The organism is Sphingorhabdus sp. EL138, from assembly GCF_945882965.1.
Classification (GTDB): Bacteria; Pseudomonadota; Alphaproteobacteria; order Sphingomonadales; family Sphingomonadaceae; genus Sphingorhabdus_B.
Map to the genome: position 1 here is coordinate 1 of NZ_CAMCWY010000017.1, position 57223 is coordinate 57223.

The 57223-nt window shown below is 56.7% G+C and carries 55 protein-coding genes and 1 tRNA gene (1 of these 56 cut by a window edge); 18 read left to right on the forward strand and 38 right to left on the reverse strand.

What is annotated here, in order from left to right; genetic code table 11:
- Positions 1-452: 452 nt before the first annotated feature.
- Positions 453-1025 (reverse strand): VOC family protein, encoded by a 573-nt coding sequence (locus Q0N43_RS08430; RefSeq protein ID WP_295445298.1) that lies wholly within the window; start codon positions 1023-1025, stop codon positions 453-455.
- Between the two features lie 136 nt (positions 1026-1161).
- On the opposite strand from Q0N43_RS08430, the gene Q0N43_RS08435 reads away from it, so the two are divergent.
- From Q0N43_RS08435 to Q0N43_RS08445, 3 genes are all read left to right on the forward strand, one after another.
- Positions 1162-2481: an MFS transporter gene (locus tag Q0N43_RS08435; protein ID WP_295445301.1), complete on the forward strand. Its 1320-nt coding sequence runs from the start codon at positions 1162-1164 to the stop codon at positions 2479-2481.
- Between the two features lie 497 nt (positions 2482-2978).
- Positions 2979-4067 carry a YjgN family protein gene (locus Q0N43_RS08440; protein WP_295445304.1) on the forward strand — a complete coding sequence of 363 codons (1089 nt, stop codon included), beginning with the start codon at positions 2979-2981 and terminating at the stop codon, positions 4065-4067.
- A 3-nt stretch (positions 4068-4070) separates the two neighbouring features.
- The gene (locus tag Q0N43_RS08445) at positions 4071-5159 is read left to right on the forward strand and encodes a M48 family metallopeptidase (protein ID WP_295445307.1); all 1089 of its coding nucleotides are present in this window, start codon (positions 4071-4073) and stop codon (positions 5157-5159) included.
- Here Q0N43_RS08445 and Q0N43_RS08450 read toward each other — a convergent pair.
- Entirely contained in the window at positions 5152-5277 is a 126-nt protein-coding gene (locus Q0N43_RS08450; RefSeq protein ID WP_295445309.1) for a hypothetical protein, read from the reverse strand. The two genes, Q0N43_RS08445 and Q0N43_RS08450, sit on opposite strands and share 8 nt — an antisense overlap.
- A gap of 45 nt (positions 5278-5322) precedes the next feature.
- On the opposite strand from Q0N43_RS08450, the gene Q0N43_RS08455 reads away from it, so the two are divergent.
- From Q0N43_RS08455 to gloB, 4 genes are all read left to right on the forward strand, one after another.
- Complete coding sequence (locus Q0N43_RS08455; protein ID WP_295445312.1) at positions 5323-6210, forward strand: alpha/beta hydrolase; 888 nt, start codon at positions 5323-5325, stop codon at positions 6208-6210.
- A 17-nt stretch (positions 6211-6227) separates the two neighbouring features.
- On the forward strand, positions 6228-7013 hold the full coding sequence (locus Q0N43_RS08460) for a tetratricopeptide repeat protein (RefSeq protein ID WP_295445316.1): 786 nt from the start codon (positions 6228-6230) through the stop codon (positions 7011-7013).
- A gap of 84 nt (positions 7014-7097) precedes the next feature.
- Complete coding sequence (locus tag Q0N43_RS08465; protein ID WP_295445450.1) at positions 7098-7538, forward strand: VOC family protein; 441 nt, start codon at positions 7098-7100, stop codon at positions 7536-7538.
- 2 nt (positions 7539-7540) lie between these two features.
- Positions 7541-8263 carry a hydroxyacylglutathione hydrolase gene (gene gloB, locus Q0N43_RS08470; RefSeq protein WP_295445319.1) on the forward strand — a complete coding sequence of 241 codons (723 nt, stop codon included), beginning with the start codon at positions 7541-7543 and terminating at the stop codon, positions 8261-8263.
- Between the two features lie 4 nt (positions 8264-8267).
- On the opposite strand, the gene Q0N43_RS08475 is transcribed toward gloB, so the two are convergent.
- The 15 genes from Q0N43_RS08475 to Q0N43_RS08545 all read right to left on the reverse strand — a co-directional run bounded on the left by Q0N43_RS08475 (position 8268) and on the right by Q0N43_RS08545 (position 22339).
- Entirely contained in the window at positions 8268-11585 is a 3318-nt protein-coding gene (locus Q0N43_RS08475; RefSeq protein WP_295445322.1) for an error-prone DNA polymerase, read from the reverse strand.
- Positions 11582-13117 carry a DNA polymerase Y family protein gene (locus tag Q0N43_RS08480; protein WP_295445325.1) on the reverse strand — a complete coding sequence of 512 codons (1536 nt, stop codon included), beginning with the start codon at positions 13115-13117 and terminating at the stop codon, positions 11582-11584. Before Q0N43_RS08480 ends, Q0N43_RS08475 begins: the two co-directional genes overlap by 4 nt.
- Positions 13020-13805, reverse strand: coding sequence for a hypothetical protein (locus Q0N43_RS08485; RefSeq protein WP_295445328.1), 786 nt, complete (start codon positions 13803-13805; stop codon positions 13020-13022). The genes Q0N43_RS08480 and Q0N43_RS08485 overlap by 98 nt, the downstream gene beginning before the upstream one ends.
- 311 nt (positions 13806-14116) lie before the next feature.
- Positions 14117-14632 (reverse strand): peptidoglycan-associated lipoprotein Pal, encoded by a 516-nt coding sequence (gene pal, locus Q0N43_RS08490; RefSeq protein WP_295445453.1) that lies wholly within the window; start codon positions 14630-14632, stop codon positions 14117-14119.
- Positions 14633-14701: 69 nt separating this feature from the next.
- Positions 14702-16066, reverse strand: coding sequence for a Tol-Pal system beta propeller repeat protein TolB (gene tolB / locus Q0N43_RS08495; protein WP_295445331.1), 1365 nt, complete (start codon positions 16064-16066; stop codon positions 14702-14704).
- Positions 16067-16079: 13 nt separating this feature from the next.
- Positions 16080-16913, reverse strand: coding sequence for a hypothetical protein (locus tag Q0N43_RS08500; protein WP_295445334.1), 834 nt, complete (start codon positions 16911-16913; stop codon positions 16080-16082).
- 4 nt (positions 16914-16917) lie between these two features.
- A complete protein-coding gene (gene tolR / locus Q0N43_RS08505) occupies positions 16918-17379 on the reverse strand; it encodes a protein TolR (protein ID WP_295445336.1) in 462 nt (153 codons plus the stop codon).
- A 2-nt stretch (positions 17380-17381) separates the two neighbouring features.
- The gene (gene tolQ, locus Q0N43_RS08510) at positions 17382-18074 is read right to left on the reverse strand and encodes a protein TolQ (protein WP_295445339.1); all 693 of its coding nucleotides are present in this window, start codon (positions 18072-18074) and stop codon (positions 17382-17384) included.
- A gap of 7 nt (positions 18075-18081) precedes the next feature.
- Positions 18082-18534 (reverse strand): YbgC/FadM family acyl-CoA thioesterase, encoded by a 453-nt coding sequence (locus tag Q0N43_RS08515; RefSeq protein WP_295445341.1) that lies wholly within the window; start codon positions 18532-18534, stop codon positions 18082-18084.
- 90 nt (positions 18535-18624) lie between these two features.
- Entirely contained in the window at positions 18625-19647 is a 1023-nt protein-coding gene (gene ruvB, locus Q0N43_RS08520; protein WP_295445344.1) for a Holliday junction branch migration DNA helicase RuvB, read from the reverse strand.
- Entirely contained in the window at positions 19644-20252 is a 609-nt protein-coding gene (ruvA, locus tag Q0N43_RS08525) for a Holliday junction branch migration protein RuvA (RefSeq protein WP_295445347.1), read from the reverse strand. The genes ruvB and ruvA overlap by 4 nt, the downstream gene beginning before the upstream one ends.
- 84 nt (positions 20253-20336) lie before the next feature.
- Positions 20337-20807 (reverse strand): crossover junction endodeoxyribonuclease RuvC, encoded by a 471-nt coding sequence (gene ruvC, locus Q0N43_RS08530; protein WP_295445349.1) that lies wholly within the window; start codon positions 20805-20807, stop codon positions 20337-20339.
- Positions 20808-20817: 10 nt separating this feature from the next.
- On the reverse strand, positions 20818-21561 hold the full coding sequence (locus Q0N43_RS08535; RefSeq protein ID WP_295445352.1) for a YebC/PmpR family DNA-binding transcriptional regulator: 744 nt from the start codon (positions 21559-21561) through the stop codon (positions 20818-20820).
- A 174-nt stretch (positions 21562-21735) separates the two neighbouring features.
- The gene (locus Q0N43_RS08540; protein WP_295445355.1) at positions 21736-21978 is read right to left on the reverse strand and encodes a DUF2312 domain-containing protein; all 243 of its coding nucleotides are present in this window, start codon (positions 21976-21978) and stop codon (positions 21736-21738) included.
- Between the two features lie 58 nt (positions 21979-22036).
- A complete protein-coding gene (locus Q0N43_RS08545; protein ID WP_295445358.1) occupies positions 22037-22339 on the reverse strand; it encodes a DUF1244 domain-containing protein in 303 nt (100 codons plus the stop codon).
- Between the two features lie 80 nt (positions 22340-22419).
- On the opposite strand from Q0N43_RS08545, the gene pyk reads away from it, so the two are divergent.
- Positions 22420-23868, forward strand: coding sequence for a pyruvate kinase (pyk, locus tag Q0N43_RS08550; RefSeq protein WP_295445361.1), 1449 nt, complete (start codon positions 22420-22422; stop codon positions 23866-23868).
- A 15-nt stretch (positions 23869-23883) separates the two neighbouring features.
- On the opposite strand, the gene queA is transcribed toward pyk, so the two are convergent.
- The 7 genes from queA to Q0N43_RS08585 form a co-directional block, all read right to left on the reverse strand.
- On the reverse strand, positions 23884-24912 hold the full coding sequence (gene queA, locus Q0N43_RS08555) for a tRNA preQ1(34) S-adenosylmethionine ribosyltransferase-isomerase QueA (protein WP_295445364.1): 1029 nt from the start codon (positions 24910-24912) through the stop codon (positions 23884-23886).
- Between the two features lie 16 nt (positions 24913-24928).
- The gene (locus Q0N43_RS08560) at positions 24929-25588 is read right to left on the reverse strand and encodes a peptidylprolyl isomerase (RefSeq protein ID WP_295445366.1); all 660 of its coding nucleotides are present in this window, start codon (positions 25586-25588) and stop codon (positions 24929-24931) included.
- A 235-nt stretch (positions 25589-25823) separates the two neighbouring features.
- A complete protein-coding gene (clpB, locus tag Q0N43_RS08565; protein ID WP_295445369.1) occupies positions 25824-28400 on the reverse strand; it encodes an ATP-dependent chaperone ClpB in 2577 nt (858 codons plus the stop codon).
- A 335-nt stretch (positions 28401-28735) separates the two neighbouring features.
- A complete protein-coding gene (locus Q0N43_RS08570; protein WP_295445371.1) occupies positions 28736-30337 on the reverse strand; it encodes a tetratricopeptide repeat-containing sulfotransferase family protein in 1602 nt (533 codons plus the stop codon).
- 3 nt (positions 30338-30340) lie between these two features.
- On the reverse strand, positions 30341-30997 hold the full coding sequence (locus Q0N43_RS08575) for a hypothetical protein (RefSeq protein ID WP_295445374.1): 657 nt from the start codon (positions 30995-30997) through the stop codon (positions 30341-30343).
- 213 nt (positions 30998-31210) lie between these two features.
- Complete coding sequence (locus Q0N43_RS08580; RefSeq protein ID WP_295445376.1) at positions 31211-34315, reverse strand: TonB-dependent receptor; 3105 nt, start codon at positions 34313-34315, stop codon at positions 31211-31213.
- A gap of 364 nt (positions 34316-34679) precedes the next feature.
- Positions 34680-36242, reverse strand: coding sequence for a leucyl aminopeptidase (locus Q0N43_RS08585; protein ID WP_295445379.1), 1563 nt, complete (start codon positions 36240-36242; stop codon positions 34680-34682).
- Positions 36243-36334: 92 nt separating this feature from the next.
- Between Q0N43_RS08585 and Q0N43_RS08590 the strand changes: the two genes are divergently transcribed.
- The 6 genes from Q0N43_RS08590 to Q0N43_RS08615 all read left to right on the forward strand — a co-directional run bounded on the left by Q0N43_RS08590 (position 36335) and on the right by Q0N43_RS08615 (position 43394).
- Entirely contained in the window at positions 36335-38443 is a 2109-nt protein-coding gene (locus tag Q0N43_RS08590) for an acylase (protein ID WP_295445382.1), read from the forward strand.
- Between the two features lie 94 nt (positions 38444-38537).
- Positions 38538-41417 carry a pitrilysin family protein gene (locus Q0N43_RS08595; RefSeq protein ID WP_295445385.1) on the forward strand — a complete coding sequence of 960 codons (2880 nt, stop codon included), beginning with the start codon at positions 38538-38540 and terminating at the stop codon, positions 41415-41417.
- 11 nt (positions 41418-41428) lie between these two features.
- On the forward strand, positions 41429-41731 hold the full coding sequence (locus Q0N43_RS08600) for a hypothetical protein (protein ID WP_295445388.1): 303 nt from the start codon (positions 41429-41431) through the stop codon (positions 41729-41731).
- A 145-nt stretch (positions 41732-41876) separates the two neighbouring features.
- On the forward strand, positions 41877-42428 hold the full coding sequence (locus tag Q0N43_RS08605; protein WP_295445391.1) for a TspO/MBR family protein: 552 nt from the start codon (positions 41877-41879) through the stop codon (positions 42426-42428).
- Between the two features lie 37 nt (positions 42429-42465).
- Positions 42466-42774, forward strand: coding sequence for an accessory factor UbiK family protein (locus Q0N43_RS08610; protein ID WP_295445393.1), 309 nt, complete (start codon positions 42466-42468; stop codon positions 42772-42774).
- Between the two features lie 107 nt (positions 42775-42881).
- A complete protein-coding gene (locus tag Q0N43_RS08615) occupies positions 42882-43394 on the forward strand; it encodes a YbjN domain-containing protein (RefSeq protein WP_295445395.1) in 513 nt (170 codons plus the stop codon).
- 19 nt (positions 43395-43413) lie between these two features.
- On the opposite strand, the gene Q0N43_RS08620 is transcribed toward Q0N43_RS08615, so the two are convergent.
- Genes Q0N43_RS08620 through argH form a run of 8 tightly spaced genes read right to left on the reverse strand, consistent with a single transcriptional unit; the run spans position 43414 to position 50474 of the window.
- Complete coding sequence (locus Q0N43_RS08620; protein WP_295445398.1) at positions 43414-43824, reverse strand: PaaI family thioesterase; 411 nt, start codon at positions 43822-43824, stop codon at positions 43414-43416.
- Entirely contained in the window at positions 43821-44294 is a 474-nt protein-coding gene (locus Q0N43_RS08625) for a PaaI family thioesterase (protein WP_295445400.1), read from the reverse strand. Before Q0N43_RS08625 ends, Q0N43_RS08620 begins: the two co-directional genes overlap by 4 nt.
- Positions 44295-45899 (reverse strand): amidase, encoded by a 1605-nt coding sequence (locus tag Q0N43_RS08630; protein ID WP_295445403.1) that lies wholly within the window; start codon positions 45897-45899, stop codon positions 44295-44297. It abuts the gene before it with no gap.
- Positions 45896-46726 carry a pyrroline-5-carboxylate reductase gene (gene proC / locus Q0N43_RS08635; protein WP_295445406.1) on the reverse strand — a complete coding sequence of 277 codons (831 nt, stop codon included), beginning with the start codon at positions 46724-46726 and terminating at the stop codon, positions 45896-45898. Before proC ends, Q0N43_RS08630 begins: the two co-directional genes overlap by 4 nt.
- Positions 46727-46740: 14 nt before the next feature.
- Positions 46741-47520, reverse strand: a complete 780-nt coding sequence (locus tag Q0N43_RS08640) for an NAD(P)-dependent oxidoreductase (RefSeq protein ID WP_295445409.1) — start codon at positions 47518-47520, stop codon at positions 46741-46743.
- Between the two features lie 9 nt (positions 47521-47529).
- Positions 47530-48792 (reverse strand): diaminopimelate decarboxylase, encoded by a 1263-nt coding sequence (gene lysA / locus Q0N43_RS08645; RefSeq protein ID WP_295445412.1) that lies wholly within the window; start codon positions 48790-48792, stop codon positions 47530-47532.
- A 9-nt stretch (positions 48793-48801) separates the two neighbouring features.
- Entirely contained in the window at positions 48802-49107 is a 306-nt protein-coding gene (locus Q0N43_RS08650; RefSeq protein WP_295445414.1) for a hypothetical protein, read from the reverse strand.
- Positions 49104-50474, reverse strand: coding sequence for an argininosuccinate lyase (argH, locus tag Q0N43_RS08655; RefSeq protein WP_295445455.1), 1371 nt, complete (start codon positions 50472-50474; stop codon positions 49104-49106). The genes Q0N43_RS08650 and argH overlap by 4 nt, the downstream gene beginning before the upstream one ends.
- Here argH and Q0N43_RS08660 point away from each other — a divergent pair.
- Positions 50473-51084 (forward strand): TlpA family protein disulfide reductase, encoded by a 612-nt coding sequence (locus Q0N43_RS08660; protein WP_295445416.1) that lies wholly within the window; start codon positions 50473-50475, stop codon positions 51082-51084. The two genes, argH and Q0N43_RS08660, sit on opposite strands and share 2 nt — an antisense overlap.
- 84 nt (positions 51085-51168) lie before the next feature.
- On the opposite strand, the gene Q0N43_RS08665 is transcribed toward Q0N43_RS08660, so the two are convergent.
- The 3 genes from Q0N43_RS08665 to Q0N43_RS08675 form a co-directional block, all read right to left on the reverse strand.
- A tRNA-Leu gene (locus tag Q0N43_RS08665) sits at positions 51169-51255 on the reverse strand.
- Positions 51256-51318: 63 nt separating this feature from the next.
- The gene (gene metW, locus Q0N43_RS08670; RefSeq protein WP_295445419.1) at positions 51319-51912 is read right to left on the reverse strand and encodes a methionine biosynthesis protein MetW; all 594 of its coding nucleotides are present in this window, start codon (positions 51910-51912) and stop codon (positions 51319-51321) included.
- On the reverse strand, positions 51909-53030 hold the full coding sequence (locus Q0N43_RS08675; RefSeq protein WP_295445422.1) for a homoserine O-acetyltransferase: 1122 nt from the start codon (positions 53028-53030) through the stop codon (positions 51909-51911). The genes metW and Q0N43_RS08675 overlap by 4 nt, the downstream gene beginning before the upstream one ends.
- A gap of 124 nt (positions 53031-53154) precedes the next feature.
- Between Q0N43_RS08675 and hisC the strand changes: the two genes are divergently transcribed.
- Together hisC and Q0N43_RS08685 are read left to right on the forward strand one after the other, a co-directional pair.
- A complete protein-coding gene (gene hisC / locus Q0N43_RS08680; RefSeq protein WP_295445425.1) occupies positions 53155-54252 on the forward strand; it encodes a histidinol-phosphate transaminase in 1098 nt (365 codons plus the stop codon).
- A complete protein-coding gene (locus Q0N43_RS08685) occupies positions 54252-55157 on the forward strand; it encodes a prephenate/arogenate dehydrogenase family protein (protein ID WP_295445428.1) in 906 nt (301 codons plus the stop codon). The genes hisC and Q0N43_RS08685 overlap by 1 nt, the downstream gene beginning before the upstream one ends.
- 11 nt (positions 55158-55168) lie before the next feature.
- Here the strand turns inward: Q0N43_RS08685 and Q0N43_RS08690 are convergent, their stop codons facing one another.
- The 3 genes from Q0N43_RS08690 to Q0N43_RS08700 are packed head-to-tail and all read right to left on the reverse strand — an operon-like array spanning position 55169 to position 56589.
- Complete coding sequence (locus tag Q0N43_RS08690; RefSeq protein WP_295445431.1) at positions 55169-55858, reverse strand: lysophospholipid acyltransferase family protein; 690 nt, start codon at positions 55856-55858, stop codon at positions 55169-55171.
- Between the two features lie 3 nt (positions 55859-55861).
- The gene (locus Q0N43_RS08695) at positions 55862-56392 is read right to left on the reverse strand and encodes a YdcF family protein (RefSeq protein WP_295445434.1); all 531 of its coding nucleotides are present in this window, start codon (positions 56390-56392) and stop codon (positions 55862-55864) included.
- Complete coding sequence (locus tag Q0N43_RS08700; RefSeq protein ID WP_295445437.1) at positions 56389-56589, reverse strand: hypothetical protein; 201 nt, start codon at positions 56587-56589, stop codon at positions 56389-56391. The genes Q0N43_RS08695 and Q0N43_RS08700 overlap by 4 nt, the downstream gene beginning before the upstream one ends.
- A 270-nt stretch (positions 56590-56859) precedes the next feature.
- Between Q0N43_RS08700 and Q0N43_RS08705 the strand changes: the two genes are divergently transcribed.
- Positions 56860-57223, forward strand: the 5' end (the start) of a protein-coding gene (locus tag Q0N43_RS08705) for an MJ0042-type zinc finger domain-containing protein (protein WP_295445440.1). It continues 494 nt past the right edge of the window; only the first 364 of its 858 coding nucleotides appear in the window; it begins with the start codon at positions 56860-56862; its stop codon lies beyond the right edge, outside the window.

Genomic DNA, 57223 nt, shown 5'->3' on the forward strand with positions numbered 1-57223 from the left:
GCTCATAACCTGAAGGTCGTAGGTTCAAATCCTACTCCCGCAACCAACAATTTTTCTTACTAAGCGCAGCGAATTAGAAAAATGTTGCCCCGGACCCGATCCGGGGCCCACGCAGTCCAAATAAAAAGCTATAATTCAGGTCCCCTCGCGGGGCCTTTTTTGTTGCCTGGTGTGGGCCTTGGATTTTAACCCCGTTCAGCCGGAGCCGCGAAGCGGCGGAAACCATGGCGAAGCCACGAAGTCCTACTTTCATAGTTATCCGAAAAGACCTGCATTTTCTCGAACAAAGTTATGTTTTCGAAACGGCGATTCTCGGCACGAAGCCTCGTGCTTTCAAATCCGCCGATTTTATGTCTTATTCCAGTGATGCGGGGGCTGTGTTGAATGGCAAGAATTGGGTGGAATGCGGACTGTCCGTTTTTTCAGACGGAAGTCGGCAACAAGTCGTTCGTTCAGCTTCTGACTTGAGATAGGGCGACTCGGTTCCCTTCGCTGTCTTCAAATTCGGCAACAAAACCGGCTTCACCGATATCCTTCTTTTCATAGAGGATTTTTGAGCCGCGCTGCTTCGCGTTTCGCAGAACCACATCGATGTCAGGAACGTCGAAGTAGATAATTGCGCCGTCTTTCGATGGTTTGTAGGCATCCCCCTTCGCAAGGGCACCGCTAGCACCTGCTGCACCGTCGGCACGCGGGAAAAATGCCATATCGTAGCCGTCAACTTCTTGCCGCGTAAGTAGGTAGCCAAAGACGCCCTCATAAAAATCTTTAGCCCGGCTCATGTCGTTTACTGGTATTTCGAAATGAAAGACGGGATTGCCCATGGCACGTGCTTCCTGTTTGTTTTGACTCATATTCTGATTTTCGCTCTTAGCGTTGCAAGCGGCCATCATCAACGCAACAGCGACGATGACGACAAATCTCCAAAGACGTGCAGTCGATCCCATAATCCGCGTATAGATCATCTCATCGAGTGACTCAACGTCCCGAAAAGTTGTCGTGCGTAGAATGGCAGCGTATTCCATTGATCGCGCCCCACGCTATCCCGTCGGCACGAGCATTAGTTTGAAACTTACTCTTTCGCGCAGCCGCCGCTTTGAGTAGCCGGAGGCTGCGCAGTGTTAGCTTGCGCCATAGCTCCGACTGAACGATACATAACTTATGCCACGGACTGACCCTTTCCATCTGATTCTGGCTAACAATCTGCTGCAGAATATCATCAATTTCACGGTCTGGTTCTCGGTGACTTTCTGGGCTTTTCTGGAAACGCGATCGGTTTTCGTTACAGGGATGGTTGGCGGCATCTATCTATTTTTGACCGCTACGTTCGCGATCTGGTTTGGCAGCTTGGTGGATCATCACCGTAAGAAGCGGACCATGCTGGCTTCTAGTGCGGGGTCCTTCCTGCTCTATGCGCTGGCGTTTGCAGCCTATTCACTAACACCGAATAAGGAATTAGTACTGATTGATGGTTTAAGCTTTTGGGGTTTTATCCTTCTTGTGATGCTAGCCGTGATCTGCGGTAACATCCGTATGATAGCGTTGCCGACGCTGGTAACAGTGCTGATCGACGAAGACAGGCGTGACAAAGCTAGTGGGTTGGTTGGCATGGTAAACGGGATGGGGTTCCTGCTAACCTCAGGCATCAGCGGCTTTCTCGTCGCATGGGACGGAATTCGCGGCACGCTGGTGCTGGCGATCATTTTCACCGCACTTACTTTCCTCCATCTCTTCACAGTGCACATTGATGAGCCGGAGCCGTCCTCATCCGTGCCGGGCGAGCTCAAGGAGGTTGATCTCAAGGGAACCGTACGTGTAATCAAAGCAGTGCCTGGACTGGTTGCGCTGATCCTGTTCTCGACTTTTAACAATCTTCTCGGCGGCGTGTTTATGGCGTTGATGGACGCCTATGGTCTGTCACTCATGGAAGTGCAGGAATGGGGCCTCCTCTGGGCATTCGCCTCCAGTGCTTTCATCGTCAGCGGGCTGGTGATCGCAAAGATCGGTTTAGGTAAAAACCCGTTACGCACGCTGCTGCTGGCAAACCTGATCACTTGGGCCGTAGCGTCTATATTCACGATCCAGTCGTCGATTTTGCTTCTCGTTGCGGGCAGCGTGATTTGGATGTTCTTTGGCCCATATGCCGAAGCAGCCGAACAAACGACGCTTCAAAAGGTGGTGCCTTACGACCGGCAGGGACGGGTATTTGGTTTCGCGCAATCAGTTGAACAGTCTGCTGCACCTTTGACCGCATTTCTGATCGGCCCCCTCACGCAGTTTCTGGCGATCCCGTTTATGACGAATGGGGCTGGCGCCGAAGCGATTGGCCATTGGTTCGGCACCGGCCCTGATCGGGGCATGGCTTTGGTTTTCACAGCAACCGGCATGCTCGGCGTCATGCTGACGCTGCTCGCGCTGGGTTCGCGATCATATCGCCAGCTTTCAGGCGCATATGCAGGCGTAGAGATTAAGTCCACCTAATAAAGACGCAGTGGCGATCCCCAAAGAATAGGCACCGGCCGGTGGTCGGCCAAAGCTGAATGTAGTCCTGTTTCAGCTTGGTGGATCCAGCTGGGGAACGGCGGCTTATGGGTCGTGTCCGGTCAGTCCGCTTCGGCTAACAATTGTCTGAAAGGCGATGCTCGATGCAGCGTAAAACCGTTATCAAGGCATCGGCCTGTTCCGACGGCTGTTCAACCTGGTTGAAGCGCGCGCTCGTGCCACGCCCGAACCGCGGCTTTGGGTGCATGCCAACTTGTTGGCGCAATCTGCCTTTGCCGCTGTTGGCTTTTCCATTACGGAACATCCGGTCGTGCCGATTGGCGATGAGGATTTTAAACCGGCTTATATGGGAAAGCCGCTATAAGCTGCGCCGCCCTACCCCTACCACCACCATCTCCTTCAAAGCACAGCATTTCTTGACAAAGCGCCACATTTGCCCGCATGTCTAGCGCATCGAATACGGGGGTCGCATATCCATGAACGACGAGCCATTACAACCGCATAGCGCCTTTCGTTTCCACGGAAGCTGGCAAGAATTTGCGCGCATTGCCTTTCCCAATTTGTTGCTGACCATTGTCACGCTTGGCATTTACCGTTTTTGGGCGACGACGCGTGAGCGGGAATATTTGTGGGGCAAGACCGAATTCATTGACGAACGTCTGGAGTGGACGGGTCGCGGGATTGAGCTTTTTGTTGGATTTGTCTTCGCGTTTTTGCTCATCGGCTTGCCGTTCATTGTCATTCAGTTGGTGTCACAGGGCCTGATTTTTCAGGGCGCGCCAGTGTTGGCTGGCCTGTTGACGTTCGCGATGTTTCTGTCTTTATTCTACCTCACGGGCGTCGCTTATTTCCGCGCCCTGCGCTACCGCCTGAGCCGCACATATTGGCGCGGTATTCGTGGCGGCAGCGATGACCCCGGTTTCCAATATGGGCTAGCCTATATGTGGAAAACCGTCCTTGGCTGGTTGCCAATATTCTTGATGGTGCCATGGGCGATGATATCCTTGTGGAATGACCGGTGGAACGCCATGAGCTTTGGCCCGCACCGTTTCAACGCAAATGCGGAGTGGACGCCGCTGATGAAGCGGTATTTATTATTCTATCTCGTGCCGTTTGTCATTTTGATCGGGGGCGCGATTCTAGGGTTTAGCATGGCGGCATCGGGCGACATGGCCGACGTTTTGGGCGGTACGGGCATGGCGATTGGCGCTATCGTCGCCATTGTTGCGCTGCTGTCGGGTTACCTCATCATCCCGCTCGTCGCGTTGATATTCTATAGCAAATATTTCCGCTTGGCGGTTGGTGGCTTGCGGTTGCACACGCTGGAATTCGAATTTCGCGCGCGCGCTGTGGACTGGGTGCTGTTCTTCTTGGCCAACATGGTCATCATCATCTGCACCTTGGGCATCGGCTATATCTTCATGCCTTATCGCAACTGGAAATTCTTGTTCGACCATATGGAAGCCTATGGCGAGATCAATGTTAACGAGCTGACCCAGTCCGAAACGGTCGTGACAAAACATGGCGAAGGCTTGCTTGATGCCTTTGATGTGGGGGCAATCTAAACGATGTCCGCTTTCTTCGACGCTGTGCATTATGACGGCCAAAGCGCCGTTAAGCGCACGGTGGAGGTGCAGGTCATTGGTCAGCAATTTTATTTGTTGGAGACTGAACGGCGCAGTGGCCCTTTTGCCTTTGCCGACGTCGCATATGTGACAAAGCAGGGTGAGGCCGATGTCTATGGCCTTGATGGTCGCGATGGCTGGCGGCTGACGCTGTCGGGGCCAGTGCCGTCGGAACTGACCGCTTTGCTGCCTGCGCCGCGTAAATATGGCGGATGGGTGGACCGGCTTGGGCTGGGCAAGGCCGCAATTGCCTTCACCTTGACCAGCGCAGCGGCGATTGCGGTTGTGTTGTTCAGCCCCCAATGGCTGGCGCCGTTGATCCCCGATAGTGTGGACGACAGGCTGGGTGACGCATTGGTTGGGGATTTTGGTGGGCGCTTTTGCCATATGCCAGCGGGGGACGCGGCGTTGAACAAGCTGGTGGCATCGCTTGACGATGCACCGCAAGATTTGCGGGTGGAGGTGGCCAATATCGACATGCTGAACGCGGTGGCCTTGCCCGGCGGCAATGTCATATTGTTCGATGGTCTGTTGAAACAAGCGCGCACGCCCGATGAAGTTGCAGGCGTCTTGGCCCATGAAATCGGCCATGTGCGGCAAAAACATGTGATGCAGGCGCTGCTGCGGCAAATGGGCCTTGCGGTAGTGCTGGGCGGTGTGGATGATAATAGCGGCGCTGTGGTCAACAATATTCTCGCGATGAGCTATAGCCGCAATGCCGAGGCGGAGGCCGATGCACATTCCATGAAGGTGATGGGCAACGCCAATATCTCGCCTGTGGGCACGGCGTCCTTCTTTGACCGTCTGTCCCGGTTAGACGGCAGCGCAGGGACGTTGAAAGACAATGCGGGAATTACGGGCTATCTCTCCAGCCACCCGCTTTCCGTGGCGCGCAAAGACGCGTTTGAAAAAAGCATCGTCAAAGGCAAAAACTACAAGCCAGCGCTGACGCCAGCGGAGTGGACCGAGCTGAAAACCATGTGCACGCAAGACCGAAAGGTAAAATCGGGCTTGGGCTTTGATTTTAATTAGCGATCACGTTACACCAAGGGCAATTGCCCACCGCCGCATTCGATAAGGAAATCCCGACATGTTCAACCGCCTGTTTGTCGATCATCCCAAAAGCGTCGATGAAAATTAAGGTGAACATTTCCGCGTCGCAAGCCGCTTTGGCTTTACGATGATTTGGGGCGGGATGAAGACGCTGGTGCATGCGGTTATCCCCGGCCTATGCATCACATCGGGCAGCGATACGGTGAAGCGGTTGAACCATATCATGGTCGCGCCGCCTAAAGGGGCAGGATGTGACGCAAATGATGACCGTCGACTGGGTGATCTGACGCTGCCTGAACACCCCGCTCAGTTTGTCACGCGCGCCGATGGCGTTCGCTTGGCCTATCGGCATTTGCCGGGGTGTGGGCCGACTTTGGTTTTCTTGCCCGGTTATAAATCCGATATGCAAGGCGGCAAGGCGCAGGCACTGGCGGCATGGGCGGCGGACAAAGGCGTGGCTTTGCTGCGTTTGGATTATTCCGGCTGCGGTGAGAGCGCGGGCGTATTTGAGGATGGCACGCTTGATATCTGGCGCGATGATGTTCTGGCGGTGCTGGCCGAGGCGAACATTGGGCCTATTATCTTGATTGGTTCGTCGATGGGCGGGTGGCTCATGCTGTTGGTGGCCGAGGCGCTGGGCGATCAAGTCACCGCGATGGTCGGCATTGCTGCGGCCCCCGATTTTACCGATTGGGATTTTGACGACGCTGATCGCGCGACCATCGCCGCCACCGGGCGCATCGAACGCCCCAGCGATTATGGCTATGACCCGGTGGTGATCACGAAGGGTTTTTGGCAATCGGGGCAAAGCAACCTGCTGCTAAACGGCGCGGTCGGCATTGATTGCCCCGTGCGGTTGATCCACGGGCAATGCGACCCCGATGTGCCGTGGGAGACGTCTGTTAAGCTCGCGCGCGCGCTTCGTTCATCCGATGTGCAGACGATGTTGTTAAAGGATGGCGATCACCGGCTTTCACGGGATCAGGATATTGCTGTGCTGATCGATGTTGTCACAAAGCTGGCCTGCTGAACTGTTCCGGAGCGTCCATGCTGCATTTCCTTCCATTCCTACTGCAACTGTCCGCGCCTGCCGCTGCGCAACCGCTCCCGACATTGGACGAGGTGCGGTTCACCGAATGCCTGACGCTTGCCGGCAAAGACCCCGCTTCGGCGATATCCAGCGCCAGCCTATGGGCGCAACAAAATGGCGGTTATCTTGCGCGCGCCTGCCATGGCTTTGCGCTGGCGACCGATTTCAAATTTGACTTGGCATTGCCGATGCTGACTGAGGCAGCGACATTGGCCGAGGCAAAAGGCGACCCCCGCGCCGCGCGGTTTTGGGCACAAGCGGGTAATGCGGCCATCGCGGCGGGGCAGGCCGAGGTCGCTATCGACGCGCTCGGCAAAGCGCTGGCGTCTAAAACCCTTGATAACAACGCGCGCGCCGATAGCGAAGTTGACCGCGCGCGGGCATTTGTGGCCTTGGGCAAAAGCGCCGATGGTGAGGCCGCCTTGGCAACCGCGCGGCAGTTGGCACCCGAAAATGGCGCGGCATGGTTGCTGTCGGCAACCCTGGCCCGGCGATTGAACAAATTGCCCGATGCGCTGGCCTTCATTCAAACCTCGGCTGCGTTGCTGCCCAGCGATCCGGCAGTGGCGTTGGAGGCGGGCAATATCGCCATCGCCGCAGGGGACGACAACACTGCGCGCGCGCAATGGGAACAGGTCATCAGAATCGCACCCAATAGTCGGCAAGCCGTGACTGCAACGGCACAGCTTGCGGCTTTAGCGGCGGCGACACCTGCACCCAAGGATGAGGCGCAATCCAGATAAGTGCGCGCCGCCCTCGCGTGCGTGGACAGCGGCCAAGGTTAATGGCATTGACGGAAACAACGCGCTTTTGTGAATGGAATGAAAATGCCGACAACCTATCTGCACAGCATGATCCGGGTCACTGACCCCGACGCGACGGTGGCTTTTTTCAAGCTGATCGGGCTGGAGGAAGTACGCCGCTTTGACAGTGACGCAGGCCGCTTCACACTTATCTTTTTGGCGGCACCGGGGCAGGCAGGCCTTGCCGAGGTGGAGTTGACGCACAACTGGCCGCCGGCGGATGGCAGCACGCCGGAGGCGTATTACGGCGGACGCAATTTTGGCCATCTGGCCTATCGCGTAGACGACATTTACGCGACCTGTCAGCGGCTGATGGATGCAGGGGTGACGATCAACCGCCCGCCGCGCGACGGGCATATGGCCTTTGTACGGACCCCTGACGGCATTTCTATTGAGCTGCTGCAAGACGGTAATCTTGCCCCTGCGGAACCATGGGCGAGTATGCCTAATATAGGGGCGTGGTGAATATGCTTGAGATCGTGCGGATCCCTGTGCTGTCGGACAATTATGTCTGGCTGGTGCATGCGGCGCAAAGCGGGGAGACTCTCGTGGTCGATCCGGCGGTAGCAGCGCCTGTCTTGGCGGCGGCCGAGGCGCGTGGGTGGACGATCACGCAGATATGGAACACCCATTGGCATCCCGACCATGTCGGCGGCAATGCCGAGATTAAGGCCGCGACGGGATGCGTCATCACGGGGCCGGCGGGCGAAGCCGAGCGGATACCGACGCTGGATAGGCATGTGCGCGGCGGGGATGTCGTGCAGTTAGGCGACCTGCGCGCGACCGTGATCGATGTGCCCGCCCATACCGCTGGACATATCGCTTATCATTTCGCCACCGAGCACGCCGCCTTTGTTGGCGACACCCTGTTCGCGATGGGATGTGGCCGATTGTTCGAAGGCACCGCAGCGCAAATGTATGATAATATGCGCAAGTTGGAGACTTTGGGCGACGATACCGCGATTTATTGCGCGCATGAATATACGCTCAGTAACGCCCGCTTTGCGGTGACGGTCGAGCCGGACAATGCCGAGCTTGCCGTGCGGTTGGCCGATGTCATTGCCTTGCGCGAACGGGGTGAGGCGACGGTGCCAACGACGATTGCGCTGGAACGTGCAACCAACCCGTTCATGCGCGCCGCGTCGGTTGAGGAGCTCGCCACACGCCGCGCCGCCAAGGACGCGGCCTAAGGTTTCAATGAAAATCACGTGACTTGGGCAAAAGGCGGACGTCACGCGGATGGCCGTGGCGCGGGTAAATGGGCTGAGCAAATTCGTCTGACCGGCTGAGCGGCACATTGGCATCATGGTCATGCGACAGACGCTCAAGCTCATACGATCGGTCGGTTATCGTCGTCGCCATGAGGTGCACCACGCCTTCTTTGCTGCGCTGCACCTCGCCTTCAATCACCATCAACCGTGACGCCATGACGGCGCGGCGCTGCCGTTCTAACAGGCGCGACCATAATAATGCATTGGTGACGCCGGTTTCATCCTCAATCGTGATGAAAATGGCATTGCCCTTCCCCGGCCTTTGCCGCGTCAGGACAACACCGGCGGTTTTAACGCGCGTGCCATGCTTTGCCGCATCGGTCTGCGCGCAGGTCAATATGCCCTCGGCAGCAAACAGGTCGCGTAAGAACGCCATCGGGTGCCCCTTTAACGACATCCGCGTCATGTGATAATCGGCGGCGACATGTTCGCTGGCGGGCATGATGGGCAAGGCGATTTCCGGCTCCTGCGCCAATTCCCGCGCATCTGCCGCTGCAAACAAGGGCAGTTCATCCGATGGTGTCCGCCGCGCCTCCCATCCAGCCTCACGCCGGTCAAGGCCAAGCGAGCGCAAGGCATCGGCATCCGCCAGCAAGTGCAAAGTACGCGGTGGTAACTTTGCCTTGCGTGCCAGCGCCTCCAACGAAGCAAAGGGCCGCGCGGCTTCAATGGCCAAGGCCCAATCTTGCTGAAATCCAACAATTTGCCGCAAACCAAGCCGCAAGGCACCTGCCTCAATAATATTATCCCAATTGCTGAAATTAACATCAATGGCGCGGACATCGACCTTGTGCCGCCGCGCATCCTGCACAAGCTGTGCTGGCGCGTAAAAACCCATTGGCTGCGAATTGAGCAAGGCGGCGGTAAAAATCGCGGGATGATGGCATTTCAACCAAGACGAGACATAGACCAGATGGGCGAAAGCCTGCGCATGGCTTTCGGGAAAGCCATAGCTGCCAAAGCCCTCAATCTGCTTGTAACAACGTTCGGCAAAATCCTGCTGATAGCCGCGCTGCACCATACCATTGATCATCTTGTCCTTATATTCGGGCATAGTGCCTGAATTGCGGAAGGTTGCCATCGCACGGCGTAAGCCATTGGCCTCGTCGGGTGTAAATGCGGCGGCGACCATCGCTAGCTTCATCGCCTGTTCCTGAAACAACGGGACGCCACATGTGCGGTACAAGATATCGTGCAGTTCATTGGGGTCATGCGGCGGTGCGGGGGAGGGATATTCGACCTTCTCCTCCTTATTACGTCGGCGCAGATAGGGGTGGACCATGTCGCCTTCAATCGGGCCGGGGCGCACAATAGCGATCTGGATGACAAGGTCGTAAAACGTCTTGGGCTTAAGGCGCGGTAGCATGTTGATCTGCGCGCGGCTTTCGACCTGAAAGGTACCGATGCTGTCGCCCTTTTGCAGCATCGCGTAAACCGCTGGATCTTCGGTCGGAACACTGTCCAAGCTATAATCTCCGCCGCCTGTCTGCCGCAGCATTTCGAAGCTTTTGCGGATGCAGGTCAGCATACCCAATGCCAATATATCGACCTTCAACAGGTTCAGCGCGTCGATATCGTCCTTGTCCCATTCAATGAAGGTCCGGTCCGCCATTGCGCCATTGTGGATCGGCACGGTTTCATCAAGCCGGTTTTCGGTGAGAACATAGCCACCGACATGTTGCGACAAATGGCGTGGAAAATCGAGCAACTGGCCGACAAAGGCATGCAGCCTGGCGATGTGCGGGTTGTCTGGATCAAACCCCGCCTCAATCAACCGCGCCTCGGGCAAGTCCCTGCCAAAGCTGCCCCAGACGGTACCCGCCAGACGCGCTGTGACATCTTCGGTTAGGCCAATAGCTTTGCCGACCTCGCGCACGGTGCTGCGCGGGCGATAATGGATGACCGTTGCGGCAATGCCTGCGCGGTGTCGCTTAAACCGGCGATAGACATATTGCATCACCTCTTCGCGCCGTTCATGTTCGAAATCGACGTCGATATCGGGTGGCTCATCGCGCTCTTCGGATAGAAAGCGCGAGAACAATAAATTATTGGCCACAGGGTCAACCGATGTGATGCCCAATAAGTAGCAAATCACCGAATTGGCGGCGGAGCCACGGCCCTGACATAAGATCGGCGGGTCTTGCGAACGGGCGAACTGAACAATGTCATGCACCGTCAGGAAATAGCAGGCATAATTTTTCTGGCGCACCAAAGTGAATTCTTCGTCCAGCGCGCGGACCCATTTGGGGGGAAGGCCATCGGGGTGCCGCCGTTCGGCTTCGCTGCGCACAAGATGTTCAAGCCAGTCCTGCGGCGCCCACCCGCTGGGTACCGGCTCATTGGGATATTCATATTTCAACTGGCTCAGGTCAAATGCAATCTGGTTCAGGAAGTGCGCCGTCTCGGCAATCGCCTCCGGCGCGCGCGCAAATAGCCGCGTCATTTCGGCGGGTGATTTGAGATAGCGTTCGGCATTGGCCTCCAGCCGCGTTCCAGCCTGATCCACCGACACGCCCAAGCGGATCGCGGTCAGGACATCATGCAGTGGCCGCGCCGTTATATCGGCATAGAGCGCATCATTGACCGCAAGGATAGGCACGTCGCATTGCTTGGCGCGCGCGCGCTGTTCCTCAAGCCTGCGCATGTCCTTGCCTCGGCCATGCATCATTATGCCAAGCCAGACCCTGTCCGGCGCAAGCTTTTTCAGCCGGAGCATTACCTCGTCCAAATCGGCGGGCGTGGTTTCAACCAACCGCAATTTCTCGCCGCTATCGGCATGGCTATATTCGACGGGCTTTTTATGCGGGTTGGTCTCTTCTGCGGTCGACTGCGGCAATATGATCAGGAGCAAATCCTCCAGATATCCGGCCAGATCATCGAAGCGCAATATGCACCCACCCTTGTTGGACCGCATATTCCCGACCGTCAGCAACCGCGTCAGCCGTCCCCATCCCTTGCGGTTTTTAGGATAGGCGACAATATCCGGCGTACCATCGGCAAAGACCAAGCGGCTACCCGTAACCAGCCGAAAGGCAGGGGGAAGCGCATTTTCGGCCTTGGCTTTTTTGACCGCTACCCAAGCACGCACCACGCCGGCAACGCTGTTCCGGTCGGCAATGCCAATGGCGCTCAGGCCAAGCGCGGCGGCCTGAAGTACCATGTCCGCTGGATGCGATGCCCCGCGTAAGAAAGAGTAGTTGGTCGCCGCAACCAGCTCCGCATAAGCAAGGATATACGTCACGCGAACAACCCATGCAGATACCAGATCGGCGCATCGGTTTCGGAATATAGGCCATGGCGGAATAGCCAGAAGCGCCGCCCCTCGCTGTCCTCCACGCGATAATAATCGCGCGTTGGCCCGCCTTTGCTTTGTTCATGCCCCGCCTTGCGCCGCCACCATTCGGCGGCAATGCGTTCGGGGCCTTCATAAGCGACAATATGATGCAGGCTTTTGCGCCAGCGGAACTGGCGCGGCGGGCCATCGGGGATAGAGGCTAGCGCCTCCACACGCTGCGGTGTTTCAAACAGGCGGAAGGGCCGCATGGGCGGTTCCGCTTCGGCGGGCTTTGGCCAATCCTTTTGTGGCTGGCCGGATTGCGCGGCGCATTCAACCACGGCGCGTTCGGGAATGTGGCTGTTGCGTTCTTCAAAATAGCGCACGCGGTCGCGGCCCAGCCTTACGCTCAACCGGTCAATCAACGCCTCGGTTTGGGCGGACCTGTCGACTTTCGTGTCCAGCCCCGCCTGTGATGGCAGTAAAATATCCGCAGTTGGCACCGTCAATTGAATGAGGTCATAGCCAAACCCGGGGTCAAGTGGGTCGGACAGGGCGTCAATGCGTTCGCGGATCAACCGCATCAACAAGGCGGAATCCCGCGTCGGCGCGCCTGTGTCGACGGCCAGTCGGGCGATATGGCCATCGCTTCGAAACAGGCTGACTTCAAAGCGGCGGCCACCTTGGCTGCGGTCATTCAGTTGCGCGGCGGCTTTGCCCGTCAGCGTTGCGATGGTATCGAGGACGTCATGGGTGCGCGATATGGGTTCAGCGAAGTTTTGCGTGACGCTGACGACGGGCACATGACGGCGCGGCGTAATGCATGCGTCCTCCTCCTCCAATAGCCGCGCCAGTTTGACGACAGTCGCCTTGCCAAAGCGTGCGGCAAAAGCTTTGCGTGGACGGCAGGCAAGGTCCTGCAATGTTTTTAGGCCAGCGCGGCGCAATGCCTGATGTACCTTGTCTCCGGCGTCCAATGCCTCGACGGGCAAGGCGTGTATGGCCTGTTTGGCATAACGCGCCTTGGCCCGCGCGCTGTCGGGTGTGGCGCCCAAGGCTATCTGTCCCGTGAGGCCATGGCGACGCAACCGTTGCTTCAAATCCTTGGCCAGCCGGACTTCGTGACCGTCGAAGGGATATGTGCATCCGGTGATATCAATCAACAGCCCTTGCGGCGGGTCAATCATGCAGGCTGGGCTATAACGCTCGCACCCATCCGCTAGCCAGCCCAGCAAATCGAGGTCCGCCGCTGGATCATGATCAAATACCGCCAGTTCAGGCACGCGGGCACGCGCATCGGCCAGTGCGATACCTCCGCTTAAACCAAGCGCAAGCGCCGCCGAATCACATGCCGCCAGCCGCATGGCGCCGCGCTGCTTTTCGACCATCGCGAAAGGTGTATCAGGCGCGGAACCTTTGCTGCGGATCAGCCTCTGTGTCGGTAACAGGGGCAGAAAGACCGCCAGATAGCGGCGTGTCAAAAAAGCTTCGTGTTGCATGATCCCAGGTCACTCGTGCCGCAAAAGATGCTGTGCCACCGCGATGGCGCAGAAGGTTGATGTCAAAGGTTGGAAGGCCAGGCGCATTGCCCAGTAACGGTACCGACGGTGCAGAACATATCCGCCAGCGCGTGCTGGCCGCACTTGGCATTGGCACAGCATCGCCGCGTACCAGCAAGGCCAATACCCCGCTTTCCGCCGCCGCCAGCGCCAGACGCCGTGTCGATGTAAGATCAACCAAGCGGGCATTGCCATGTGTTTCGAGAATGACGGCGTTCGCCGCCTTTGACCGGATGGCATCGGCCGCAGCGCGCAGGGCATCGCGCAAATCCGCAGTCTGGACCAGAAATATCCGTGCAGGATTGCCGCCCATCGCCGACAACCCCAACGGATATAGCCGCCCGGACGTCTGGCGTTCTTTATCGCCTGTTACCCAAAATATGCCCGCATCGCTTTCGGGCAATCGCCATGCCAGCAACAACGCAAAGGCCGCTGCGGCATGTGAATCTGCCTTAGCTCCGCCAAAAAATTCATGCAGCCCAGCCTGCGTTATTCCACCGCGCAAGTGTTCGTCGACCTCAGCCGCGCCGATGGGCAATAAGGGTTGCGACGCGTTCGGCTGATATTGCCTCCATGCATTGGGCACAGAAGAAAAAGTCGCTTTTGGTAGAATCGCCTTTATGTTCATGTTTTGTTCTATACTGCATTTTGCAGCAATGTGGAGTCAGCTTTTTTCTCCTGAAATGATTTGGCATGTCGTTACATAGTAACCGGGATGCGCCGCCCCGATGTTTGCACCATTTTCCAACCCGGAATTATTTGCCCGGGCCAGAAAATTGCGGTCATTGGGATGGCCTTATTCCTAATTATAAGGCATGCGATTGCGCGCCTAAGGGCCAAACATGCCCTCGTGCGCACTTTCTCAAATCAAATACTACGTCCCAAGCCAGTGTCTCATCCGGATGGACCGGAGCAAGGCAACTGGCCTGAAGCCGACGTTTATCGAACGGTTACCGTCACCGCACGGCGGTTCTGGGCCCAGGACTGTTCGTCCGAACCCAATGCCGATGGCCGTTCCTTGCCATAGCTAACGGTCTGGATACGGCTCGCGTCGACACCAATGGAGGTCAGATAGTTTTTGGCGGAGTTGGCGCGGCGCTCACCAAGCGCGAGGTTGTAGTCGCGCGTACCGCGTTCGTCCGCATGACCTTCGACAATGGCGCGTGTGCCAGGATATTGGGCCAACCATTGCGCCTGACGCTGCAACACGGCCTGGTCTTCTGCATCAACGTTGAAACGGTCGGTTTCAAATAGGATGCGGTCGCCGAACTGGCCAACCTGTTGCAGGAAATCTTCTTGGCTGCCCGGAACAATCTGGCTGGTTGGGGCAATCGGGGCAGTCGGCGTCTGGCCATAGTCAGTGCCTTCTGCAGCGGGCGGCAGAACTTCGACCGTTTTCTTTCCGCAGCCTGCGACAAGCGCGGTCGATACCAGCAATATGGCGGCCATTTTGATCGTATTTGTCTTCATGATATTCTCCTTCGCTCGAAAGCATTTCGGTATAAACATAACAGTGAAACGTCCTTAAGGCAATACAGGTCCCCATGCTGGGTCTGAACCATCGATTGGCGTGGGCAATTGTCGTTCGTTGGAACCAGTAAGGTCCACTTGCCAGATGCTTGTTTTACCACTTCCCTTTGCCGTGCGGAAGAACTGAATGACGCGGCCATTTGGCGCCCATGTCGGTGCTTCGTCCTGCCAGCTATCGGTGAGCAAGCGTTCGCCTGAGCCATCTGGACGCATCGTGCCAACGCGAAAGTCGCCAGCGATGCGGGTAAAGGCAATCAAGTCAGCGCGCGGGCTCCATTCCGGCGTCGCATAGCGGCCGGAACCAAAGCTGATGCGGCGTTGATTGCTGCCGTCGGCGTTCATCACATAGACTTGCTGGCTGCCCGAACGGTCGCTTTCAAACACGATCTGGCGGCCATCGGGGGAAAAGCTGCCGCCGACATCAATGCCGGGCGAGCTGGTCAGCTTTACAGGCGTGCCATTGCCGCTGGCTGCAATTTTATAGACGTCGGTATTTCCCGACACGGCCATCGAATATAATATTGTCTGGCCATCGGGCGACCAACGCGGCGCGAAAGTCGGGCTTGTGGACTGGGTAATCAGGCGCTGACGTCCGGCATCAATGTCATAGACGTAAATACGCGGACTTCCGTCGACATAGGACAGATACAGGATCGATTTGTAATTGGGCGAGAAGCGCGGTGTAAGCGCTGTCGACTGGCCATTGGTGATGAAGCGGTGGTTTGCGCCATCCGAATCCATGATCGCAAGCCGCTTTATTCGTTTATTCTTTGGCCCACTCTCGGCGATATAGGCGATACGGCTATCGAAAAAGGGAAGCTCACCCGTCAGCCGCGAATAGATCGCATCGGCGCATTTATGCGCGGCCCTGCGCCATTCGCGCGGCGGCACGTTAAAGCCAAGACGGGTGGTTTCATTGCCAAAGCCGACATCATATAAATAACAGCCAACGGTCAGGTTGCCATCGCCACCAACACGGACAAAGCCTTGTACCAATTGTTCAACGGGGCGCGATTTCCAATAGTCAAATTGAGGTGTTGCGACCTCAGGCAAGGTGATGGCCCGCAATCCGTTTGGCCCCTGCGTTTCAAAGACGCCCGATGCGCGCAAGTCTGACGAGATTACCTCAGCGATCTGGCGGCCAAGCGCCAAGCTGTTGCCCGCTGCCGTGTCGGTAGGCGCGGGCGCGACCAAAGCGGGCACGGCGATGGAACGGGTTTTCGAGGTGTCGAATTCGACCAATTCGGGCTCATCCAATGCAGGCGCAGCAGCCGGCGGCGTTTGCGCGATGGCGGCTTGTGTGCCCAAGATGAAAAGCACGAAAGACGCCAGTTTCCGGTTGCGTGCGAAGAGTGACATATATCTCATTCCTTTATCCCGTAGCGCGCAAACGCAGCGCGTGGGTTTTCCAAACGTCATAATATTCTGGGTCAAGCCCACTATAAGGCGACGCTGCACGCACCGCCTGCAAGATGCAATCTTTCAAAGGTCCTGCTTGCGGCTGGTTGCTGCCGTTGAGGCCCATATGCTTGTCAAAGCGGACCGAGGTCAGTTTGCCTGTCGGTTCGAGGTTCAATGTCACAAAGGTTTCGATCTTGTTGATGTCGATACCCGATGGCGCACAAGCGCGCACGCGGCTGCGGATTTGACCAGCGATGCTGATACTGACCGATCGGCGCACTTCGGCCGCGGTTTTGGCTGCAGGGGTTCCAACGGCCTTGCCCGCGCCGGGGGCCTTGCCAATATTGTCGATGCTGTCGAGAAAGCTTCGGCTTAGCCCGCTGGGCTTGGCTGGCGTTGTGCCCTTGCCACTGACTGCTGCTGCCTTGGCAGGGGGCTGCTTCACAGGCTCTTTCTTTACCGCGACCTTGGCAACAGGCGGCGCAGCTGCCGGCTTCACAGGCTTTGAAACAGGCTTGGCCTGCGGCTTCTCCACCGGCTTTGCGATTTGCATTATGGGTGTTGGGGCAGGTGGGGACTCTGCCGGCGCAGTGTCACCTGGGGCAGGTGGCGCAGAATCCTCTTGGATTGCATCGGGCGCAGTGGAGACATCGGCAATTTCGCCCACCAACGATACGGAAATAGACTCTTGCTTAGGCGCAGTCTTTGCAGATGCCAGCAGGCCAAGCGCAAATGCGCCAAGCAAGAGGGCATGGCCGCCAACCGCCACGCCAAGTCCCAGTTTCTCCGCCCGATCCATTGCCATCTTGTTAGCTGTCGTTTGCTGAACCGGTGGTGACTAGGCTCACGCTGTTCAATCCAGCGCGGTTCAATTCGCCCATGACGCGCATCATCTGACCATAGCTGATCGCCGTATCGCCGCGCAGCATGATCTGGCGCGGGGCTTCAGGTGTCTGCGCAGCGGCGATTTCTTCCAACCGTACCGCAAGCTCTGCGGGCGTAACTTCTGTGCCGTCGATGAAGGTCACGCCATCGCGGTCGATTGCAATTTCAATGGGTTCATCCTTTTGATCCAGCGCGTTGGCGCGGCTTTCTGGAAGCTCGACAGGCACGCCTGTCACCAGCAAGGGTGCGGTGACCATGAAGATGATGAGCAAGACCAGCATGACGTCGACAAAGGGCGTGACGTTGATGTCCGCCATCGGCGCGCGCCTGCTCCCCCGCCTGCGCCTGCGTCCGCCACCACCGTTTGATGATGTGTTCATCGCCATCTTTAACCCTCAAGCTCCAATTCACGGCTCAACGTGCCGTGAAAGCCATCGGCAAAGCGCCCCATGCGTGCCTCATATTGGTTCAGCCGGTGTGAGAAGCGGTTATAAGCGATGACCGCAGGGATTGCGGCGAACAGGCCGATTGCGGTAGCAAACAACGCCTCGGCAATGCCCGGTGCCACAACCGCAAGGCTGGAATTCTGTTCCGCCGCAATCGCCGCAAAGCTGCGCATGATGCCCCAAACGGTTCCAAACAGGCCAACAAATGGCGCAACCGATCCCGTGGTCGCAAGGAAGTTCAAACGATTGGCAAGACGGTCGGTTTCTGCGGCAATGGTCGCATCCATTGCGGTGGCAAGCCGCTCGCGCGTTCCGGAACGGTCAATGCTCTTGCCATTGGTCGATAGCCGCCATTCGGCCATACCTGCGGCAAACACCTTGGCCACGGGCAATTCATTCTGGCTATGTGTTTTGGCGAACGCCGCGATGTCGGAACTGCCCCAAAATTCGCGCTCAAATGTGTCGCTCTTCTTGTTAATACCGGACATTTTTACGGTGAAGCTGAGGATGATTGTCCATCCCCAGACGCTGGCCAGCGCGAGGCCAATGATGACCGACTTGACCACCAAATCGGCATCCAGAAACAGTTTGATTGGTGAAAAACCCACATTTTGGGTCGCGATGAGCAGGTCCATGAATATCCTATTCTGCGTGTCTGTTGATAATAGGCTGGAACGCCGCAACCCATTGCGCAGGTTGCCGGCGCGGTTTGCCGTCTGGTGAAACAAAGGCCGCAGTTACCTGGGCCTCGGTTAGTATGTCGTCGCCGCGCATGACGGTTTGATGAATGTCGCAACTGGCCGCGCGCACCGCTTCGACCGTGCTGATGACCACCAGGGCATCGTCAAAATGCGCAGGGCGGCGATATTTGATATGCATTTCGGTAACCGCATAGGCGCCTTGGTCCGCCGCATGCACCGTGCGCTGGTCAATGCCAACGCAAGCGAGCATGTCCGAACGCGCGCGCTCCATGAAGTGCAGATAGCGCGCATGGTAGACGACGCCCGAAAAGTCGGTGTCCTCAAAATAAACCCGCACGGCAAACATGTGCCGCGCGCCGTCAAAATGGCCATGATAGGGAGTAGGGACGGTCATCAATGAAATGCTTAACCGTTGTGGAGTCCGGCGGGAAGAGTTTTTAGTTTGCGTGAGCTCAATTGGTCGCCTGAAGGACTCCGCACAACGTTACACGTCAAATAATCCGTCTTGTGATCCGGCTGGCGGATTTAGGCCAAGATGCTTCCAGCCCGGCGCATTGAGGCAACGGCCCCGCGCCGTGCGCGCGATCAGGCCCAATTGCAGCAGATAAGGCTCAACCACATCCTCGATTGTGTCGCGCGGTTCCGATAGGCCAGCGGCAAGCGCCTCAACGCCAACAGGGCCACCGCGATAGATATCCGCGATCATGTGCAAATAGCGCCGGTCCATCGCATCAAGGCCAAGCGCGTCCACTTCAAGCCGGTTGAGCGCGCCATCCGCAATTTTGGCGGTGACGACGGGCTCGCCTGCCACATTGGCAAAGTCGCGCACGCGGCGGAGCAAGCGTCCGGCAATACGCGGGGTGCCGCGCGCTCGCTTGGCAATCTCGTTCGCGCCATCGGGGGCAATGCCCAGATCCAGCAACCGCGCCGCGCGGGTGACAACCAGTTCAAGCTCTGCATGCGTGTAAAAATTGAGCCGAACCGGAATGCCGAAGCGGTCGCGCAATGGCGTGGTCAGCAACCCTTGCCGCGTGGTTGCGCCAACAAGGGTGAACGCCGGCAAATCGATGCGCACAGACCGCGCCGACGGGCCTTCGCCGATCATGATATCCAGCGCACGGTCCTCCATTGCGGGATACAGAATTTCCTCGACCACGGGGCTTAAGCGGTGGATCTCGTCAATGAACAGGACGTCGCCATCTTCCAAATTGGTCAACAACGCCGCCAAGTCACCCGATTTGGCGATGACGGGGCCGGACGTCGCGCGGAAACCCACGCCCATTTCCTTTGCGACAATCTGCGCCAATGTTGTCTTGCCAAGCCCTGGGGGTCCAAAGAACAGCACATGGTCCAATGGCTGCCCACGACCCTTTGCCGCCTCAATAAACACCCGCAAATTGTCCCGCGCCGCAGCCTGACCGATGAACTCGGCAAGCGTTTTGGGCCGCAAGGCGGCGTCGATATCTTCTGGCCGCTTGTCCGGCGTGGTGAGGCGGTCGTCGCTCACCGCGACGCCCTCTTCAACGCCAGTCGGACCAATGCATCAAGCGTGGCATCGGGGCCCAATTCTTCGACAGCCAGCGCCACGGCGCCCCCCGCCTCGCCGGGCTTGAAGCCCAGATTGCCGAGCGCCGACATTGCGTCTTGTGCGTGGTTGCCAGCCGCGGCACCTGTTGCCATCAGCTTCGCGCCGCCGCCGATGCCCGCGAGTGCGCCGACCTTATCCTTCAATTCATTGACGATGCGGCTGGCAAGTTTCGGGCCAACACCATTGGCGCGCGAGACCATCGCCGCGTCACCGCTGCCGATGGCGAGGGCCAAGTCCTGAGGTTCAATCGCGGACAATATCGCCAGCCCGACCTTGCCGCCTACACCCTGCACGCCCGTCAGCAAGCGGAACCAGTCGCGTTCTTCGCGCGTGGCAAAGCCGATGAGGCGCATGTCGTTTTCCGACACCTGCATTTCGGTAAAGACGGTGGCAAAATCATCCGTCTTGCCCAATGCCGATAATGTCCGCGCGCTGGCCTGCACCAGATAGCCAACGCCATTGACGTCGATTACCAGATGGTCAACGCCCGTTTCGTCAATGCGGCCATATAGCTTTGCAATCATTCTCGCGGGTTAGCTGTTCGTTACCAAATCGGCAAGCAAAAGAGAACATCGTGGGAACAGGGGCAGCAAATCTGCGTGAACCCATTAACCCCTGATATGATGCGCATGGGTGATGGCCACCGCCAACGCGTCCGCCGCATCCTGCCCCGCAAGTTTTAACCCCGGGAGCAGTATGCGGAGCATCGCCTGCACCTGCTCCTTTTCCGCCTTGCCCGTGCCAACAACGGATTTCTTCACCAACCGCGCGGCATATTCGGTTACGGGCGTGTGGTTGCGCGCTGCACCCAAAAGCACCACGCCACGCGCTTGCCCAAGCTTCAGCGTCGATTGCGGGTTTTTGTTGACGAACACTTCTTCGACCGCGGCATAATCGGGACGAAAATGGTCAAGTACGGCCCGCAGTTTCTCGTCGAGCATCACCAGCCGGCTCGCCAATGGCATTTTGGCGTCGGTTTCAATTTCACCATTGTCGATATGCGACAGGCGGTTGCCTTCCTTACGGATGACACCCCAGCCAGTGGTCCCAAGGCCGGGGTCGAGACCCAAAATAATCATGACGACATCATCATCCCAGCTTCGCCATCACCTCGTCGGACACATCGAAATTACCCCAGACGGTCTGAACATCGTCGTCGTCTTCCAAAGCGTCGATCATTTTTAGCAGGGTAGCGGCATTGGCTTCGTCCACCTCGACCAGAACTTGCGGTTTCCACGCAAGCTTCGCGCTTTCGGCCTCGCCAAGCGTCGCCTCGAGCGCCTTGGCGACTTCATGCAGGCTATCCATCGCGGTCCAGATGCTGTGTTCGTCTTCGCTTGATTCCACATCTTCCGCGCCGGCTTCCAACGCGGCTTCAAACACGCTGTCGGCGTCGCCTGCATTGATCGAATAGGTGATTAGGCCCATCCGGTCGAACCCATGGCTCACCGCGCCCGATGCGCCAAGATTGCCGCCATTTTTGCTAAATGCCGTGCGCACATTGGTCGCGGTGCGGTTACGGTTGTCGGTCAATGCCTCAACGATGATCGCAACGCCGCCGGGGCCATAGCCTTCATAGCGCATTTCATCGTAGCTTTCCGCGTCGCCGCCTGCTGCCTTGTCGATCGCACGCTGGATATTATCCTTGGGCATAGATTGCGCCTTGGCTGCGTTGACGGCAAGGCGCAGACGCGGGTTCATGTCGGGATCGGGCATGCCCATTTTCGCCGCAACGGTTATTTCGCGCGAAAGTTTGGAAAACTGCGCCGAACGTTTCTTGTCCTGCGCACCTTTACGATGCTGGATATTCTTGAATTTGCTATGGCCTGCCATGGCTCTGCTCTTCTCTGGCTAAAGGATAGGATACCGCGCCCTTACATCAGGCGCACGCCATTGGGCAAGCCATGTGCTTTAACGCAACTCCACCGAAGTCGCTGACGACGTTGCCATCGTCATTTATCCGTCGTCAGGTCCTGATCAAGACGGCGACGGGGTACTGCTGCGGCGTTACGCGAGGCCAAGAGCCGATTTATAGGTGTCGAGGATTGCTTCCATTTCCTGACGATCGTCTTGGGTCATTTTGCGTAAACGCACGATCTGGCGCATGATTTTCGCATCATAGCCTTGGCTCTTGGCTTCGGAATACACATCGCGGATGTCGTCGGCGATGCCCTTTTTCTCTTCTTCCAGACGCTCGATGCGCTCAATGAAAAGACGCAGTTGATCGGCTGCGATATTGCCTTCGGCCATTATATTCTCCCTGTGGTGTTGGTTGGGGGCAGAGGCCCCGAATCAAGATGACAGCGCCTTAATGCGAAGGGGCGTTTTTCGCCACGCTTTCCTGCATGCGTTGCAATTGCGCGGGCGTTGCTTCGCTTTGATATTTTGCTTTCCATTCCGACGCTGGCATGCCGTGGATCAGCGTGCGCGCTTCATCCTTGGTTAGCTGTCCGTCGGCTTCCATCACCCAGTCGGCCAGGCAATTGCGGCAAAATCCGGCTAGGCCCATCAAATCGATGTTCTGCGCATCATGCCGGTGTTGCAGATGTGCGACGAGGCGGCGAAATGCCGCGGCGGCGGCGGCGTCTGAAATGTGCGTGTCCTGTTGCATAGCTATGCGCCCTTTCCGTTGTTGATGTGCCGCGTTATGGGGAAGGTGAACGTCAAAATCCAGATCGCGGAGCCAATTTCATGCAATATCATAAGCCACGCATGCGCAAGGTCCGCATATTGGCGACATTGGGCCCAGCGAGTGACACGCCAGAAATGATCGAAAAGCTTTTCCGTGCAGGCGCAGATGCTTTCCGCGTCAATATGAGCCATGGCGAGCAAGCCGATAAAGCGCAGCTGATTGCCAATATCCGCGCGCTGGAAAAGGCGTATAACCGGCCGACAACCATATTGGTTGATCTACAAGGCCCCAAATTGCGCGTGGGAAGCTTTGCCGAGGGCAAGGTTGAACTGCACACGGGCGACAGCTTCCGATTGGATACGGACCCGACGCTGGGGGATGCGCACCGCGTACATCTGCCGCACCCCGAAATTTTCGCAGCGTTGGAAGTGCATGCACGGCTGTTGCTTGACGATGGCAAGCTTGTGTTGCGGGTGACCGAGATTGGCCCCGACCATATTGTAACGAAGGTCGAGGTTGGCGGGACGTTGTCGAACCGCAAGGGCCTTAATGTTCCGGACGTTGTGATCCCGATTGCCGCGTTGACCGAAAAGGATCGCTCGGACCTCGCTTTTGCCTTGGAGCAGGGGGTGGACTGGGTCGCCATGTCCTTTGTCCAACGGCCAGAAGATGTCGCCGAAGGCAAGAAGCTGATTGGCAATAAGGCGGCTTTGCTGGCCAAGATCGAGAAGCCTGCCGCCATCGGGCGGTTGGAAGAAATCATTGAATTGGCCGACGGCGTGATGGTCGCGCGCGGCGACCTTGGTGTGGAAATGCGCCCTGAACAAGTGCCGCCCTTGCAGAAGAAGATTGTGTCGACCGCGCGGCGCATGGGTAAGCCGGTGGTCGTGGCAACGCAAATGCTGGAATCGATGATCGTCTCGCCATCCCCCACCCGCGCCGAGGTTTCGGACGTTGCCACGGCAATTTACGACGGCGCAGATGCCGTGATGCTGTCTGCGGAAACTGCGGCCGGGGCGTGGCCGATTGAGGCGGTGTCGATCATGGACCGAATCGCGCAAGAGGTTGAAGGCGACCCTGATTTCTTCAAGCGCATCCATTTTACCGAAACACCAGCAGATGGCACCACCGCCGATGCCTTGGCCGAGGCCAGCGGGCGGATTGTCGACATGGTTGAAACCAGCGCGATCGTCTGCTTCACCTCATCGGGCTCCACTGCGCGCCGGATATCGCGCGAACGTCCTTCTGTGCCGCTTCTTGTATTGACGGCAAGTCAGTCGACCGCGCGCCGTCTTGGCTTATTGTGGGGTGCCTTTGCCGTGCGGACCAAGGACATTGGGTCGTTTGAGGAAATGGTCGCCAAGGGTAAGCGCATGGCGCTGCGCTATCATTTGGGTGTTGCAGGTGGCCGCATCATTATTATGGCAGGCGTGCCTTTCGGGACGCCGGGATCAACCAATATGCTGCATATCGTGCGCCTGACAGGTGACGAATTGAAGAACCATTAAGACTGTGCGACTTGGCTAAGGCAACAAAAGGCTGCTGTCGCCATAGCTATAGAACCGATATTCGTTGGCGATCGCATGCGCATAAGCCGCTTGCATCGTCTCGCGGCCCATCAACGCGCTGACCAGCATGAACAGCGTTGATTTCGGCAGATGGAAATTGGTCATCAGGCCGCCAATCGTCTTGAATCGGTAACCCGGTGTGATGAAAATGTCGGTGTCGCCTTCAAAGGGGTGCACGACGCCCTGTGCATCCGCTGCGCTCTCAACCAGACGGAGCGACGTTGTGCCAACCGCGATCAAGCGCCCGCCAGTTGCGCGTAAATTGTTCAACCGATTGGCCGTTTCGGCGTCAATGCTGCCCCATTCGCTATGCATCCGATGTGCGTCAGTGTCGTCGGCCTTAACGGGCAGGAATGTGCCCGCACCCACATGCAGCGTTAGCGTCGCCGTTTCGATACCTGCCGCTTGGACCGCGTGCATCAATGCCGGCGTGAAGTGCAAAGAGGCCGTGGGCGCGGCAACGGCGCCATCCTTTTGCGCGAACATCGTCTGATAATCTTGCGCATCGCGTGCGTCGGTCGGGCGCTTGCCCGCAATATAGGGCGGTAAAGGCATAGTCCCTGCACGTTGGAGCAAGATTTCGACAGGTTCATCGCCTTCGAAATACAGCGTGAAGCTGCCGTCGTCATGGCGTTCTTCGGCCGTCGCGCTAACGCCATGACCAAACTCAACGCTGTCACCGGGGTGCAAGCGTTTGGCGTTGCGGATAAAGGCTTGCCAGCGGCGCAAGTCGATCCTTTTGTGCAGCGTTGCACCGATGGTCGCATCCCCGCGCCGTCCCTGAAGCTGCGCCGGAATAACCCGCGTATCGTTGAAGATGAGGCAATCGCCCTTGCGCAACATTGCCGGCAGGTCACGTACGGTCTGGTCGTTTAGGTCGCCCCCAGCGCCAACGCGCAGCATTCGCGCCGAATCCCGGGGCGCAACAGGGCGCAGGGCAATCCGCTCGGGCGGAAGCTCGAAATCAAATAAATCAACACGCATGGAACGCAGGGTCCGATTAATTGCCGCCCAGCTGGTCTAAGGTAATCGCCGCCTCAGGCACCACGGCAGCGACCGGCGCAGCAAAGGCCGGCGCCGCGACATTATCAGACGCTATTGATGCTTGAATGACTGTGCTTGGGTTCACTGGCGGCTCACCGCGCTCAATCGCGTCCACAAACTGCATGCCCGAGGTTACACGGCCAAAGGCGGTGTATTTTTTATCAAGGCTGAAGCGGGGTTGGAAGCAAATGAAGAACTGGCTGTTGGCTGTGTCGGGTTCATTCGTGCGCGCCATCGAGACGGTGCCGCGCAAATGCGGGGTGTCGTTAAATTCTGCCTTAAGGTCGGGAAGCTCGGATCCACCCTGGCCAGTACCCTTGGGATCACCCGTTTGCGCCATGAAGCCATCGATCACCCGGTGAAAAATAACGCCGTTATAAAAGCCTAGCCGTGTCAATGTCTTGATGCGCTCGACATGCGCCGGGGCGACAGCGGGAAACATTTGAATGGTCACCCGGCCGCCGGTGGACAAATCTAGCACCAGCATGTTTTCTAGATCCGGCGCAGTTGGCGCTGATACGGGCGCGGTAGTTTGCGCCATGGCCGGAGACAGCGCCGCAGCAACGATGCCGAGCAAGAGAATAGTCAGCTTTGAAAATACCGAACGAAGGGACATGAATTGCGTGCCTCAGAGAACTGGATGACTATCCTTTAACCAACGACGCTGTCGCTGTCATGAACCATTTTCAGTGGCGTGCGAGTGCTACGGCAAACGGCATCGAATACGCACCAAATCCACTGTAGTATAAAGGCAACATTCGTTAAATAAATTTCTAATATCGCTTCAGATTGTTGCGCAAGCTAGGAACATTTGATCCACCAAAGGCACCCACCAAATAAAAGCTTAAAGTTCAAACCTTGAACTTCAAAGCCCCGTCACCCTCGTCAACCGCAACCGTGCTACCATCCGGAATTTCACCGCGTAACAGCATGTCGGCCAGAGGGTCCTGAACATAGCGCTGAATAGCGCGCTTAAGCGGGCGTGCGCCGTAGACCGGATCATATCCCACACGGCCAAGCCACGTTTTGGCCTCTTCCGTCAGCGACAGCGTAATCTTTCGATCCTTCAACAGATTTTGGACGCGCTGGACCTGAATTTCGACAATCGGGGCCATGTGATCTGCGCCGAGTCGGTGGAACAATATGACCTCGTCTAACCGGTTCAGGAATTCCGGCCGGAAATGTCCGCGCACGATGTCCATCACCTGCGGCTCGACCTCTTTTACATCCTGCCCGTCTTCCAACGCAGCGAGATGCTGGCTGCCTAAGTTAGAAGTCAAAATGATAAGCGTATTTGAGAAGTCCACCGTGCGGCCTTGGCCATCGGTCAGGCGGCCATCGTCCAACACCTGAAGCAGGATGTTGAACACGTCGGAATGCGCTTTTTCGACCTCGTCAAATAGGACGACTTGATAGGGCCGACGACGCACGGCTTCAGTAAGCACGCCGCCCTCTTCATATCCGACATAGCCCGGAGGCGCGCCGACGAGCCGCGCGACGCTATGCTTTTCCATAAATTCGGACATATCGATGCGGACCATCGCATTGTCATCGTCGAACAGGAACGAAGCGAGCGCCTTCGTTAATTCAGTCTTGCCGACGCCCGTTGGCCCAAGGAACAGGAATGAACCAAGTGGGCGGTTCGGGTCCTGAAGCCCAGCGCGGGAACGACGGACGGCCTTTGACACCGCCGCGATCGCGTCCTTCTGGCCAATCACGCGCGCGCCGATGAGTTGTTCCATGTTGAGCAGCTTGTCGCGCTCGCCCTCAAGCATTTTGTCGACCGGAATACCTGTCCAGCGGCTCACCACGCCTGCGATATCCTGTGCGGTCACTTCCTCGCGCAGCATCGCGTTGCCTGCTGAGGCCTCGGCCGTCTCCAGTTGCTTTTCCAAGCCGGGTATCGTGCCATATTGCAGCTCACCTGCCTTGGCGAGGTCGCCAGACCGCTGCGCTTGTTCCAACTCGATGCGCGCGCCATCCAGACGTTCTTTGATCTTCGCTTCAGCGGAAATCTTGTCTTTCTCCGCCTGCCAACGCTGCGTGAGTTCAAGCGACTGCTGCTCCAAATTGGCCAGCTCACCCTCCAGATTCGCCAGACGGTCCTTTGACGCCGCATCGCTTTCCTTGCCCAGCGCTTCACGTTCAATTTTTAACTGGATGATCCGGCGGTCGAGCGTTTCAATCTCTTCGGGCTTGGATTCCACCTCCATCCGCAGGCGCGACGCCGCCTCGTCCATCAGGTCGATGGCTTTGTCAGGCAGGAAACGGTCGGAAATATAACGGTGTGACAAGGTGGCGGCGCTCACCAGCGCGCTGTCGGTAATACGCACGCCATGGTGCAGCTCGTATTTTTCCTTCAACCCGCGCAGGATGGAAATCGTGTCCTCGACTGTCGGTTCACCGACAAAAATCGGTTGGAAGCGGCGTTGCAGCGCCGGGTCTTTTTCGACATGTTTTTGATATTCATCCAGCGTAGTTGCGCCAATGCAATGCAGTTCGCCACGCGACAAAGCTGGCTTGATGAGGTTGGCGGCATCCATCGCGCCTTCGCCTTTGCCTGCGCCGACAAGCGTATGCATTTCGTCGATGAACAGGATGATGTCGCCCTCTGCCTGCTTGACCTCATCAAGCACGCCCTTCAACCGTTCTTCAAACTCGCCACGATATTTTGCCCCTGCAATCAGCGCGCCCATATCGAGCGACAGCAATTTGCGGTGCTTCAAGCTGTCAGGCACGTCACCATTGGCGATGCGCAAGGCTAGCCCCTCGGCAATTGCGGTCTTGCCAACGCCGGGCTCGCCGATCAGCACGGGGTTATTCTTAGTACGGCGGGCAAGGATTTGGATCGTACGGCGGATTTCTTCGTCGCGGCCAATGACGGGGTCAAGCTTACCCGCGCGCGCGACTTCGGTCAGGTCGCGTGCAAATTTCTTGAGCGCGTCGTAACGGTCTTCGGCGCCAGCGGTATCGGCTGAGCGGCCACCACGCAGGGCATTGATAGCAGCGTTTAGCCCTTCGGCTGTGACCGCTGCGGCCGCCAGCGCCTTGCCCGCTGTGCTGGTTTTCGCCAGCGCCAGCGCGAGCAGCAGGCGTTCAACAGTGACATAGCTATCGCCCGCCTTTTGCGCGACCTGTTCGGCAGCATCAAGCACGCGCACGGCGTCATTGTCGAGGCCTGGGGTCTGCTGCGCGCCGCCGCCGGACACTGCAGGCACCTTGGCCAGCGCCACATCGGTTTCGCGCAGTGCCGTAGCCGCGTCGCCGCCTGCGGCCTTGATCAGGCCAGACGCCATGCCCTGCTCATCCTCCAGCAAAGCTTTTAGGAGATGTTCAGGGCCGATCCGCTGATGACCCATGCGAATGGCCACAGTCTGTGAGCTTTGCAGAAAACCCTTGGCGCGGTCCGTGAATTTTTCGAGGTTCATGCGCTATTTCCTAAAATGCCGATGGGGCCCTTGCCCACAAATGCTCCACGTCCACACAGAATGTAGTGCGGCATTTTCGCAACACAAGTATACAGAATGGAGTTGTCTGGACTTGCAATGGGTTCAAGGGGCGACCACTGGCTAAAAACGGACCAAAGCATGCTGGAATCCGACCGGGTAAACCTTTTTTGGACCAAGCGTATTGGATTGATGAACTGAAAATCTAATGTAGTCGTTGACACAATAGCGGCATGTTCAGGTGTACAAACCACGCTGCGATAGCGATACCCAACGCCAGAGAAATAGACGAATGCTGCGCGATAAGGGACGGACGATTAAATGATAAATCCATCTAATGTTTTCCGCAGCGGTTCGAGCCACTCGCGGTAAGGCACCCAAATATCCATACCGTCACGGTTCAGCGGTCGGCGCACCTGTTCGCTGCTGGGTGTGCGTACAACCCTCCCCAGCTTGTGAAAATCAAGCATTGAGGGGTCCCAGCCAAGTTCGAGATACTCTAGAACAGCTTTTAACTCATTTTCTGCATTTTCGATCAAACGCTCATATTCAACATGATGCACCATACCCGGGACGTTTAAAGAGATGTGCTGCATAAAGCGCACATAGTCGACATAACATCTCGCCACGTCCTCTAGAACGAAAGACGAGGCGTGCGCTGAAGAAAATGATTGAGTGAAGTTTGAAAAGCAGCAATCCATTGCAGCGCGGCGGATGTCGATGAACCGTGCTTGTGGAAGTATGCGCCGAATGAAGAGCACGTTGCTCCAGTTATGCGGTAACTTATCTATGAAATACGGTCGATCGGTCTTGCGGTGTAGCCTAGCGCGACGCAGATACTCATCGCCCAAGGCACTGGCTTGCCGATCGTTCATATTTTTAATGAGTTGGGGCACGGTTACTTTGCCATGCTTCGTCGCATTCTCCATGGCAGATCGCAATATGGCTGGAATATAAGGAAGTTCTCCAGCCGGTTCGATATGAGCGTGACTTCCCAGCATCTGCTCCAATAGCGTTGAGCCTGAACGTGGCAGGCTGACAATAAAAATTGCAATATCATTCTGTGGCGATGCCATTGGAATTTTGTTGATAGAAGCCGCATTTAGTGTTCGTTCTACCTCAGCCACCTCAGCCGTCAGCTCATCTGGGTCATAGCCAATGCTATCCGCCCGCTGCTGATTACCGATCGCATAATGTTCGAATGCTTCAGCAAAACGGCCGCGATCATGCAAGGCACGGCCCAATGCAAAATGTGCAGGCGCACTGTTTCGAACATCTACTGCCACTGCAATCGCTTGGCGCATTTGTGCAACATCATCATCGGTAAAGACAGGAGCTTTAATGCTGGCCAGACCCCACCACGCCTCGCCGCATTCAAAGTCCGCCTTTATTGCGGTGCGATACGCATTGATTGCATCTTCGACCTGGCCCGCGGCCCGCAAACTATGACCCAAAGCTATCCAGTAGAAAGGATTTTCAGGGGATTGTTCGACTAGGGCTTGGCGCAATATCATTGCTTCCTCGGTCCGACCCAGCTTATCGAGAATTACTGCTACAATCACCCGCAGAGCCGGATCATCCTCCTCCTTAAGCAACGTTTCAAACAGCAGCAGCGCTTCGTCTAATCGCTCCTGTTGGTTTAAGATCGAACCCAAATTACGCTTCATCTCGGGGGATGTTGCGCCATGTTTCAAGGAAAGTCGAAAAAAGTGCTCTGCCTGGCCCAGCGCGCCAAGTTGCATGGCAATAGTGCCTAATTGGGCTAGGCCTCGGGGTTCATTTGGACATCGACGCAAATGATCCATTGTAAGGCGCGCGGCTTCGTCGAGCTTTTTATCGACCATCAGCTTGCTCGCCTCGGACAAAAGTGGAAATCCGGCTACTCCATTCTGGTCTACACCGTTTGTCATCTCTTGCATGTCCTATGGGTAGCCAAGGAGCATGCGCAGGCCCGGCGCATGATAGTCCACTAATGCGCGGTGGCGTAGGCTCAATGATTCGGGCAAATCATGGGATACTCCAGTTAAATTCTCTCGCGCCGTTCCGCTCTGTTGCCTATCGGAGCCGATTTTAACTCTTGCTTGCCAGTCGGATGGCTTCTCGATTTCGCACGCTGACAACAGTTGCGCAAAAAATTGTTCTGCCTCTTTGCTTGTGATATTTTCAAGATGGCGAACAATATCCTCATACCTGACGGGATAGGCCCGAGTGCCCAGCCATGCCGCTGCAGTTAGCTCGTAACTATCTTTAAGCGACGGCGCTTTGCCGGGCAGCCCAAATATCATCATAGTCAACAGGTCGTTTACTTCCAGTTCGCCTGACTTGAGGTGATCGACATTGCCAGAAAATTGCTCGGAAATAAAGAAGCGCGCCCGTGCAATCACCCAGTCATATGGATCTCTATATAGAATAATGCGCCTGCAAGGCGCCGTTTCGATAATGGAGGCGTCAGTCATAAATAGATGACCCCAGCTCAACATTGGCCGCGATGGATCAAACGCGATCCGGTGCTGCTGTAAAGTTGGCCACTGAATGAAATCGGCTTTATATTGTTGTTCTACAGGAACAAACATACGCATTATGTTACGTAGCAGGTGACTTCCACTTTTGGGCACGCTGTTCAAGAACACAGGCTTTGTCAGAGGAATCTGAACGAAGGTGCGATTTTTATCGTCGAGGGAGTCTGGACTTATTCTGATTTCCGCCATTTAGATGGATCCGCCGTTTGCGTTGGGTAAACACAAAACGGGCAGCATGTTCCCACACCGCCCGCTTGCTTTTATATGCGCCAATTAGAATTTGGCAGAGACGTTCACAAATAGACGGCGTCCAACAAATGGATACTGAGACGCAGCCACAACTGGGCCTAACGTGCTGATCTGCCCACCATTCAAAATCGATACGCGAGGCGGCCGCGTGTCGAAGATGTTGCTCATACCGACTGTGAGATCAAATCTTTCACCGATTTCCTGTGTCAGAGACATATTATGGTAGAATGTCATCGGCGTGGTGAGCTTCGGGCAATATGCCCCATAGACTGCTGAGTTGATGCAGGGATTGCCTCCGTTGCTATCAAGGAAATCTGTATTGTTGGATGTCCCACCAATGACATTTATTCCGTAAAAGATCGAAGTCTCGCTACTTGGCGATCGCCAGTTCAAACGGAAGTCCCCAACCCATTTCGGAGAACCAGCCTCGCCATTTGTTGACGTACCGGGTGATCCGGGAAGGAGTATAAGATCATCCTTCAACTGCCACGTCATGTCTGCCGTGAGCGATACGCTGCCCAAGTTTCCAAGATCCTGACGGATATTTGCGGCAACATCGATCCCGCTGTTACGCTGACTGGCGATATTGACGAATTTATCTTGGATGTTGGCAACATTAAACGGTGCGGCTGTTTGCCCGCGGGTAAACAAATTACAAAGTGGCTCATTTGCAAAGTCTAACGAGCCATAACATCCCCGCAAGATGTTGCCGGCACCAAGCTGTGTAATTTCATCGCTCACCCTAATATCAAAATAATCGACCGATAAGTTGATCCGGGTGTCAGGCAAGAAACTAAGTTTGGGTGTGAGTACCGACCCTACTACAAGAGCTTTTGATGTTTCCGACCTGAGGATTCCCACACCCCCGGATGCCGTAATGTTAGCGCTCACTCCCGCCCCCGAATGGGTCGCGGGAATACCATCGGCGGCACAGTTATCTGCGGTCCTTTGGGTAATTATGCCGAGATCCAGATTGGCCGCCCAGCGAATGCAAGGGTCGATACGGCCTTGCGCCACAGAACTGGTTTCGTCGGTCAAAAATTGTTCGAACAACGCCGGCGCGCGGAATGACGTACCGTAGCTACCTCGGAACCGCACCCAATCATTCACCGCCCAGTTGGCACCAAATTTATACGTGAAGTTTCCATTGTCGCTGGCGGACAAACCGTCGAGTGCACGCGTTGCAGTCACGTTTGTGAAACGCCCGGCGGCGGACACGGTTAACTCTTTAATCAGGGTCGTATCGGATAGGATGGGTGCGCGTATTTCAGCAAAGGCTTCTTTTGTCTCGCTCTTACCTGCCGTAATGCCTGAAGTAGATGCACCCCAAGCGTTTCCTGCACGCGTAATTTCGCCTGGAGTATCGTTAATTCTGTCACGACGCGCAGTAACCCCTGCAGCAACTGATAAAGGTCCGGCTGGTAACTCAAGCAACTTACCACTGACAGAAGCTTCGCCTGTTAGCTGTGTGTAAACAGTTTTACCCTCTTCCCATTCGAAAAGAAAATCGATTTGCGGCTGAGTGATTTTACCGAACAGAAAGTCTGGATCATTCCAAGGTATATCGATGCAGTTTTTGCCGGAGATAGGCGTCACCGTTCCTACGCATGAAGCGCTTTGGAAATATCCCGTGTCATAAACGTCCTGCAAAATTTGTTGGGTACGGTAGCGGCCGATGCTCCTGCTGTATTGTCCGTAAATCTCCCATTTCCAGTCACCTGCACTACCAACGTTACCGCGGAAGCCCCCTACACCGCGGTAATAGTCGACCTTTTGACTGCTGTCGCTTTGATTGGTGATTGCCGTAGGGCTTAGCAAATTGACACCAGTCCAACCATTTGCCCACAATGTGGCGGGCGCACCAGTGCCATATAGGTCGCCCGTGTACCCGAAGTTCCAGAATTGACGCCAACCGTTTTGGTAGGTCTCACGACGGTTAAACAGGAATTCGCCAAATGCCTCGATTGAGTCGGTCAACTCATACGATGCATCTGCGTACAATGTGTATAAATCGGTCTTTGGTATGATCGTCTGTTCTTCAACATAGGGATGATAGTTATTCCGAATGGCCGTCGACGCGGTATCATATCCGGTCGGGAACCATCCAGCAGGTGCACCGAAGTCACCTTCGAACCCTGGTGATCCGTAAGCAGGAACGCCGAGCCTCTCGCCAGGGTATTGATACTGCATTAAAATGACCGCGCCAGTTGGCGAAGTGTTGATACCAGTATTCGGACCATCCGGGCCATCAAGCACAAGATTATCGATTAAGTTATAAGTCCACACATGCCCGACCGGCAAATCTTCACATTTTGGTTTTCCGGTGCGTGAGTCGATAAGATCTGCGCGTGAACCATCGGGGCGGAATATATATGCTTCGGGACAGGCGAGATAGTCTCGGTCACCGCGCTTCAGTTCGTTGGTGTGGCTGTAGTCACCGGCGATCATGATATGGCCACGGTCAAATTTTTTGCCATATATCGCGTTAATGCGATACTCCTCGCCGCCATTGCCCAACGGCACTGAATTGTTAGCGTTCAAATACAGGCCATCTAGGGTTGTCTTGGTCATTATATTCACTACGCCGGCCACGGCGTCAGAACCATAAATCGAAGATGCACCCGTTTTTACGATGTCGATTGATTTCGCGATCGATTGTGGCAGCACGTTGAGATCAAATGACGATACGGAGCCACGGGTTCCAGCGGGGCCAGCGCGGCGTCCGTTGAGCAATACAAGCGTACGATTAGGGCCGAGTCCACGAAGGTCGACCGTCTGCGCGCCCGGTCCACCAGCGGTAACAAAGTTGGACGAGATAGCCGAGGTGATTTGCGTTGAACCTGCTGCAACTGGCGAGCTTTGCAGTGTCGAGGCTATATCAAACCGGCCTTCTTTGGCTGAAATTTCGGGGTCGATCACGGTAACTGGATCGGGGCTGTTAAATGCATCCGTGCCTTGTATGCGGGAGCCTGTAACAACAATGGCTTCTTCATCTGCTACGTCTTCATTCAACTGTGACGCGACGTTATCCTGGGCGACTGCCGGATTTGTAACTATCATCGCCAATGCAGATGCACCAATAAGTCCACGTCGATTCCGGCGTGAAACGCCGCTATTAGTTTTTTTCATGAGAAGCTCCCCGTATATTTCACCTTTATTACTTATCATAGCGAATTACGATTTGAAAGGGAAGTTAGTAAGCCACATAAATCGGGCGATCTTACGCTACTGACCATGGTTCAGACATTTTTGACAACACGTCATGTAAAACATGCTTGGTCAAGCTGAGGTCAGCACCAATCGCTTCAGCGCCCGGAGTTCGCCAACGACATAGCCGCCTTACAGCTTCTAATAGTTGCAGGAATACTCCAGCCCCCCAACAGGAGGCGGGGGGCGGGGGCGATTATCGGTGTTAAGCTCCCATGACCGGACTGGGGCGTAACAAAAGGATGGCTAACAACGGTTTTTGGCCGGAAATGCGCCGCCGCCGATATTATCTCCAGTTTCGGGCAAGCGCATCCAACAATTGCACGCCCCAGCCCGATGCCCCCTTTGGCGTCACTGGTCCGGACTTGTCCGCCCAGTTGACGCCCGCAATATCAAGATGCGCCCAAGGAACATTTTTGTCGACGAAGAAGCCAATAAAGGTAGCGCCAAGACCTGCACCGGGGCCGCCGCCCTCAACGACGTTTTTGATGTCCGCAATGTCGGATTTCATATCATCGAGATAGTTTTTGTGGAGCGGCATACGCCAAACTTCTTCACCCGTTGCTGTACCCGCGGCGGTAACCGCTGCTGCCAACCCGTCGTCACGGCTGAACAGTCCGGCATATTCGTCGTTCAGTGCGCCAACGATGGAGCCTGTCAGCGTCGCCATGTTGACCAAAGCGCCGGGTTTTTTGTTGGCGACGATATATTCATTGGCGTCGGCCAACACCAAACGGCCTTCGGCGTCAGTGTTCAGTATCTCAATGGTCTTGCCACTCATCGTGCGCACGACGTCGCCGGGACGCTGCGCATTGCCGCCAGGCATATTTTCGGACAGCGCAGCAACGCCGATCACATTCACCTGCGCCTTTGATTTTGCGAGCGATAGTACAGCGCCCATGATGTTGGCCGCACCGGACATGTCTGCCTTCATCTCCCACATGCCAGCGCCGGGTTTCAGCGACATGCCGCCGGAGTCAAAAGTAATGCCTTTTCCGACCATCGCCAATGGAAGGTCATCGCCAGCGCCGCGATATTCGACGATCATCAAGCGTGATGGGCGGCGCGAACCCTGTCCGACGCCGACAATCGATCCCATGCCCAATTTGCGCATCATGGGTTCGTCCAGCACTTCAATCTTGACGTTTGCGGTGTTGCCGAAAGCCGCGCGGACGCGCTCAACAAAGGTTTCGGGATAGATGACATTGGCTGGTTCAGCCGCCAGATCACGGGACAAGGAAACACCCTCTGCTAGGGCCGCATGGCGCGATTTCCACAAAGCTTCCGCGCTGGCCGCATCGCTGCTGATGATGGTCACTGGGTTTGTGGGCGGCGCTTTACGGTCCACGGTTTTATAGCGGTCGAACCGATATTGGCCCATGGCATAGCCCAAAGCGGCTGCGGCGGCTTCGTCTTGGTTCAGGCCGCCCGTAATCGTGACCGGCTGGGGTTCATCGCGCAAATCCTGAGCCGCTTTGCCCGATGCGTTGCGGATATGGGTGATGCGGTCGCCCTCTTCGCCAACCCCGCTTAGGACGATGCGCGCATAACCGCCAATGCCGCGTAGCGACACGGAACTGCCCTCTTTGCCTTCAAACTTTGCCGAAGCGATGGCCGCGTTCAAGGCTTGCGCCGTTGCTGCATCAACCACATTGGCGGGCAGCGTCGCATTGCGCATCAGCAGGACCAAAGCGCCGGACGTTGGCGCGGTCGTTGTGAAATTGATTGGCCGTGTTTGCGAATGCGCCGCCGCCGATGGCGATATGCCCGACCCAATGACGTCGGCTTGCGCATATACGGGAGTGATTCCGGCGCTTGCCAGTGCAAGAGCAAAGAAGCTGCGATGCATACAGGGACTTTCCTTTCCGTAAATCTTGGTTATGCCGGATATGTAAGCAAATGGACCGATGTCACAAGGTCTCATTGCAGGGGGAGAGTATCATGCGGAAATTTTTGTGGGCGTCATTGGCGCTTGTGGGTGTCGTTGCGGGTGCAGGCGCGCTGTGGGAGCCGTTGGCGGCCACCGGATATGACATGCCAACCCGCACTTACGATGTGGAGATTGTCCGCGATAGCTATGGCGTGCCGCACATCAATGGTAAGACTGATGCCGACACCGCTTATGGCCTCGCCTTTGCTCATGCTGAAGATGATTTTTCGACGATACAGGATGTCGTTGCCATGACGCGTGGGCGCTATGGCGCGCTTGCAGGCTCCGATGGGGCCAAGGTCGATTATGTGCTGCATCTGTTGGGCGCGCGGGAGACGGCTGTGTCGCGCTATATGGAATTGTCGCCGCAGGTCCGCGCGGTGGCAGAGGCATATGCCGCTGGTTTGAACCATTATGTGTCAAAACATCCGGACGAAGTCCGGCTATCGAAACTGTTTCCCGTTACCGGACAGGACATTGTCACAGGCTTCGTCCTGCGCGCGCCGTTCTTTTATGGTCTGGATAGTGCAATCGCGGCATTGAGCGAAGGCAAGCCCCAGCCAAAGGAAAGTGCGCCACCGATGACGCCCATCGGGCGCGATCCGGAAATGAACGGTTCCAACGCCTTTGCGATTGCGCCCAAGCGTATGGCCGATGGCAAAACATGGCTGATTTCCAATTCGCACCAGCCTTATGAAGGTCAGGTTGCGTGGTACGAAGCCGTCACCCATTCGGGTCAGGGGCTGGATATGGCTGGCGCCTTGTTCCCCGGTTCGCCCTTTGTCCTGCTTGGCCACAACCGTCATTTGGGTTGGACCAATACCGTCAACCGTCCCGACCTGATCGATGTCTATAAACTGGTGATGAACAAGGCTGGCGACCAATATCGTTATGACGGCAAATGGATGCCGCTGGCGTCGAAGCGGGTTTGGTTGCCGGTGAAAATAGGTCCGTTCAATCTGCCAGTACCGCAGACGGTCTATCGCTCCATCCACGGACCCGTCATCAAAAATGACAAGGGCTATTTCGCGATCCGCTACGCAGGCATCGACAATGTCAAAGTCGTTGAGCAATATTATCGCAACACCAAAGCGACAAATTGGGACGAATGGGCTCAATCCATGGCGATTGGCGGCATTCCCGCCACCAATTTCATTTATGCCGACAAGACCGGCCGCGTTGCCTATATTTACAATGCCCTCTTCCCCGACCGTAAGCCGGGATATGATTATACCAAGCTGCTTCCGGGCGACACATCAGCGGCAATGTGGGATGGGCCAGTTGGCTTTGACCGCTATCCCAAGATTGTGAATCCTGCATCTGGCTTTGTCCAGAACGCAAACAACACACCTTTTCTGGCGGCTGGGCCGGGCTCGGAAATGGACCCGTCGGCATATTCGCCGTATCTTGGCATTGAACTTGGCATGACCAACCGGGGCTTGCGCGCAACCGAGTTGCTGGCCGCCGATACGTCGATCACGCCACAAGAGCTGCTGGCGATCAAGATGGACATGATTTACAGCAAAAAAAGCTGGGTCGGGGCGTGGATGGCATCCTTTGCCGCGTTGGACCTAAAAGACGCGCCCGAGCTTGCCGAAGCGCAAAAGCTGCTCGCGCGCTGGGATTGGTCAAGCGATGGCAAGGGCAGTGCTGACGCCTTGGCCGAACGCATCATCCGCTTTGGCGCCCGGCCAAACTGGCGCGGTGACACGATGCCCGATGCCCGCAGTACGCTTCAGGAAGCTGTCACAGAGTTCAAAAAACGCTTTGGCCGGATTGACCCGCCGCTTGCCGATATTCAGCGCTTACGGCGCGGCGACGTCGATTTGCCGATGCTTGGCGGCAGTGATGCCCTGCGCGCGACCACGATATGGGATGCAGAGCAAGCCGATGGCAAAGCGCGCGTCCGACATGGCGATAGTTACATCATGCTGATGCGATGGGACAAGGATGGCAAGGTGCAATCGGAATCGATCCAGCCTTATGGTTCGGCGACCACCCGCCCTGCATCGCCGCATTATACCGACCAGATGAAATTGTTCGTTGCAGGCGGGTATAAGCCGGTACATTTCGAATGGGCCGACGCCGTCAAGAATTCAGAACGCCGTTATCGGCCCTGAACGCCGTTTGTCGAAAACTCTTCGGCATTACATTGTGTTTGCCTGCCTCGCCGCTATCGTGAGCGGCATTGATTCTTAGCTTTAGGAGCAGAACATGAACCGTAAATTAACTCTCGCCCTTATGATGTCGGGCTCAGTGATCGCGGCGCAGGCACCCGCCTTCGCGCAGTCAGCGGCGCCCGTTTCAAAATTGGTGGAGGCGGTAAATATTCCGCACGCAAAATTCACACTGGACAACGGCCTAACCGTTTTGGTGCATGAAGACCGCAAGGCTCCCATTGTTGCTGTGTCCATCTGGTATGGCGTTGGGTCCAAGAACGAGCCAAAGGGCAAAACGGGCTATGCCCATTTGTTCGAACATATCATGTTCAACGGCAGCGAAAATGCGCCGGGCGATTATTTTGAATATACTAAGAAAATCGGCGCGACCGACTTGAACGGGACCACATGGTTGGACCGCACCAATTATTTTCAGACCGTGCCAACCACGGCGCTGGAGTCCACATTGTTCCTCGAAAGCGACCGTATGGGCTTTTTGCTCAATGCCGTGACGAAGAAAAAGCTTGATAACCAGATCGGCGTTGTGTCGAATGAAAAGCGGCAAGGCGATAACCAGCCTTATGGTCTTGTGGACTATGAGCGGTCGGCAAACCTGTTCCCCGAAGGCCATCCGTATCATCATGATACCATCGGCAGCCTTGAAGACCTGTCGGCGGCCTCGCTGGATGATATGAAGACATGGTTTACCGACCATTATGGCCCAAACAACGCCATTCTGGTTCTGGCAGGTGATATCAACGCAGCGCAGGCAAAGCCGTTGGTGGAAAAATGGTTCGGCAGTATCAAGCGCGGCAAGGCAGTTGCGCCCGTGAATGCGCCAGTGCCAACGCTCGACAAAGATATCAAAATCGTCATGAAGGATAAGGTGCCGACCACGCGTATTTATCGCAATTGGGTGGTGCCGGGCATTGCCGACCCCGATACAAATGCGTTGTTCATCGCGATGAGCGCGCTTGGCGGCCTGTCGAGCTCACGTCTGGATAATATTTTGGTGCGTCAGGAACAGAGCGCGGTGGGCGTTTCTGCTTATCTCATACCGTTCATGCATGGCAGCTTGGTCAACATTCAAGCTGACGTAAAGCCCGGCGGTGATGCGGATGCGGTTGCGAAGCGTTTGGATGAAATCTTGGCCGATTATATCAAAACCGGGCCAACCGCTGAAGAAGTTCAGCGCGTTGCCGCAAGCAACATTGCCCAGCAAATCGACGGCCTTGAACAAGTTGGTGGCTTTGGCGGCAAGGCGGTCGCGTTGGCCGAAGGCGCGCTTTATGTGGGGGATTCGTCCTTCTATAAAAAGGAACTGGAACGGCTTGCATCGGCAAAACAAGACACGGTGAGGGCCGCGATGCAGAAATGGCTGACGCGCCCGGTGCTTGAAATTCGCGTCGAACCGGGTGAGCGCGAAGCTTATAAAGAAGTCGCCGCAGGATCAGGCAGCCGCACGGGCACGCTGACCGCGCCTGCATTTTATGCGCCGCCATCGGCCGATGATGTCTCTGTATCTGCGCCTGTTGCTTTTCAGGATCGCAGCAAATTCCCTGAACCGACAGGCACGCCTGCGCTCGATTTCCCGACCGTGGAAGAAACAACATTAAGCAATGGCATTAACATATTCTTTGCGCGCCGCGCCGCGGTACCAACTGTCCGTGTCGCGGTCAGCTTCAATGCTGGCTATGCGGCGGACCCCGCCGACAAGCGCGGCATAGCGTCGATGATGTCGACGATGTTGCTGGAAGGCACAACGTCGCTGACCTCGACACAAATTGCCGAGACCGAAGAGAAATTGGGCGCTGACGTCAATGTTGGCTCTTCACTCGACCGGACGGTCGCCAGCCTGCGGGCGGTAAAGCCAAATCTTGGCCTTTCGCTCGATCTGCTTGCGGATGTTATCAAAAATCCGGCCTTTGCGAACAATGAACTGGAGCGCGTCCGCGTTCAGCAACTCACCCGGATCAAGTCGGAAGATAACCAGCCACAGGGCATCGCCGTGCGCCGCCTTCCGCCATTATTATACGGTCCGGCGCACCCTTATGGTGGACCACAGACCGGCAGCGGATATGCAGAGACCGTGGCGACAATCAGCCGGGCTGATGTCTCCAATTTCCATCAGTCATGGATGCATCCATCAAAGGCAGAAATCTTTGTCGTGGGGGACACCAGCCTGAAAGAAATCAAGCCAATGCTTGAGCAGCGTTTTGGGAAGTGGAAGCCCGCCGCTGCGCCTGCGCCAGCGAAGAATTTCGCTGTGCCAGTGCCAGCGGCTCAATCAAAAATTCTGCTGATTGATCGTCCCAATTCACCGCAATCCCTGGTGCTCGCTGGCCTTGTTCTGGATGCAAAGGGATCGGACGATCTGCTGACCCTGCGCGCCGCGAATGAGATTTTCGGCGGTGATTTCCTGTCGCGTATCAACATGGACCTGCGTGAAACCAAGGGTTGGTCTTATGGCGTGCGCAGCCAAGTCAGTAGTGCTGAAGACCGCGTGCCATTTTACATGTTCGCGCCAGTGCAGACCAACCAGACCGGACCATCGGTCAAAGTGTTGATCGACCAGTTGCAAGACTTTAACGGTGCGAAGCCGGTTACGCCGGACGAACTTGAAAAAACGATCAAGGGCAATGTCCTTGAACTGCCCGGCAGCTATGAACAATCGTCTGCGGTATTGGGCCAGATGCAGGCGGATCGCCTGAACAAACGGCCGTTCACTTATGCCGAAACACTGGCGGATAAATATAACGCGCTGACCGCAAAGGCATTGAATGACGAGATGCGAGTTAAGGTTGATCCATCCAAGGTCACTTGGCTGATTGTGGGCGACGCCGCGAAGGTGAAACCGCAGTTGGAAGCACTTGGATTGCCAGTTGAAATGGTGAACGAAGCTGCTAACACCAATGCAAGCAACAATGCTAAATAAGGAACGAGGATATGGCAGCAGTTGATGGTGATTGGGACGTAATAATCAAAAGCCCAATGGGTGACCAAAAAGCAGTGTTGACCGTCAACAGCGACGGCGGCAGCTTTTCAGGCAAGATGTCCGGTGGCCTTGGTGCCATGGACATCGCCAGTGGCAGTGTTGATGGTGATACGTTGAGCTGGGGCATGGACATCACTGTGCCTATGCCGATGCATTTGGACGCCACAGCAACCGTGTCGGGCGATGCCATGACCGGCGAAGTGAAGGCTGGTGCCTTTGGTTCGATGGGCTTGACCGGCACACGCAAGGTATAACCGTAGTGCGCTTTGTGCGCTGACGCACGATGCAAGGCCGTCTATCCAACTGGGTAGGCGGCCTTGTTCTATGTGGCGTCAATGCTTATGTCTTGGTTGACCGCAGTTCTAACCGACTCGCGATCATCCTGTCCGGAGTCTTAAGATGAACCAGCTTGCACCTCCGTCGCAGTCGCTTATGTCCTTGGTGCGTTTGGCATTGTTTGTGATCCCGACGATCATGTTTCTCGGTTTTCTCTCAGGCACACTTTCGGGATCGACGGCTGATAATGCATGGTATCAAACATTGCTTAAGCCCGATATTCAACCGCCGGGTTGGGTATTCGGCGTTGTTTGGCCCACTTTATATCTCATGCTTGGCCTGGCATTTGCGATGGTGTTGAACGGGCGCGGCGCGCGGGATCGGAATGTGGCAATCATCCTCTTTTTGTCCCAATTTGTGATCAACCTCACTTGGTCGCCGATATTTTTTGGTGCGCATCAGGTGACAGCCGCATTTTTCATCATCCTCGTCATGCTTGGCGTTGCGATCGCCACTACCTTTGCATTTGCGCGGGTTCGCAAAGCTGCGGCGTGGCTGATGGTGCCATATTTGGTGTGGATCAGCTTCGCTGCCATTCTGAATTTTCAGATCGATCAGCTTAATCCCGACGCAGAAAGCGTTTACGTTCCGGCTGCAACTTCCCAGATAGGGTGATATCGGTCGAACCCCAGACCGCAATGGAGTGAATGACATGCAAAGCGAGAAGCGCATTTTTGACGATTTGGCCAAGGTTTTGAACGGCGTTGCCGGCACCGTGGCAGGCATGGGGCGTGAGGCCGAGGCAAGTGTGCGCGAACGCGCGCGCGAATGGGCTGGCGGCCTTGACCTTGTGTCACGCGAAGAATTTGATGCGGTCAAAGCCCTTGCGGCCAATGCCCGCGCCGAAGCCGATGCACTTGCTAAGCGCGTTGCTGCCTTGGAAGCGGCGTTGCAGACAAAAGATGGCGCAGCCGCCGCCAAGAAAAAGCAGAAGACCAAGCCGACAAAAGGTCCATATTGAACTTGTCCACAGTTGGCCCACAGCCTTGTGTTGCGCGGTAACGTTAGCCCCTTGCGTGCGAGTCCGTCACGGGGCAAACCCAAACCAACACCACAGGCGCCATCATCATGCACGACGCAGACGAACAATATGAGCAATTCGAGCGCGATGAATCCGCGCCTGTAGACATGCTCGCGGCTTTGTTCGAGGCGCGCGGCTGGTCATTTGAGATGGATGGTGAAGACGAAATCACCGCCGAATATAAGGGCAGTTGGGCCAGCTATCAGCTACGCGCGATCTGGCGTGAGGAAGATAATGCGCTTCAACTGATCATATTGCCCGATATCACTGTGCCCACGGATAAGCGGGCGAGTGTCTACACCGCGCTTGGCCTTATCAATGAACAATTATGGCTTGGCCATTTCGACATGTGGTCGGCCAATGGCATACTGTTGTTCCGCCATGGCAGCCTGATGGCATCAAACGGCTTGTTGGGTGTTGATCAGGCGCAAACCATCATTGACGTCGCGATTGACGAATGTGAGCGTTTCTATCCGGTGTTTCAGTTCATCATCTGGGGCGACAAAACGCCTGAAGAGGCCATCGCCAGCGCCCTGATCGAAACGCATGGTGAGGCTTGAACGCACCTAGGTCCTGACCCTAACCCGCGCGCTTTGCCTTAATCAGATAATGCATATAGCCCATGGCGATGGGATTATCCCGGTCTTCCTGCCATGCCCGCGCCTCAACATTGGCCATCGTCCGGCCAAGGCGCGTCACTTCGCCAACGGCATAGGTCATTTGGTTTAGGCCGCCGCGCATGAAATCGACGGTGACATTGACCTGTTTGATATTGGAATCGCTGCCTTTGGCCCTAAGCGCCTGATGAATGGCGGCGATAGCTGCAATCTCGAGCAGGCCCGAAATCGCCCCGCCATGCAGGAAGCCCGGCCGGCCCTGAACGCGGTCGGCAAAGGGCATACCGATGACGGGCACGCCATCGATTTCGTCAACGAACGTCATATCCAGCGCCCGTGCATATGGGGGCAGCGCGGTATACAATGCGGTCATGCAGTTTGCCCGCCGGTCCTGATGAACGTGCCGCTGGCATGGGCCAATGGCTGGTCAGGGTTGCCATTATGGGCATATCCGCGCACAAAGCCGATGCTGTTGGTCAAATGATAGCAAATTCCACGGCCATAAACGCGCTGCCCCGACGGTGACGGGCGAAGGTAATCGATGCGCAGGTCCATTGTGGCTTGCGGCCGGAATTCATTTAGCTTTGTCCAGATCGACATGCTGGTCGCATTATCCATCAAGCTGATGATCACGGCAGAAGCCAGTATGCCGGTGTCGGGATCCGCAACAAGGTCCTCGCGCCAATCAATCGCAAGTTCAACCCAATCATCTCCATGGCCAACATATTCCATGTTGAGAAATCCGCCGTGGCCGAACTTACCCATCAACTTGTTCACCAATGCGGGGTCAAAGCCGCCGCCTTTCGGGGCTAGGGTTTCAATGTTGGTTGCGCCGGTCGTCATTTAATTGCTCTCTAAATGTATTCGAAATTCGGGTGCCACGCGCGCCTTTGAAAGCTGCTCATACGCAAAGCCTGCCTTAAGAACCGCATGGTCATGCCATTTTGGGCCAATGAAGCTGAGGCCAATTGGTAGCCCGTCAGACAGTCCCATGGGCACAGTCAAATGCGGGAAGCCAGCAACGGCGGGCAACTGGCTGGCGCTTGGCCCGGAAAAGGCATCGCCCTTACCCAATGTTGACACCCATGCAGCGCCGTTGGTTTGCGCGATGATGACATCGACCTTATTGCTGGCAAACATCTGGTTCAGCGCGTTGGTCGCCAGCCCGCGTGACGTGGCCAAGGCCTCCAGATAAGCGGGGTCATATAACCCCTTTTCCTTATCCGCCGTATCAAAGGTGTCCTGGCCGAAATATTGCAATTCCGTGTTTGCGTTCGCCTTATTGAACGCGATGATGTCAGCCAGCGTTTTGTGCGGGACTAGACCGTCGGGCAAGCCCTGCAAATAAGATGCGAGGTCTGCCTTAAGCTCTGCGAGCAATACCTTATATTCGCCCTCTCCGATTTTTTGCCGGTTAATCTTGCTGGCGTCGAGAAGAATGACTTCCGCGCCGCCATCCTTCAACGTGGCAATGGCAGCGTCGAATAAGGCTGCATCGGCATCGGGTGCGCGGATGACGCCAATGCGCATAGCTTTTAAGCTGCCCACCGATAGGCCGGCAGCATAATTGCCCCGCCAGCGGTCGGCGTCTGCTGTCGCTGTGTCTTGTGGGTCGCTACCGGCGATGGCGGTCAGCATGATGGCGGCATCACGCACCGAACGCGTCATTGGCCCTGCTGTATCCTGACTGTGGCTGATCGGGACGACAAAACGGCGCGAGACCAAGCCGACGGTCGGTTTGAACCCTACCACGCCATTGACGCCTGCCGGGCAAGTGATCGAGCCGTCGGTTTCCGTGCCAATCGTGCCGGCCGCCAAAGCTGCTGCTGCCGCCGCACCACTTCCGCTGGAGGAGCCGCACGTGTTGCGGTCCAGTGCATGCGGGTTCTTGGTCAGACCGCCCACCGCGCTCCAGCCGCTGGTGGAATTGTCAGACCGGATATTGGCCCATTCGCTTAAGTTTGTTTTGCCCAAAATCACGGCACCTGCCGCGCGCAAGCGCGCAATCAGCGGCGCATCTCGATTGGTGACATTGCCCGCAAGCGCCAGTGATCCGGCAGTCGTCGGAAGCGGACCTGCAACCTCGACATTGTCCTTCACCAAAATGGGGATGCCATGCATTGGCCCACGATATATGCCAGCGCGCAATTCTGCGTCCATCGCGCGGGCTTGATCGATCGCGTCGGGGAATGTGGCAAGGACCGCGTTCAGCATTGGTCCGCTGTCATCAATGGCAGCAATACGCGCGAGGTAAGCGGCGGTTATCGCTTCGCTGTTGAACGCGCCATCATCAATGCCATCCGCCAGTTGCGACAGGTCCAGATTTTCAATTGACCCTGCTTTGGCAAGATTAACCTTCGCTTGCACGGTCGATGGCGGCATTGCGACCGATGCAACGGCTGGTTGCGCAAAGGCGCAAGATAGGGCCAATATGAATTTCAATTTCATTTGGTGTCTCCCTTTGCCAGTTCCGTTCCCCGATCACGCGCCGCGCGCAGAGTCTGGGTCATCAATCTGTCCAAAGCCTTATCGGCGTCCAGCACAGCAAGACCAGCGGCCGTTGTGCCGCCCGGGCTGGTGACGCGCGCGGCGAGTGCGTCGGGCGTTTCGGTCGATGTCGCTGCCAAAATCGCCGCCCCTTCGGTCATCTTTATGGCCAACTGCGCAGCGACAGCCTGCGGCAGTCCTGCGGCTTCCCCGCCATTGGTCAGTGCATCAATGACGCGGTAAATAAAGGCCGGGCCTGACCCCGCCAGCGCCGTTACCGCATCCATATGGGCTTCGTCATCGATCCAGATGACTGCCCCCAAAGGTGACAGCCAAGCTGCGATGTCCGTCTTGACCAATTCCGTTGCATCTGGCGCAAACACGCCAAGGGGCGATTTGCCGATAGCGGCCGCCAAATTGGGCATCAGCCGCACGATCCGCGCAGAAGGAAAGGCCTCCGACAGGGTGTGCGTTGTGGTGCCAGCGAGTATCGAAATCACCAAGGCACCCGGCGCAAGCAATAACGCAATGTCGGGTGCGAGCGAACCCAAAAGCTGCGGTTTGATGCCCAATACGAGCACATCATATGGCCGCGTGGCCTCTTGCGACGCGCGCGATACCGCAACGCCCGCAGGCAGGTTTACAGCGACAGGGTCAACAATATGGAACGTGTCCGGTGACACGCCTGCGGCCAACCATCCGCGCAGCATTGCGCTGCCCATATTGCCGCAGCCGTAGAAACAGATTTTCGATGGAAAAGCGGACATGGCGACCTTGATATTGTTCAAACCCACCTCATGCCCTATCCATGCGTGGACGGCAACCGTAGGAACAGGGACAAGCCCTCTGGCGCGGGCACGGGCGGCGCGCCTGTATGGCGAACCGCATCGGCGCGCGCACGGTTTAGGATAGCCGCTGGCACATCGGCGTCATGAAAAACATAGTCCGCCTCACCCAATAACCGCGCGGTCAGCAAGGTCAGGTCATCGGGACTGTCCGACAGCAACGCGATTTCAATCAAACGGTCGCCCTTTGGTTCTTCGGCGACTTTCAACCAAAGTTGGACGGTGTCGGGCGCGTGATGTCCAAACGGGTCCAGCAGGCCAGCTGCGGCAAAGCCCTGATCGAGCGCGCGTCGGCGCTCTGGTCCCTCTGGCCAGCGTTCGCGGATGGCAACGCGTGCACCCGCAATCGCGTCAGCAAGCGGACCCAAGGTTTCGGGTAGCAAGTTTTCAATCCGCTGGCGAATGGCCTTTGCCATGCCCGCCGACGCCCCGGCCGTGCCCACCGCCACCAAAACGGGGGTGCGGTCCACAATCGCTGGCGTGGTAAAATCGCACATTTCAGGCCTGTCCACGACATTGACGAGCAAACCGCGCGCTTTCAAATCATCGGCGGCGGCGCGTGCCTCGTCTTCGTCCGCGATTGCGACAAAAGCGATTCGGGCGTCCTTATGACTGGCATCCACACAACTACCGCCAGCGCGTTCTATCAGGCGTCTTTTGGCATCCGCCATTTCGCCTTCACCCAATAATATGACATTTCTGCCCTTCAGGTTCACAAATATCGGCAGCTGATCCAACGCGATTTCCTATTTCAGCCAGTCGGGCACATGTTCTGCCGCCAATATCGTCTCAGGCGAAATCCGTTCCGCCACGATCGCAAACTTGTCGCCGTCGACGAGCACTTCGGGCACCAGTCCACGGCTGTTATATGTGCTCGCCATCGTCGCTCCATAAGCGCCAGCGGTGCGGAAAATGGCAAGGTCATTGGCTATAACAGGGTCAATCTCGCGGCCCATGGCAAAGGTGTCGCCGGTTTCGCATATCGGGCCGACGATATTGGCCAGCATCCTTTGCCCATTGGGGACAACCGCTTCAAAATCATGCCATGCATCATACAGCGCGGGGCGCGCCAGATCATTCATTGCGGCATCGACGATAACGAACGGCGCATTGCCCGCACCGGGCTTCACGCGGATGACACGAGTCAGCAAGACGCCCGCATTGCCAGCGATCACGCGGCCGGGTTCGAACATCAACCGCACGCCCCAATCCTTGGTCACGCGCGCGACCATCGCGCCATATTCGGCGGGCTCGGGCGGATTGTCGCCGTCACGGTAGCGCACACCAAGGCCGCCGCCCAAGTCCACATGGCTGACCTCATGGCCGGCCGCACGCAATTCCAGCAGCAATAGGCCAACCTTTTGAAAGGCTGTTTCAAGCGGCTCGAGGCTTGTTAACTGACTGCCAATGTGCAGCGCGACACCGCGCATGTGTAGGTTCGGCAGGGTGCTTAGCCGTGCGTAAATGCCCGGCGCGCGGTGGATGCCGACGCCAAATTTATTGTCCGCCTTGCCCGTTGAAATTTTACCATGGGTGCCCGCGTCCACATCGGGATTGATACGCAAAACGGCCTGCGCGGTCAGGCCAAGCGCAGCGGCCAGCGCCGCCAGCTCCTGACCTTCTTCTTCCGATTCAATGTTGAACTGGCCAATGCCGATCTTCAATGCGCGGGTCATTTCTTCGGCGGTTTTACCAACCCCGGAAAACACAATATCTTCGGCTGCCATGCCAGCGGCCAGCGCGCGGTCCATTTCTCCGCCCGAGACGACATCGGCACCATAGCCCTGACGCGCCAGAATTTTCAACACGGCAAGATTTGGGTTCGATTTTACCGCAAAGGCAAGATGTGGGTTATCAAGCCCTGCCAAAGCCGCACGAAACACCACTGCATGCCGTTCTAATGTTGCCCGTGAATAGACATAAACGGGCGTGCCGACCGCATCTGCAATATCGGACAGCGACACGTTTTCGGCGTGCAAGACGCCATCGATATGATCAAAATGGTTCATAATAAGCGCTTATTCGGGATCGGTTTTGGCGGCTGGCGTCCGGTCTTTGGGGTTTAAGGGCGCGGGCGCCTCCCCCGGTGCGACATCAAATGGGTCGTCCGCACGCCTTTCCGAACGTTTCAGCAATTCATCGGCACGCCCCGGCCGCGCCTGCGCCGATGGTGTCGTTAACACGCGTGCCGCATCGTCAGTCGTCTGGCCATAGGCTTTTGGCGGAAGGGCATTGCCCGAACGCGGTTCAAGGTCGCCGACCTTACCACATGCGGTCGCGGTCAATGCGACGCCGATCACCAACAGGACGCGTTGCAACTTCATGCCTCAAGTTCCTTTTTTGCCGCTGCGATTGCTTCTAGTACACGCACGGGCGCGGTCCCGCCAGCGCTGGTACGACTGGCGACGGAGCCATCAATCGACAGGTCAGGCAGTGTGCAGCCTGCGAGCATGGGGTTGATCGCGGCTAAGTCCTCTGCTTTAATATCCGAAAGGCCAATGCCGCGCGCCTCACACGCCTTGACTATGCTGCCTGTAACATGGTGCGCCTCACGGAAGGGCATCGCAAATGCACGCACCAGCCAGTCGGCCAAATCGGTTGCGGTGGAAAATCCGGTGTCGGCGACTTGCCGCATGCGCGCTGTGTTGAACGTCACATTGGCAACCATGCCGGTCATCGCGGCAATCGACAAAGCGAGCAGGTCATACGCCTCAAACACCGGGGGTTTGTCGTCCTGCATATCCTTGGAATAGGCCAAGGGCAGGCCCTTCATGGTGATCATCAGGCTGTTCATGCATCCGATGATCCGCCCGGAATGGCCACGCACCAGCTCAGCAGCGTCGGGGTTGCGCTTTTGCGGCATGATCGAGCTGCCTGTTGACCACGCATCGGGCAACGTGATGAAGCCAAAGGGTTGCGATGCCCATAAAATCATTTCTTCGGCCAGACGCGACAGATGCAAGGCGGTTTGCGCCGCCGCCGTTAGAAACTCCAACGCAAAATCACGGTCGGATACGGCGTCCAGACTGTTGCCCATTGGACCATCAAAGCCAAGCGCAGCGGCGGTGGCGGCGCGATCAATCGGGAAGGAGGTGCCTGCCAATGCGGCGGCGCCCAAAGGCGAGAGGTTCAGGCGGCTGCGGCAATCGGTAAAGCGGCTGCGGTCGCGCTTCGCCATTTCATAATAGGCCATCAAATGATGCCCAAGCGTCACCGGCTGCGCCACTTGCAAATGAGTGAATCCGGGCATGATGCTGCCTACATGTTCGTCGGCGCGGGCGACCAGCGCCAATTGGAACGCGCGCAGGCCAGCCTCGATTTCCTGTGTGGCGTTGCGGACCCACAAGCGGAAATCGGTCGCGACCTGATCATTGCGTGACCGAGCGGTGTGCAGGCGCGCGGCGGGTTCGCCGATAAGTTCCCGCAGGCGTGTTTCAGTGACCATGTGTATATCTTCAAGCGTCAGATCAACGGGCACGCCATTGGCTTGATATTCGGCATGAACCGCGTCGAGCCCCTTTTGGATCGCAGCATTATCCGCCTCCGAAATGATGCCGTTTGCGGCCAGCATATCGGCATGCGCTTTGCTGCCCGCGATATCCTCTTGCCAAAGACGCTTGTCGAATGGGATGGAGGCATTTATCTCGCGCATGATTGCGCCGGGGCCTTCGCCAAACCGGCCGCCCCACATGCTATTGGAATCCGACATGCGCTTTTTAATTGCCTTAATCCTTCTGGTGTTAACCGGGTGCGATAAAGAAACCCCAGCCAAGGGGCAAGCGCAACCCGCATTACCCGCAAACTCTGGTGCCACGGGCAAGGCCGATATGATATTGGAAAGCGCAAATGGCGCGCGCGCGACGCTCAGCTTCGCATTTGCGGGCCAAAAGGCACCAACCGCGCCCTTTGCCGACGCCGACGGACAGGAAGTGACCTTAGCATATTTTGAAGGCAAGCCATTGTTGCTGAACATTTGGGCGACCTGGTGTGCACCCTGTAAGGCCGAAATGCCGACCTTGGACGCGCTGGCAAAGCTAGAAAAGGACCGGATGGCGGTCATTGCGGTATCCCAAGACCTTGAAGGCCGCGTGCCCGTCTTGGCCTTTTTCAAAGAGACAAAGGTCAAGAATCTGGAGCCCTATACCGACGCCGATAACGCAATATTGGCCGCATTCAACAACGCCATCGCCCTGCCCACGACCATATTATATGACAGCGCAGGCAAAGAGGTTTGGCGGATTGCGGGCGGCGTCGAATGGGATGACACCGAAATGGCAAAGCTGCTGCGCGCCGCAGAGTGATTCGATCTAGATTACGCCAACCGGCAAATTTGGCGATCAACGCCTTGCAGCACTGGCTTTGCGCAACATCAATTGACTAAAAAATGGTGCGGCCAAGAAGACTCGAACTTCCACGGGCTTTCGCCCACAACGACCTCAACGTTGCGCGTCTACCAATTCCGCCATGGCCGCACGCGCCTAGACAGGTAGGAGGCGGCCACTAGCAAAGCGTGTAGGCAGGCGCAACAGGCATTATCAATCGCGCCGCAGCAGGAACACCGCATGTTCCGCCAACAGATTAGCAAATCGTTCATTGCGCGGTTTATCGCCCGACAAAAACCATTGGCCTTCTATCAGGATATTCCGTTCGTTGAGGAAACTGCGAAAGTCGTCAATGGTCACATGGTGGATGTTGGGCGTGTCATACCAGCTATGGGGCAGCTGCTCCGTCACGGGCATGCGTCCGCCAAACATATGGGCCAAACGCATGCGCCATTGCGCAAAATTGGGGAAGGAGACAAAGGCCTGCCGTCCGATCCGCACAAGATGGTCCAACACCAGATCAGGCCGTTTGGTGGTCTGCAACGTCTGGCTTAAAATCGCATAGTCAAAGCTGCCGTCGGGATAATCTGCCAAGTCGGTATCTGCGTCGCCCTGAACCACCGATAGCCCGCGCGCGACCGCCGTGGCAACGTCGCGGGCATCAAGCTCCATCCCGCGTGCGTCGGCATCTTTGGTATCGCGCAATGCCGCCATCAACAGGCCATCGCCGCAGCCAACATCCAATATACGCGCATGGGGGCGCACTTCGCGGGCGATAATCGCAAGGTCGGAGCGCAGCGCTGTCACTGGCTTTCGCCTGCGCGCAAAAAGCCATCGACGATGCGGTTCATTTCGGGTGCCTCCAACAAGAAAGCGTCGTGGCCAAAGGGACTTGATAGTTCAACAAAACTCGCCGCCGCGCCCGCGGCGTTCAAGGCATGGACAATGCGCCGCGATTCCGCCGTTGGATATAACCAGTCGCTGTCAAAACTGATCAGGCAGAAACGCGTTTTGGTGCCGGCAAAGGCCTTGGCAAGTGCGCCGTCATGCGGCTCGGCCAAGTCGAAATAATCCATCGCGCGGGTGATGTAGAGATAGCTGTTGGCATCAAACCGGTCGACAAAGCTAAGGCCCTGATGGCGCAAATAGCTTTCCACTTGAAAATCGGCGTCAAAGCCAAAGCTTTTGGCATCGCGATTTTGTAAACGGCGACCAAATTTTTCGGTAAGGCCTGCTTCGGACAAATAGGTGATGTGCGCCGCCATGCGGGCGACGGCAAGGCCAGCCGATGGCGCCTCATGTCCATAATATGCGCCATTGTTCCAGCGCGGGTCAGCCATAATCGCCTGACGCCCGACCTCGTGAAAGGCGATGTTTTGCGCCGAATGCCGCGCGGTCGATGCAATGATAACCGCAGAGCGCACACGTTCGGGGTATAAGGCGGCCCAGCTTAAAGCCAGCATCCCGCCCATGGACCCGCCAACGACGGCCTCCAAAATGTCTATGCCAAGATGGTTCAGCAAAAGCGCTTGCGCCCGGACCATGTCCGCGATGGTGATGACCGGAAAAGCCATGGCATAAGGCGCACCGGTCGTGGGATCAATGCTGGCGGGGCCAGATGATCCCATGCAGCTGCCCATGACGTTTATGCTGATGATGCAATGGCGCGCGGGGTCTATTGGCTTGCCGGGGCCAACCATCCGCGCCCACCAGCCTGCCTTGCCCGTAACGGGGTGGGTCGACGCCACATATTGGTCGCCAGTTAGCGCGTGGCAAATCAGGATGGCGTTGGATTTGTCGGCATTCAATGCACCATAAGTTTCATAGGCAAATTCAACAGGTGCAAATTGTGCGCCGCTGTCGAGCAGCACTGGCCCAAGCAACTGTGTTTTCTTATCCAGACCGAAACGCGTATCTTCATGCATATCGACCGCCATATCAGCGGTTTCGTGCGAAACAACCCAAACTCGTAAAAGAAGTGCTAGGGTCAGGACCTATTGCGCTGGCGACACGTTGCGCTTCGCCGCCGCCGCCGCTATGGCCGCGAGCATGAACACACCCATAGCCAAACCATGGATTGAAGCCATCAGCGCTTATACACCCGGCAAAGCAAAGTCGGATGATGGCCGCGTGCTGATTAAACTATCGGCGAACGAAAATCCTTTGGGGTGCAGTCCGGACGCTGCGGCGGCGCTGGTGGACAAAGGCGCGTCTTTGGCCCGCTATCCTGACCCGGCCTGTACCGCTTTGCGCGCAGCATTGGGCGCGGCATATGAGATTGATAGCGACCAGATAGTCTGCGGCACGGGTTCGGACGAACTGCTGAACCTCATTGCCATGGGCTATGCTGGCGCAGGCGATGACATCATTTACGTGCGTTATGGTTTTTCGGTCTATGATATTGCGGCGCGCAAAGCGGCGGCCAATGTGATTGTCGCGCCGGACAAGGATTATGGCACCGATGTCGATGCCCTGCTGGCGCTGGTGACCGATAAGACGCGCGTGGTTTTTGTGGCGAACCCGAACAACCCGACCGGCACATATTGCGACGACGGGGAAATTGCGCGGCTACATGCGGGCTTGCGCGGTAATTGTGTGCTTGTGCTGGACCAAGCCTATGGCGAATATCTGGATGATGACGGTCCCGCCGCATTGGATCTGGCGCGCCGCCATGACAATGTCCTGATCACACGGACTTTCTCTAAAATATATGGTCTGGCGGCAGAACGCATTGGCTGGTGCTATGGCCATGCTGGCCTTATCGCGACACTCAACCGGGTGCGCGCGCCGTTCAATGTGACGACCGCCGGACAGGCGGCAGCTATCGCTGCGCTTGCGGACGTAGATTTTGTGACGCGTAGCCGTCAGCATAATGCCGAATGGCGCGACTGGATGGCGGCGGAGTTTGCGGCATTGTCCAATCATGGATTGAAGGTTATTCCATCCTGGGCCAACTTCCTGATGGTCTTGTTTCAAGGCACATGCAGCGCAGAGACCGCGTTTAACGCGCTCATGGCCGAAGGCTATATCGTCCGCTGGTTGCCGGGGCAGGGGCTTGGCAATGGCCTGCGGATTACCATTGGTACAAGCGACGAAAATCGTGGCGTTATGTCGGCCTTGCGTAAGATTTTGGACGCGAACGCTTAATGTTGCCCTTCGCCCGCCTGACGATCATTGGCCTTGGCCTCATCGGCTCATCGGTTGTGCGCGCGGTGCGGGCACAGATGCCTTGCGTGCGCATAACCGGGTATGACGCTGACCCGATGGTGCGTACACGCACCGTCGCGCTGGGTATCTGCGATGATGTGACCGACACGGTTGGCGCAGCGGTGATGGACGCCGACCTTGTCATCTTATGCGTGCCCGTTGGCGCGATGGGCGCGGTGGCGGCGGAATTTGCGGCCGATCTGCCTGCCGATGCGATTGTCAGCGACGTGGGTTCATGCAAGCAAAGCGTCGCAGAGGCGCTTTCTGCCGTGCTGCCTGACGCGATCATTATTCCTGCCCATCCGGTCGCGGGCACCGAAAAAAGCGGACCAGACGCTGGGTTTGCGACCTTGTTCAAGGGCCGCTGGTGCATATTAACGCCGCCTGAAAATGCACCTGAGGCAGCGGTTGAGCGCCTGCGCATTTTTTGGCAGCGGCTTGGCGCGGATGTCGAGATTATGGATGCGCGCCATCATGACATGGTCCTTGCCGTCACCAGCCATTTGCCGCACTTGATTGCCTATACCATCGTTGGCACGGCTGATGATTTGGAAGGCGTGACGCAAAGCGAGGTTATCAAATATTCGGCTGGCGGTTTCCGTGACTTCACCCGTATCGCCGCATCCGACCCCGTCATGTGGCGCGATGTGTTTTTGTCCAACAAGGACGCTGTGCTTGAAATGCTGCAGCGTTTTTCCGAAGACTTAAGCGTGCTGCAACGCGCGATCCGCTACGATAAAGGCGACGAGTTGGAGGCATTATTTGCCCGCACCCGCAATATCCGGCGGTCAATTGTTGAACAGGGCCAGGACGATGACGCCCCCGATTTTGGGCGCAAGCATTAAGGGGTGAGACCCTAAACGTTCAGCGCATTAATGGCGGCGTGGACCCGCGCCTCAATCTCCGCGCGTGGCAGGCCAGTGGGAAGCTCTTCCCCCACCCTGTAGGTAATCGTCCCTGATTTCCAGATGCCGGCTTTGCGCGGACTTAACGTGCCGCTGTCCACCGCAATCGGAACGACGGGGAGGTTGATGAGCTTATACAGGCCCGCAAAGCCCGACTGCAATGGCGGCTGACTGCCGGGTGCAACGCGGGTACCTTCGGGGAAGATCACGATTGGCCGTCCGTCGGCGATCATCTTTTTGGCCAAAACCAGCATGGCCCGAAGCGCCGCCGCGCCGCCATCACGGTCAACAGGGATCATGCCATAGGCCCGCGCGGCTGGTCCCCATAAGGGAATATCGAACAGCTCTTTTTTCGTTACCACCGCAGGCTTGCGAAACATGCGGGGCATGTCGATGGTTTCAAACATGCTTTCATGTTTGACGGCGTACAGCACCGGTTTTTCCGGCAATTCGCCCTCAATCTTGATGTTGATGCCCAATATCCGGCGGTAGCAGGCATATTGCCAGCGCGACCAGCCGCGCACGGCCCATTGCATCAGCGGAATGGAGACCCATTGCGCCAGAAATGCGGTTACGACGAAAAACACGGAACCTGTGTAAAATATCAAGATATATGCCGCAGACCGGATGACTGCGATCACGGCTTAAAACCCAAGAAGCGACGCGACTGCGCGCAACCAATATTTGTTATATTCCCTGAACAAGCCGCCAAGCGACGGTTGGGTCGACACCGCGTCATTGGTGACGGTGATTCCGCTGGGCAAGGCCCGGTCAAGTTCAAAGCGCGCGCGCCGCATGTGCCAATCATGCGTAACAAGTCGAATAGTGCGCATATTGTTCCGCTTTGCCCATGCTGCCGTTTCCAATGCATTGGATCGCGTATCTACCGATTGGAAACCCAGCGCGATGCAGCATTGGAAATATTGCGCAGATTTTGGATATTCCGCCTGAAGGTCGGGCGGCTTCACATCGCGGTCCACACCGGAAATCAGCAATTTTTTGGATTTGCCCGATGCTAATATTTCGAGCCCGCGATCAATTCTGTTTGCTCCACCGGTTAGCACGACAACGCCATCGGTTGGCGAAATGGGCGCTGGCTGCGGCAAAAGCAACGCAAACCAGGCAAAGCCCAGCATCCAAATCAACAATATAAAAGCGATAGAGCGACTGATCATAACATCTTCTTTAACGCAAAAATCACGATGAAGCGCGTCATAAGCATAGCAAGCGTCGTCACGGCAAGCGGAATGCGCGCGCAGATGACCCCGCCCGAAACGGATAAGGCATCGCGCGAGAGCAAAGCGGGCACAGCGGCGGCACATCCGTTATCGCACGTAACGCTTATTATGGCGATTCCTAGGGTCAGGACCACTTAAAGCCACCTTCGCGGTTTGATGCCATACTGTTCAGTGCAAGGCGGTAAGCGCAGGGCTTAGTGGTTCTAAGTCCAAGCTTGCCAACGCGGCAATGGACAAAATGGGTCAAATCCAAAGGACGTCAAAATGGCTTCGATATCTTTGCCATTTTGACGCCGCGAAGGTGGATTTAAGTGGTCCTGACCCTAGACCTGAAAAGGCGTCGTCCACAGCATTTTATAACGTTAGGGTTGCAAGTCCCCAGATGCTGCTGTTTAGGATTTTCCATGCTGCTTGTATGTCCCTCCTGCCGCACCCGCTATGCTGTTCCTGACAATGCCGTTGGTGTTGATGGCCGCCAAGTGCGTTGCGCCAATTGCAAGCATGGATGGTTTCAAGAGGGGGCGGCTCCCCAGACAGCGCCAACCCCTTCAATACTAGCGCCCGCCAAACAGAGCGACCCTGCGCCCGTTATAGCTCCGCCAGAGGTCGCCCCGCCAACGCCTGTGGCCATCCCCTCGGTTTCCCCTGACCCCGTTCCGCGAATCATGGGCGCAGAAACGGATGCGGATGACGCGCAGCCGCCCTTCCCACGATTCGCCCCTGAGCACGCCGCTGCGCCTGACCCGGCTCCGGTCTATGACGATCCGT

What these genes read in the sequence shown, in the direction of transcription:
- Q0N43_RS08430 (WP_295445298.1), bottom strand. Translation starts at nt 1,025, where the DNA reads ATGGAATACGCTGCCATTCTACGCACGACAACTTTTCGGGACGTTGAG.
- Q0N43_RS08435 (WP_295445301.1), top strand. Translation starts at nt 1,162, where the DNA reads ATGCCACGGACTGACCCTTTCCATCTGATTCTGGCTAACAATCTGCTG.
- Q0N43_RS08440 (WP_295445304.1), top strand. Translation starts at nt 2,979, where the DNA reads ATGAACGACGAGCCATTACAACCGCATAGCGCCTTTCGTTTCCACGGA.
- Q0N43_RS08445 (WP_295445307.1), top strand. Translation starts at nt 4,071, where the DNA reads ATGTCCGCTTTCTTCGACGCTGTGCATTATGACGGCCAAAGCGCCGTT.
- Q0N43_RS08450 (WP_295445309.1), bottom strand. Translation starts at nt 5,277, where the DNA reads ATGTTCACCTTAATTTTCATCGACGCTTTTGGGATGATCGACAAACAG.
- Q0N43_RS08455 (WP_295445312.1), top strand. Translation starts at nt 5,323, where the DNA reads ATGAAGACGCTGGTGCATGCGGTTATCCCCGGCCTATGCATCACATCG.
- Q0N43_RS08460 (WP_295445316.1), top strand. Translation starts at nt 6,228, where the DNA reads ATGCTGCATTTCCTTCCATTCCTACTGCAACTGTCCGCGCCTGCCGCT.
- Q0N43_RS08465 (WP_295445450.1), top strand. Translation starts at nt 7,098, where the DNA reads ATGCCGACAACCTATCTGCACAGCATGATCCGGGTCACTGACCCCGAC.
- gloB (WP_295445319.1), top strand. Translation starts at nt 7,541, where the DNA reads ATGCTTGAGATCGTGCGGATCCCTGTGCTGTCGGACAATTATGTCTGG.
- Q0N43_RS08480 (WP_295445325.1), bottom strand. Translation starts at nt 13,117, where the DNA reads ATGCAACACGAAGCTTTTTTGACACGCCGCTATCTGGCGGTCTTTCTG.
- Q0N43_RS08485 (WP_295445328.1), bottom strand. Translation starts at nt 13,805, where the DNA reads ATGAACATAAAGGCGATTCTACCAAAAGCGACTTTTTCTTCTGTGCCC.
- tolB (WP_295445331.1), bottom strand. Translation starts at nt 16,066, where the DNA reads ATGTCACTCTTCGCACGCAACCGGAAACTGGCGTCTTTCGTGCTTTTC.
- Q0N43_RS08500 (WP_295445334.1), bottom strand. Translation starts at nt 16,913, where the DNA reads ATGGCAATGGATCGGGCGGAGAAACTGGGACTTGGCGTGGCGGTTGGC.
- tolR (WP_295445336.1), bottom strand. Translation starts at nt 17,379, where the DNA reads ATGGCGATGAACACATCATCAAACGGTGGTGGCGGACGCAGGCGCAGG.
- tolQ (WP_295445339.1), bottom strand. Translation starts at nt 18,074, where the DNA reads ATGGACCTGCTCATCGCGACCCAAAATGTGGGTTTTTCACCAATCAAA.
- Q0N43_RS08515 (WP_295445341.1), bottom strand. Translation starts at nt 18,534, where the DNA reads ATGACCGTCCCTACTCCCTATCATGGCCATTTTGACGGCGCGCGGCAC.
- ruvA (WP_295445347.1), bottom strand. Translation starts at nt 20,252, where the DNA reads ATGATTGCAAAGCTATATGGCCGCATTGACGAAACGGGCGTTGACCAT.
- ruvC (WP_295445349.1), bottom strand. Translation starts at nt 20,807, where the DNA reads ATGATTATTTTGGGTCTCGACCCCGGCCTTGGGACCACTGGCTGGGGT.
- Q0N43_RS08535 (WP_295445352.1), bottom strand. Translation starts at nt 21,561, where the DNA reads ATGGCAGGCCATAGCAAATTCAAGAATATCCAGCATCGTAAAGGTGCG.
- Q0N43_RS08540 (WP_295445355.1), bottom strand. Translation starts at nt 21,978, where the DNA reads ATGGCCGAAGGCAATATCGCAGCCGATCAACTGCGTCTTTTCATTGAG.
- Q0N43_RS08545 (WP_295445358.1), bottom strand. Translation starts at nt 22,339, where the DNA reads ATGCAACAGGACACGCACATTTCAGACGCCGCCGCCGCCGCGGCATTT.
- pyk (WP_295445361.1), top strand. Translation starts at nt 22,420, where the DNA reads ATGCAATATCATAAGCCACGCATGCGCAAGGTCCGCATATTGGCGACA.
- queA (WP_295445364.1), bottom strand. Translation starts at nt 24,912, where the DNA reads ATGCGTGTTGATTTATTTGATTTCGAGCTTCCGCCCGAGCGGATTGCC.
- Q0N43_RS08560 (WP_295445366.1), bottom strand. Translation starts at nt 25,588, where the DNA reads ATGTCCCTTCGTTCGGTATTTTCAAAGCTGACTATTCTCTTGCTCGGC.
- clpB (WP_295445369.1), bottom strand. Translation starts at nt 28,400, where the DNA reads ATGAACCTCGAAAAATTCACGGACCGCGCCAAGGGTTTTCTGCAAAGC.
- Q0N43_RS08570 (WP_295445371.1), bottom strand. Translation starts at nt 30,337, where the DNA reads ATGCAAGAGATGACAAACGGTGTAGACCAGAATGGAGTAGCCGGATTT.
- Q0N43_RS08575 (WP_295445374.1), bottom strand. Translation starts at nt 30,997, where the DNA reads ATGCGTATGTTTGTTCCTGTAGAACAACAATATAAAGCCGATTTCATT.
- Q0N43_RS08580 (WP_295445376.1), bottom strand. Translation starts at nt 34,315, where the DNA reads ATGAAAAAAACTAATAGCGGCGTTTCACGCCGGAATCGACGTGGACTT.
- Q0N43_RS08585 (WP_295445379.1), bottom strand. Translation starts at nt 36,242, where the DNA reads ATGCATCGCAGCTTCTTTGCTCTTGCACTGGCAAGCGCCGGAATCACT.
- Q0N43_RS08590 (WP_295445382.1), top strand. Translation starts at nt 36,335, where the DNA reads ATGCGGAAATTTTTGTGGGCGTCATTGGCGCTTGTGGGTGTCGTTGCG.
- Q0N43_RS08595 (WP_295445385.1), top strand. Translation starts at nt 38,538, where the DNA reads ATGAACCGTAAATTAACTCTCGCCCTTATGATGTCGGGCTCAGTGATC.
- Q0N43_RS08600 (WP_295445388.1), top strand. Translation starts at nt 41,429, where the DNA reads ATGGCAGCAGTTGATGGTGATTGGGACGTAATAATCAAAAGCCCAATG.
- Q0N43_RS08605 (WP_295445391.1), top strand. Translation starts at nt 41,877, where the DNA reads ATGAACCAGCTTGCACCTCCGTCGCAGTCGCTTATGTCCTTGGTGCGT.
- Q0N43_RS08610 (WP_295445393.1), top strand. Translation starts at nt 42,466, where the DNA reads ATGCAAAGCGAGAAGCGCATTTTTGACGATTTGGCCAAGGTTTTGAAC.
- Q0N43_RS08615 (WP_295445395.1), top strand. Translation starts at nt 42,882, where the DNA reads ATGCACGACGCAGACGAACAATATGAGCAATTCGAGCGCGATGAATCC.
- Q0N43_RS08620 (WP_295445398.1), bottom strand. Translation starts at nt 43,824, where the DNA reads ATGACCGCATTGTATACCGCGCTGCCCCCATATGCACGGGCGCTGGAT.
- Q0N43_RS08625 (WP_295445400.1), bottom strand. Translation starts at nt 44,294, where the DNA reads ATGACGACCGGCGCAACCAACATTGAAACCCTAGCCCCGAAAGGCGGC.
- Q0N43_RS08630 (WP_295445403.1), bottom strand. Translation starts at nt 45,899, where the DNA reads ATGAAATTGAAATTCATATTGGCCCTATCTTGCGCCTTTGCGCAACCA.
- lysA (WP_295445412.1), bottom strand. Translation starts at nt 48,792, where the DNA reads ATGAACCATTTTGATCATATCGATGGCGTCTTGCACGCCGAAAACGTG.
- Q0N43_RS08650 (WP_295445414.1), bottom strand. Translation starts at nt 49,107, where the DNA reads ATGAAGTTGCAACGCGTCCTGTTGGTGATCGGCGTCGCATTGACCGCG.
- Q0N43_RS08660 (WP_295445416.1), top strand. Translation starts at nt 50,473, where the DNA reads ATGCTATTGGAATCCGACATGCGCTTTTTAATTGCCTTAATCCTTCTG.
- argH (WP_295445455.1), bottom strand. Translation starts at nt 50,474, where the DNA reads ATGTGGGGCGGCCGGTTTGGCGAAGGCCCCGGCGCAATCATGCGCGAG.
- Q0N43_RS08675 (WP_295445422.1), bottom strand. Translation starts at nt 53,030, where the DNA reads ATGCATGAAGATACGCGTTTCGGTCTGGATAAGAAAACACAGTTGCTT.
- hisC (WP_295445425.1), top strand. Translation starts at nt 53,155, where the DNA reads ATGAACACACCCATAGCCAAACCATGGATTGAAGCCATCAGCGCTTAT.
- Q0N43_RS08685 (WP_295445428.1), top strand. Translation starts at nt 54,252, where the DNA reads ATGTTGCCCTTCGCCCGCCTGACGATCATTGGCCTTGGCCTCATCGGC.
- Q0N43_RS08695 (WP_295445434.1), bottom strand. Translation starts at nt 56,392, where the DNA reads ATGATCAGTCGCTCTATCGCTTTTATATTGTTGATTTGGATGCTGGGC.